The organism is Hasllibacter halocynthiae (assembly GCF_003003095.1).
GTDB classification, from domain to species: domain Bacteria; phylum Pseudomonadota; class Alphaproteobacteria; order Rhodobacterales; family Rhodobacteraceae; genus Hasllibacter; species Hasllibacter halocynthiae.
This window is the reverse complement of record NZ_PVTT01000002.1, coordinates 608,757-663,409: the sequence shown is the minus strand read 5'-3', so window position 1 is coordinate 663,409 and position 54,653 is coordinate 608,757. Positions and strand designations below refer to the sequence as shown.

Annotated in this window: 49 protein-coding genes and 1 tRNA gene (2 of these 50 cut by a window edge); 27 read left to right on the top strand and 23 right to left on the bottom strand. The window is 75.5% G+C overall.

From position 1 onward, the window contains the following. Nucleotides 1-49: the 3' portion of a flagellar type III secretion system pore protein FliP gene (locus BCF33_RS10115; protein ID WP_106160807.1), read on the top strand. Its footprint begins 674 nt before the window's first position; the window shows 49 of its 723 coding nt (coding positions 675-723); its start codon lies beyond the left edge, outside the window; it ends in the stop codon at nt 47-49. 507 nt (nt 50-556) lie between these two features. Here the strand turns inward: BCF33_RS10115 and BCF33_RS10110 are convergent. The 5 genes from BCF33_RS10110 to BCF33_RS10090 are packed head-to-tail and all read right to left on the bottom strand — an operon-like array spanning nt 557 to nt 6,081. Next, nucleotides 557-1,654: a flagellar basal body P-ring protein FlgI gene (locus tag BCF33_RS10110; protein ID WP_106160806.1), complete on the bottom strand. Its 1,098-nt coding sequence runs from the start codon at nt 1,652-1,654 to the stop codon at nt 557-559. Beyond that, entirely contained in the window at nt 1,651-2,550 is a 900-nt protein-coding gene (locus tag BCF33_RS10105) for a hypothetical protein (protein ID WP_106160805.1), read from the bottom strand. The genes BCF33_RS10110 and BCF33_RS10105 overlap by 4 nt, the downstream gene beginning before the upstream one ends. A 2-nt stretch (nt 2,551-2,552) precedes the next feature. Further along, nucleotides 2,553-3,965 carry a FlgK family flagellar hook-associated protein gene (locus tag BCF33_RS10100; protein ID WP_106160804.1) on the bottom strand — a complete coding sequence of 471 codons (1,413 nt, stop codon included), beginning with the start codon at nt 3,963-3,965 and terminating at the stop codon, nt 2,553-2,555. A gap of 16 nt (nt 3,966-3,981) precedes the next feature. Next, entirely contained in the window at nt 3,982-5,283 is a 1,302-nt protein-coding gene (locus BCF33_RS10095; protein ID WP_106160803.1) for a flagellar hook protein FlgE, read from the bottom strand. Nucleotides 5,284-5,343: 60 nt separating this feature from the next. Beyond that, nucleotides 5,344-6,081 (bottom strand): flagellar motor protein MotB, encoded by a 738-nt coding sequence (locus tag BCF33_RS10090; protein ID WP_158259405.1) that lies wholly within the window; start codon nt 6,079-6,081, stop codon nt 5,344-5,346. 215 nt (nt 6,082-6,296) lie between these two features. Between BCF33_RS10090 and BCF33_RS10085 the strand changes: the two genes are divergently transcribed. Beyond that, nucleotides 6,297-7,205 carry a VOC family protein gene (locus BCF33_RS10085; RefSeq protein WP_106161570.1) on the top strand — a complete coding sequence of 303 codons (909 nt, stop codon included), beginning with the start codon at nt 6,297-6,299 and terminating at the stop codon, nt 7,203-7,205. Here BCF33_RS10085 and BCF33_RS10080 read toward each other — a convergent pair. From BCF33_RS10080 to BCF33_RS10050, 7 genes are all read right to left on the bottom strand, one after another. Further along, nucleotides 7,190-8,089, bottom strand: coding sequence for a 5-oxoprolinase subunit C family protein (locus BCF33_RS10080; RefSeq protein ID WP_106160801.1), 900 nt, complete (start codon nt 8,087-8,089; stop codon nt 7,190-7,192). The genes BCF33_RS10085 and BCF33_RS10080 overlap by 16 nt on opposite strands. Further along, nucleotides 8,086-8,769, bottom strand: a complete 684-nt coding sequence (locus tag BCF33_RS10075) for a 5-oxoprolinase subunit B family protein (protein WP_146132809.1) — start codon at nt 8,767-8,769, stop codon at nt 8,086-8,088. Before BCF33_RS10075 ends, BCF33_RS10080 begins: the two co-directional genes overlap by 4 nt. After that, a complete protein-coding gene (locus BCF33_RS10070; RefSeq protein WP_106160799.1) occupies nt 8,766-9,527 on the bottom strand; it encodes a LamB/YcsF family protein in 762 nt (253 codons plus the stop codon). The genes BCF33_RS10075 and BCF33_RS10070 overlap by 4 nt, the downstream gene beginning before the upstream one ends. Nucleotides 9,528-9,584: 57 nt before the next feature. Next, a tRNA-Thr gene (locus BCF33_RS10065) sits at nt 9,585-9,660 on the bottom strand. Between the two features lie 58 nt (nt 9,661-9,718). Continuing rightward, nucleotides 9,719-11,278, bottom strand: coding sequence for a heme biosynthesis protein HemY (locus tag BCF33_RS10060; protein WP_106160798.1), 1,560 nt, complete (start codon nt 11,276-11,278; stop codon nt 9,719-9,721). Nucleotides 11,279-11,290: 12 nt separating this feature from the next. Beyond that, the gene (locus tag BCF33_RS10055; protein ID WP_106160797.1) at nt 11,291-13,294 is read right to left on the bottom strand and encodes a hypothetical protein; all 2,004 of its coding nucleotides are present in this window, start codon (nt 13,292-13,294) and stop codon (nt 11,291-11,293) included. Between the two features lie 48 nt (nt 13,295-13,342). Next, a complete protein-coding gene (locus BCF33_RS10050; protein ID WP_106160796.1) occupies nt 13,343-14,035 on the bottom strand; it encodes a uroporphyrinogen-III synthase in 693 nt (230 codons plus the stop codon). 11 nt (nt 14,036-14,046) lie between these two features. On the opposite strand from BCF33_RS10050, the gene tsaD reads away from it, so the two are divergent. Genes tsaD through BCF33_RS10035 form a run of 3 tightly spaced genes read left to right on the top strand, consistent with a single transcriptional unit; the run spans nt 14,047 to nt 16,523 of the window. After that, nucleotides 14,047-15,165, top strand: a complete 1,119-nt coding sequence (gene tsaD, locus BCF33_RS10045; RefSeq protein ID WP_106160795.1) for a tRNA (adenosine(37)-N6)-threonylcarbamoyltransferase complex transferase subunit TsaD — start codon at nt 14,047-14,049, stop codon at nt 15,163-15,165. Then, nucleotides 15,162-16,103, top strand: a complete 942-nt coding sequence (locus BCF33_RS10040; protein WP_106160794.1) for an NAD(P)H-dependent glycerol-3-phosphate dehydrogenase — start codon at nt 15,162-15,164, stop codon at nt 16,101-16,103. Before tsaD ends, BCF33_RS10040 begins: the two co-directional genes overlap by 4 nt. Continuing rightward, nucleotides 16,104-16,523 (top strand): EVE domain-containing protein, encoded by a 420-nt coding sequence (locus BCF33_RS10035; protein WP_106160793.1) that lies wholly within the window; start codon nt 16,104-16,106, stop codon nt 16,521-16,523. 34 nt (nt 16,524-16,557) lie between these two features. On the opposite strand, the gene BCF33_RS10030 is transcribed toward BCF33_RS10035, so the two are convergent. From BCF33_RS10030 to BCF33_RS10020, 3 genes are all read right to left on the bottom strand, one after another. After that, a complete protein-coding gene (locus tag BCF33_RS10030; protein WP_106160792.1) occupies nt 16,558-17,283 on the bottom strand; it encodes a Crp/Fnr family transcriptional regulator in 726 nt (241 codons plus the stop codon). 61 nt (nt 17,284-17,344) lie between these two features. Continuing rightward, complete coding sequence (locus tag BCF33_RS10025) at nt 17,345-17,761, bottom strand: hypothetical protein (protein WP_106160791.1); 417 nt, start codon at nt 17,759-17,761, stop codon at nt 17,345-17,347. Between the two features lie 106 nt (nt 17,762-17,867). Continuing rightward, entirely contained in the window at nt 17,868-18,209 is a 342-nt protein-coding gene (locus BCF33_RS10020) for a DUF2853 family protein (RefSeq protein WP_106160790.1), read from the bottom strand. Between the two features lie 192 nt (nt 18,210-18,401). Between BCF33_RS10020 and BCF33_RS10015 the strand changes: the two genes are divergently transcribed. Next, a complete protein-coding gene (locus BCF33_RS10015) occupies nt 18,402-20,042 on the top strand; it encodes an OmpA family protein (RefSeq protein ID WP_106160789.1) in 1,641 nt (546 codons plus the stop codon). Between the two features lie 113 nt (nt 20,043-20,155). Here BCF33_RS10015 and BCF33_RS10010 read toward each other — a convergent pair whose 3' ends face one another. Next, nucleotides 20,156-20,776, bottom strand: coding sequence for a class I SAM-dependent methyltransferase (locus BCF33_RS10010; protein WP_281260022.1), 621 nt, complete (start codon nt 20,774-20,776; stop codon nt 20,156-20,158). Between the two features lie 106 nt (nt 20,777-20,882). Continuing rightward, nucleotides 20,883-22,271, bottom strand: coding sequence for an adenosylhomocysteinase (gene ahcY, locus BCF33_RS10005; RefSeq protein ID WP_106160787.1), 1,389 nt, complete (start codon nt 22,269-22,271; stop codon nt 20,883-20,885). 156 nt (nt 22,272-22,427) lie between these two features. On the opposite strand from ahcY, the gene BCF33_RS10000 reads away from it, so the two are divergent. Both BCF33_RS10000 and dps read left to right on the top strand, forming a co-directional pair. Continuing rightward, nucleotides 22,428-23,027, top strand: a complete 600-nt coding sequence (locus BCF33_RS10000) for an HD domain-containing protein (protein ID WP_106160786.1) — start codon at nt 22,428-22,430, stop codon at nt 23,025-23,027. 151 nt (nt 23,028-23,178) lie between these two features. Beyond that, nucleotides 23,179-23,667, top strand: a complete 489-nt coding sequence (gene dps / locus BCF33_RS09995) for a DNA starvation/stationary phase protection protein Dps (protein WP_106160785.1) — start codon at nt 23,179-23,181, stop codon at nt 23,665-23,667. Nucleotides 23,668-23,794: 127 nt separating this feature from the next. Here the strand turns inward: dps and BCF33_RS09990 are convergent, their stop codons facing one another. After that, nucleotides 23,795-24,370, bottom strand: coding sequence for an ActR/PrrA/RegA family redox response regulator transcription factor (locus tag BCF33_RS09990; RefSeq protein ID WP_211292377.1), 576 nt, complete (start codon nt 24,368-24,370; stop codon nt 23,795-23,797). Nucleotides 24,371-24,454: 84 nt separating this feature from the next. On the opposite strand from BCF33_RS09990, the gene BCF33_RS09985 reads away from it, so the two are divergent. The 8 genes from BCF33_RS09985 (at nt 24,455) to trxA (ending at nt 35,979) form a co-directional block, all read left to right on the top strand. Further along, nucleotides 24,455-25,807 (top strand): ActS/PrrB/RegB family redox-sensitive histidine kinase, encoded by a 1,353-nt coding sequence (locus tag BCF33_RS09985; protein ID WP_106160784.1) that lies wholly within the window; start codon nt 24,455-24,457, stop codon nt 25,805-25,807. A 510-nt stretch (nt 25,808-26,317) separates the two neighbouring features. Next, nucleotides 26,318-27,124, top strand: a complete 807-nt coding sequence (locus BCF33_RS09980; protein WP_158259404.1) for a PAS-domain containing protein — start codon at nt 26,318-26,320, stop codon at nt 27,122-27,124. 48 nt (nt 27,125-27,172) lie between these two features. Then, nucleotides 27,173-27,640: a tRNA (adenosine(37)-N6)-threonylcarbamoyltransferase complex ATPase subunit type 1 TsaE gene (gene tsaE / locus BCF33_RS09975; RefSeq protein ID WP_106160782.1), complete on the top strand. Its 468-nt coding sequence runs from the start codon at nt 27,173-27,175 to the stop codon at nt 27,638-27,640. Further along, nucleotides 27,633-28,616 carry an aminoglycoside phosphotransferase family protein gene (locus BCF33_RS09970; protein WP_106160781.1) on the top strand — a complete coding sequence of 328 codons (984 nt, stop codon included), beginning with the start codon at nt 27,633-27,635 and terminating at the stop codon, nt 28,614-28,616. Before tsaE ends, BCF33_RS09970 begins: the two co-directional genes overlap by 8 nt. Next, on the top strand, nt 28,592-29,275 hold the full coding sequence (locus tag BCF33_RS09965) for a nucleotidyltransferase family protein (RefSeq protein WP_106160780.1): 684 nt from the start codon (nt 28,592-28,594) through the stop codon (nt 29,273-29,275). Before BCF33_RS09970 ends, BCF33_RS09965 begins: the two co-directional genes overlap by 25 nt. Then, entirely contained in the window at nt 29,259-32,216 is a 2,958-nt protein-coding gene (addB, locus tag BCF33_RS09960) for a double-strand break repair protein AddB (RefSeq protein ID WP_106160779.1), read from the top strand. Before BCF33_RS09965 ends, addB begins: the two co-directional genes overlap by 17 nt. After that, on the top strand, nt 32,213-35,602 hold the full coding sequence (addA, locus tag BCF33_RS09955) for a double-strand break repair helicase AddA (RefSeq protein ID WP_106161566.1): 3,390 nt from the start codon (nt 32,213-32,215) through the stop codon (nt 35,600-35,602). The genes addB and addA overlap by 4 nt, the downstream gene beginning before the upstream one ends. A gap of 53 nt (nt 35,603-35,655) precedes the next feature. After that, nucleotides 35,656-35,979 (top strand): thioredoxin, encoded by a 324-nt coding sequence (gene trxA, locus BCF33_RS09950; protein WP_106160778.1) that lies wholly within the window; start codon nt 35,656-35,658, stop codon nt 35,977-35,979. 92 nt (nt 35,980-36,071) lie between these two features. Here trxA and BCF33_RS09945 read toward each other — a convergent pair whose 3' ends face one another. Continuing rightward, nucleotides 36,072-36,530: a YtoQ family protein gene (locus BCF33_RS09945; RefSeq protein WP_106160777.1), complete on the bottom strand. Its 459-nt coding sequence runs from the start codon at nt 36,528-36,530 to the stop codon at nt 36,072-36,074. A gap of 374 nt (nt 36,531-36,904) precedes the next feature. On the opposite strand from BCF33_RS09945, the gene BCF33_RS09940 reads away from it, so the two are divergent. From BCF33_RS09940 to BCF33_RS09930, 3 genes are all read left to right on the top strand, one after another. Then, on the top strand, nt 36,905-37,495 hold the full coding sequence (locus tag BCF33_RS09940) for a gluconokinase (protein ID WP_245883808.1): 591 nt from the start codon (nt 36,905-36,907) through the stop codon (nt 37,493-37,495). Between the two features lie 305 nt (nt 37,496-37,800). Next, nucleotides 37,801-38,334 (top strand): ATP-dependent protease subunit HslV, encoded by a 534-nt coding sequence (hslV, locus tag BCF33_RS09935; protein ID WP_106160776.1) that lies wholly within the window; start codon nt 37,801-37,803, stop codon nt 38,332-38,334. Continuing rightward, complete coding sequence (locus BCF33_RS09930) at nt 38,331-38,663, top strand: DMT family transporter (protein ID WP_106160775.1); 333 nt, start codon at nt 38,331-38,333, stop codon at nt 38,661-38,663. The genes hslV and BCF33_RS09930 overlap by 4 nt, the downstream gene beginning before the upstream one ends. On the opposite strand, the gene BCF33_RS09925 is transcribed toward BCF33_RS09930, so the two are convergent. Next, nucleotides 38,650-39,303 carry an endonuclease/exonuclease/phosphatase family protein gene (locus tag BCF33_RS09925; protein WP_158259403.1) on the bottom strand — a complete coding sequence of 218 codons (654 nt, stop codon included), beginning with the start codon at nt 39,301-39,303 and terminating at the stop codon, nt 38,650-38,652. The two genes, BCF33_RS09930 and BCF33_RS09925, sit on opposite strands and share 14 nt — an antisense overlap. Before the next feature lie 84 nt (nt 39,304-39,387). On the opposite strand from BCF33_RS09925, the gene BCF33_RS09920 reads away from it, so the two are divergent. Together BCF33_RS09920 and hslU are read left to right on the top strand one after the other, a co-directional pair. Further along, the gene (locus BCF33_RS09920; protein ID WP_106160773.1) at nt 39,388-40,485 is read left to right on the top strand and encodes a hypothetical protein; all 1,098 of its coding nucleotides are present in this window, start codon (nt 39,388-39,390) and stop codon (nt 40,483-40,485) included. Between the two features lie 45 nt (nt 40,486-40,530). Continuing rightward, nucleotides 40,531-41,832, top strand: coding sequence for an ATP-dependent protease ATPase subunit HslU (gene hslU, locus BCF33_RS09915; protein WP_106160772.1), 1,302 nt, complete (start codon nt 40,531-40,533; stop codon nt 41,830-41,832). Between the two features lie 25 nt (nt 41,833-41,857). Here hslU and BCF33_RS14480 read toward each other — a convergent pair whose 3' ends face one another. Together BCF33_RS14480 and BCF33_RS09905 are read right to left on the bottom strand one after the other, a co-directional pair. Continuing rightward, on the bottom strand, nt 41,858-43,720 hold the full coding sequence (locus tag BCF33_RS14480) for a polysaccharide biosynthesis protein (RefSeq protein ID WP_106160771.1): 1,863 nt from the start codon (nt 43,718-43,720) through the stop codon (nt 41,858-41,860). Between the two features lie 111 nt (nt 43,721-43,831). Next, entirely contained in the window at nt 43,832-44,659 is an 828-nt protein-coding gene (locus BCF33_RS09905; protein ID WP_158259402.1) for a metallophosphoesterase, read from the bottom strand. A gap of 120 nt (nt 44,660-44,779) precedes the next feature. On the opposite strand from BCF33_RS09905, the gene BCF33_RS09900 reads away from it, so the two are divergent. From BCF33_RS09900 to BCF33_RS09875, 6 genes are all read left to right on the top strand, one after another. After that, nucleotides 44,780-46,936: a Wzz/FepE/Etk N-terminal domain-containing protein gene (locus BCF33_RS09900; protein ID WP_106160769.1), complete on the top strand. Its 2,157-nt coding sequence runs from the start codon at nt 44,780-44,782 to the stop codon at nt 46,934-46,936. Between the two features lie 113 nt (nt 46,937-47,049). Continuing rightward, nucleotides 47,050-48,399 (top strand): polysaccharide biosynthesis/export family protein, encoded by a 1,350-nt coding sequence (locus BCF33_RS09895; protein WP_106160768.1) that lies wholly within the window; start codon nt 47,050-47,052, stop codon nt 48,397-48,399. A gap of 175 nt (nt 48,400-48,574) precedes the next feature. Further along, on the top strand, nt 48,575-49,546 hold the full coding sequence (locus BCF33_RS09890; protein ID WP_106160767.1) for an ABC transporter substrate-binding protein: 972 nt from the start codon (nt 48,575-48,577) through the stop codon (nt 49,544-49,546). A 96-nt stretch (nt 49,547-49,642) separates the two neighbouring features. After that, nucleotides 49,643-50,677, top strand: coding sequence for an ABC transporter permease (locus tag BCF33_RS09885; RefSeq protein ID WP_106160766.1), 1,035 nt, complete (start codon nt 49,643-49,645; stop codon nt 50,675-50,677). Further along, entirely contained in the window at nt 50,674-51,744 is a 1,071-nt protein-coding gene (locus BCF33_RS09880) for a quaternary amine ABC transporter ATP-binding protein (RefSeq protein ID WP_245883807.1), read from the top strand. Before BCF33_RS09885 ends, BCF33_RS09880 begins: the two co-directional genes overlap by 4 nt. A gap of 151 nt (nt 51,745-51,895) precedes the next feature. Beyond that, entirely contained in the window at nt 51,896-53,623 is a 1,728-nt protein-coding gene (locus tag BCF33_RS09875) for a DUF2793 domain-containing protein (RefSeq protein WP_106160765.1), read from the top strand. Here the strand turns inward: BCF33_RS09875 and BCF33_RS09870 are convergent. Further along, nucleotides 53,620-54,653, bottom strand: partial view of a DegT/DnrJ/EryC1/StrS family aminotransferase gene (locus tag BCF33_RS09870; RefSeq protein WP_106160764.1) — the 3' portion only. It continues 88 nt past the right edge of the window; only the last 1,034 of its 1,122 coding nucleotides appear in the window; its start codon lies off the right edge, out of view — the gene reads right to left on this strand; it ends in the stop codon at nt 53,620-53,622. The two genes, BCF33_RS09875 and BCF33_RS09870, sit on opposite strands and share 4 nt — an antisense overlap.

The following is a 54,653-nucleotide window of genomic DNA, read 5'->3' as shown; positions in this document are numbered from 1 at the left end:
ATGGGTCCTGCTCTCCGAGGCGCTGGTGCGGGGCTACGTGCCGGGCTGAGGGTTCCGGCGAAGGGCCGGGATCGGGCAGGGGGTCGCGGGGCGTCGGATGGGACCGTGCCGCCCGATGCCCCGGGCGGGGGACGGCGTTCGCGCCGAAGCCCGCCGCGCAGGCTATGGCAAGGGGCGACGGGACGGGGCTGCGGGACCAGGTGGCGGGGCCAGGTGACGGGCCACGCCGCCTGGGCGACCGCGCGGGCCGTCCCCGGTCTCGGGCGGCGCAGCCGCCGGCGGGCGTGCGGGGGCGGCGGGAACGAAGTCGGGACCGCGGCCGCCCGCCCGCGCCGCGGCGGCGATCCCGGTGCGCGGCGGGTGCCCCCCAGCCCGCGACCTTCTGCGAGCCGCCCGGCCCTGACCGCCGCGGACTTCGGCACGGCGATCCGTTCCGCCGCCCGACCCGTACCACGGGCACGTGCCCCTCGCCGGGCACGAATCTGCATGCCGGGCGCATGTTCGCGTGACGGACGCCGGCACCGGGACGCCCGGCACCGCCCCGCGGCCGCGCCGCTCAACGGATCACCAGCTCCCCGTGGAGGGCGCCGGCGGCGCTGAGGGTCCGAAGGATGTCGATCATGTGGCGCGGCGCGACGCCGAGGGCGTTCAACCCGGCCACCAGCTCCGCGAGGGAGGCGCCGCCCCCCAGCGTCGCGAGCCCCCCGCCCCCGGCCTCGATCTCGGCGCGGCTGCGGGGCACGACGACCGTCTCGCCAGGGGCGAAGGGATTCGGCTGCACGACCTGCGGCGCCTCCTCGACCGTGACGGTCAGCCCGCCCTGGGCCACCGCCACGGGCGAGATCCGGACGTCCGCCCCCAGCACGATGGTGCCCGACCGCTGGTCGACCACCACGCGCGCGGCCCGCTCGGGCACGAAGGTCAGGTTCTCGATCGCGGCGAGGGTCCGCGCCACGGCGCCCGGGCCGTCCGCGTCGATCCGCACCGCCACCGTGCCGGAGTCTAGCATCCGTGCCGAGCCCGCGCCCAGCGCACCGTCGACCAGCGCCTCGATCCGGCGGGCGGAGGCGAAGTCGGCGTCCCTCAGGGCGAGGCGGACGGTCTCCAGCGCGTCGAGGTCGAAGGCGACCTCCCGCTCGACGCGCGCGCCGCCCGCGATGGTGGCGACCGTCGGGACGCCCTGGGTGACCATGGCGGCGTCGCCGTCCGCGACGACGCCCGCGCCCGTGACGGTGCCCTGCGCCACGGCGTAGACCTGTCCGTCCGCCGCGTTTAGCGGCGTCATCACCAGCGTGCCCCCCATCAGGCTCTCGGCGTCGCCGATGGCCGAGACCGTCACGTCGATCCGCCCGCCGATCCGCGCGAAGGGCGGCAGCTCCGCCGTCACGAGGACGGCCGCGACGTTGCGCGCGCGCAGGTCCTCGCCCACGACGTTGACGCCGAGCCGCTCGAGGACGCTCTGCAGGATTTCCTCTGTGAAGGGGCTGTTGCGCAGCCCGTCCCCGCTGCCGTTCAGGCCGACGACGAGGCCGTATCCCAGAAGGTCGTTCCCGCGCACCCCGTCGAAACGCACCACGTCCTTGAGGCGCACCGACTGCGCCGCCGCCGCCGAGGCGAGCGCGACGAGCGCCAGCACGAGGACGAGCGCCCTCACAGCCGGCTCGCCAGGCTGAGGCGCGCGAGGCGCGCGGTCAGGGCATAGACAGTCTCCAGCTGGCGCTCGGCCTCCTGCAGGGCGGTGGCGGTCGCGAAGGGATCGATGCCCGTCGCCTCCGCGATGACCCGCCGCGCCGCAGCGCCGGCCGCGTCGGCCTCCGATCCTGCACGATCAACCCGCATCTCGATCATCCCGACGCGCCCCGCCAGCTCGGCGGTCGCGCCCTGCCCCGCCAGGGCGGCGGCGGCCGAGCGGCGCAGGTCGGCGTCCGGCGTGACGGCGCCCAGGGCGAGGTCCGCGATCAGCCGGCGCAGGCCGGGGTCGCGCTGCCCGAGGTCGACGACCCCCGCGCCCGAGGACGGCGGAGCGGTCGCCAGGGGACCCGGCCGGATCAGGCCGGCCCCTTCCGCCGCCCCGCCAGGCGCGAGCCAAGCCGCGACGGCGGCGCGTGCCGCCTCCGGATCGGGAACCGCGGCGGCCACCGCGCCCGCGGCGGCGACCAGCGCTTCGACCGACGGCACGAAGCCGCCGGGCGCGGCGCCCCCGGCAAGCGTTCCGGTCCCGTGCGGCGCGTCCAGCCGCGAGAGAAGGCCGTCGAGGGCGGCGCGGATCGCGCCCGGCGATCCGTCGCGGCCGGCCTCCGCGATCTGCGCCCCCGACGCGTCCAGCGCGCCCTGCAGCCCCTCGAGCCGCGTTGCGAAGCGGGCGAGGCGGTCCGCCTCCGCCATGGCGACGCGGTCCCGCCCGGCGGCATGGGATACGGCCGTGCGGTCCGGTCCGGCCAGCGGCCCGGGCGCGCGGCCCGTCGAGAGGGCTTCGGCGTTCTCGGACAACCGGTCGCGCAGCCCCGCGGCGATCCGGTCGGACTGAAGGGCGAAGGGTCCCAGAATCATCTTCAGATCTCCGAAAGGCGCGCGAGCATCGCGTCGATGGCCTGCAGCACGCGAGCGTTCGCGTCGTAGGCCTGCTCGATCAGGATGAGGTCCCGCATCTCGCTGTCGATATCGACGCCGTTGGCGCGGTCCCTCGCCGCGAGCTCCGCCTCGAGTGCGCCGGCCGCGGCGCGGCGCCCTTCGGCGAGGCCGGCGGCGTGAGCGGCCCGGGCGCCGGGCGCGCGGGCGAGCCCGGCGAGATCCGCCGCCCCCGGAGCCGGAGAGGAGAGCGCCGCGCCCCGCGCGGAAAGGAGCGCGCCGTCGGCCGGTCCTGGCGCGGCGGCGCGCAGGCCGTCGCGCAGCCGCCACGGCTCGGCCGAGAGGGCGGGGTCCAGTCGCAGCCGTCCCGCAAGACCCGGATCGGGCGCCGCGCCCACGGGCCCGCCGGCGTCGGAAAGGGGACCGGCATCGCCCGGGGCGGCCGGGTCGGGCCCGCCCGGCCCCAGCCGGCGGGCGAGGTCGGCGGCCACCGCGTCGAGATCGGCCTGAATGTCTGGCAGCACCTCGTCGCGAAGCGCGAAGGCCGCGCCCAGCGCGCCCCCCGCTAGAAGCCCGCCCGCGCCGCCGCCGGTCAGCGCGCGCCCATCCTGCAGCACGTGCCCGAGCGCGCCGCCCGCGACCATCGCGGGGGCGATCCGGGCGGCCGGGGCGAATGTCAGCGGCCGGGGCGCGCCGTCGAGCACGAGATGCCCCGAGGCGGTGGCGAGGGCGACCTGCCCGCCCTCCCGGGGCACCGCGCGCAGGGGCACGATCCCGGCGGCGGCGTCGATCACCTGGCGGCGGCGATCCTCCAGGGCGGCGGTGTCCTGCCCGCGCGCGCCCGCCAGGGCGACCCGCCGGTTGAGGTCCGCGACCTCCTCCAGGGCGGAGTTCAGGCGCCGGGTTCCGTCGGCGATGGCGGCCTCGGCGCGCTCGCGCCCCGTGGCGACGGTCTTCGCCGCGCGGCCCAGGGCGCCGGCCGCCGCGTCGATGGCATCCACCGCGAGCGCCAGGAGGGACGCGTCGCCGGGGTCGGCCGCGGCGTCGTGGAGCGCCGAGGGCACCCGTGCGAGCGCGGCCTCGAGGCCCGAGGGGTCCTCGGGCGCGCCGACCGCCGCCAGCACGTCCTCGGCGGCGGCCAGCAGCCGCTCCTCGGCCGCGGCCGACCCCCGCGCGAGCCGCAGGTCCGTGGCGACTTGCGCGTCGGCCGCGCGCGCCACCCCGGTGACGCGCACCCCGGCGGGGGCGCCACCGGCCTGGGCCGCGGCCAGCCCGAGCGTCCGGCGCCCGTAGCCGGGGGTCGCGGCGTTGGCGACGTTGTCCGAGACGACCTGCGCCGCACGGGCCGCGGCCGCCATCCCGGTTCCCGCATTGGCGAAGGCGCGTGTGATCGACATCGACCGTCTCCCCGGCTCAGCGCTTGATGTTGGTGGTTTCCTGCAGCATCTCGTCCACCGTCTGGATGACCTTGGCGTTGGACGAGTAGGCGCGCTGCGTCTGGATCAGCTGCGTCAGCTCGGCGGCGACGTCGGTGGTGCTTTCCTCCCGGGCGAAGCCGACCATCTCGCCGGTGGGGCCCTCGCCCGCGTTCCAGAGGAAGAACGACCCCGACCCGGCCGAGACCTCGTAGGTCTGGTTGTCGCCGACCGTCAGCGCGTTGGGATTGGGGACGTCGGCCACGGGGATCTGGTAGATCGCCCGGGTGAAGCCGGTATCGTAGACGGCCGACATGATGCCGGCGCCGTCCACCTCCACGTCGACGAGGTTGCCGACCGGCGCGCCGTTCTTCGAGATGCCGTCCGCCGAGAAGCTGTTGGAGAGCTGCGTCAGCCGCGACAGCTGCCCGAACCGCCCGATGTCCAGGTCGATCGGCCCGCCCGCCACGGTCAGCGGGATCACCCCCGTCCGCGGATCGTAGGCCGCGCCCGAGACGGCCGTGACGTCCAGCAGCGCGCCGCCGTTCGCGCGCGAGGGGTCGAACTCGACCGTGTACTCGGCGATCCGCGCGTCCGCCTGGGCGCCGTCGCGGACGGTCATCGTCCAGGTGTTGCTGGCGCCCGCCGCGGGGACGGAAGGGGTGAAGGTCACGTTGAGTCGCTGCGACGCGCCTAGGTTGTCGAAATACTCGACAGCGGTGCTCTGCGCGGCGCCGGGCGCGCCGGCGATGGTCTGCGTGGCCGGCAGGTTCACACCCAGCTCGATCCGGCTCGTCGCCAGCCCCTCGAGCCGGCGGACGTCGACCTGGATCGGCTCGAGCGAGGCGACCGTGTCGCGCGGGAAGGCGCCGATGTTGCCGTCCCCGTCGGCCGGCCATCCCATCAGGACGAGGCCGGAGGGCGATGTCAGGAAGCCGCGGTCGTCGGGCCGGAAGCTGCCCGTGGGCGTCAGCGACAGGCGCTGCGAGCCGCCGTTCGCCACGTCCGTCACGGTCGTCACCGGCAGCATCCCCCGCCCCGAGATCGCGAGGTCGGTCGGGTTCGAGGTGCCCGTCAGCGTCCCCCTCTCGTCGATCAGGCGGATCGTACTCGTCCGCACGCCGCCGGCGGCGTAGCGCCCGCCGCTGCGCCCGTCGATCACGATGGAGTGGAAGTCCGTCTCCGCGCGCCGATAGCCGTAGGTGCCGGAGTTCGCGATGTTGTCCGAGATCGTCGAGAGGCGCTGGGCGTTGGCGTTCAGGCCGGAGACGCCCGCGTTCAGGGAGGAGGAGATGCTCATGTCGGGGCCTTCCGAAGGAGGGATTCGGCGCCACCCTAGCGGGGCGATCTTAACGGCGGCCTAACGGCGCCCCTCGGGGACGAGGACGACGACCGCGACCAGCGCCTCGCGCCCCCGGCGCGCGGCCAGCCGCACGGTCCGGGCGGGATCGAGGCCGCCGGCCTCCAGGCCCGCCCGGACCCGCGCGGCGCGCGCGGCGCCGTCCTGCCAGCGCTCCGTGCCGATCACGTCGACCGCCACCGCGTTGCGCACGAGGCCCAGCATCTCGCCTATGGTGGCGGTCAGGCGCAGAAGGTCCGGCGTCGGCGCGCCTTCCGCGAAGAGCGGGCGGCCCGGCGCGTCGCGAAGCTCAATCGACAGGCCCTCGTCGGTCCTGCGCAGGCTGACATGGCGCAGGATCGGGTCGGCCTCGGCCTGCTCGCCCCCCGCGCCGAGAAGGGCCGACAGCTCCTCCTCCAGGGCGTCGGCCGCCTCGGGCGCGCGCAGGGGGGCGGTGCCGCCCGGGATGCCGCCGCCATTCTCGGGCAGGACGTCGCCCGCCACGGGGCTGTCGCCGCCGAACGCGCCCGCGCCGCCCCCCGACACGCGGCTCAGCGGGATCTCGGGCGCGAAGTAGTCGGCGAGGCCCTTGCGCTGGCTCTCCGTCGTGGCGTTCAGCAGCCACATCAGCATGAAGAACGCCATCATCGCCGTCACGAAGTCCGCATAGGCGACCTTCCACGCGCCGCCATGGTGCCCGCCGCCCGCGACCACCTTCCTGCGCTTCACGATCAACGGCCTGTTCGCGCCGTCCGCCATGTGCCCGCACCTCCCGCAAGGCCTTCGCGGCGGGATATGCCCCCCCGAACGTGAAGGAGAGGTTGAGGTCCGGCTTCGACGACAAAGGCCGCGTTGCCGCCGCATTCGTGCGGACGCGAACGGACGCCGTGCGCGGGCACGGCTTGGCCGCGGGGCCGCACGCCCCCACGTCCCCGCCAAGCCCCGGCAGGGGCAAGACCACGGGAGACGACATGATGATCGACGAGATCAAGGGCCTGCACCACGTCACTTCGATGGCGTCGGACGCCCGCGCCAACAACGCCTTCTTCACCGGCCCCCTGGGGCTGCGGCGGGTGAAGAAGACGGTCAACTTCGATGCGCCGGAGGTCTACCACCTCTACTACGGCGACGAGGCCGGGACGCCCGGCAGCGTGATGACCTACTTCCCCTTTCCCGGCATGAAGCGCGCCCCGAGGGGCACGGGCGAGGTCGGCACGACCGTCTTCTCAGTGCCCGAAGGCTCCCTCGGCTGGTGGAGGGAGCGGATCGGAGGCGAGGAGGAGGAGAGCTTCGGCCAGCGGCGGCTCGGCTTCGACGGCCCCGACGGCGAGCGGTTCGCCCTGGTCGAGGACGCGGGCGACGATCGCGCGCCCTGGACGGCGGACGTGCCCGCGGACCAGGCGATCCGGGGCTTCCACTCCGCCTCCATGCGGGTGCGCGACGGCGGCGCCACGGGCGAGCTCCTGCGCTTCATGGGCTATGAGGAGGAGGGGCGCGACGGCGCGACGACCCGCTTCGTCATGCCCGGCGGCAACGGCGCGGACCGGATCGACGTCGAGACCCTGCCCGGCGCGGCGGAGGCGGGCCAGGGCGCGGGCTCCGTCCACCACATCGCCTTCGCCACCCCCGACCGCGCCTCGCAGCTCGAGGTCAGGAAGGCGCTGCTCGACACAGGATACCAGGTGACGCCGGTGATCGACCGCGACTACTTCTGGGCGATCTACTTCCGCACCCCCGGCGGCGTCCTCTTCGAGGTCGCCACGAACGAGCCGGGCTTCGACCGGGACGAGGACGCCGCCCATCTGGGCGAGGCGCTGAAGCTGCCCGCCCAGCACGAGCACCTGCGCCCCGCGCTCGAGCGGCACCTTCAGCCGATCGGGTGATCCCCCTCCCGGACGAGGGCGACGCCCTCCTTCGGGGTGACGGCGCGGAAGCGCACCCGATCGCCGGGCCTGAGCTGGGCGAAGCGGCCATGGTCGGCCGCGACCATGACGGCGATCTTGGGGTAGCCGGCGGCGGTCTGATGGTCCGCCGCCAGCACCGTGACCCGCCCCTCGCCGTTCACCTGCACCGCGCCCCGCACCAACGGCTCGGACGGGATGGAGAGGGCGCCGTCCGGCCTGACGGGCGGGCCGTCGAGGCCCATGCCCATCCGGTCCCCCCGCGCCGTGGCCCGCCATTCGGCGGAGAGGAGCGTCCCGATCGCCTCCGGGGGGAAGTGGCGGTCCTGCGGGCCGAGGACCAGGCGGAAAGGCCCCGCCGGCCGCTCGGGCACGGGTATGGGGCCCTGCGCCGCGTAGTCGATCCGCGGCGCGCCGAACCGCAGCAGCATCCCCGCCTCTAGCACCCCGCCCCCCAGCCCGGAGGAGACGTGGGTCGCCGCGCTGCCCTGCCAGAGCGGCGCGTCGAAGCCCCCCGGTGCGCCGAGATAGGCCCAGGCCCCGCCCCGCCGCGCGGGGGCGATCCGCACCACGTCGCCGGGAAAGGCCCCGAAGGCGCAGGGCGCGGAGACGTCCAGCCCGTTCCGCCGAACCTCGAAGCCCCCGCCCGCCACGGCAAGGGTGCAGGGCGCCCCCTCGACCGCGAACTCCAGCCCCCCGAGCGAGACCTCGATCGCCGGCCCCGGCCCGACGGCGCGGCGCAGCGCGGCCAGCCCGCCGGGGTCCATCGGGCCCGAGGCCGGCACGCCCCAGCGCATCCGGCCCGGCCGCCCCTCGTCGCAGATCGTGACCACGGCCCCCACGGCCCGCACGCGCAGACCGCTCAAGACGGCATCTCCGCCGCCGGGATCGCGCGAAAGCGCACCGCGTCCCCCGGCGAGAGGGGCGAGACGCCCTCCGCCTCGGGCAGGAGCAGCTTCATGGGCGAGCGGCCGATCCGCCACCAGCCCGCCGGCAGGTCCAGCGTCATCACCAGCGCCTGCGCACCCGCGACGATTACCGACCCGCGCGCCACCGAAGGCACGGGCGCGGACTTGCGCGGCAGGCGCAGCGCCTCGGGCAGCCCGGCGAGGTAGGCGTAGCCCGGCGCGAATCCCAGCATCGCGACCTCGAAGGTCGCCGCGCAGAACGTCGCGATCACCTCCTCCTCGGCGAGGCCCGTTCGCGCCGCCACCTCCGAGAGGTCCGGCGCGTAGCCGTTCGCGGGGCAGAACGGGATCTCCCACTCCTTCGGCGCGGGCGCGCGCCCGCCCGCCGGGGCCATCGCGTCGATGAAGGCGGCGACCCCTTCGTGGTCGGTCGCGAGGGGGTCGAACACGATCAGAAGCGCGACGTAGGAAGGGACCGCCTCCAGCAGCCAGCCGGGCGCCGCCGCCCCCAGCGCGGCATCCGCGGCGCGCACCGCCTCGCGCGCGGCGCGATCCTCGGCGTCCGCGCCGAAGGTCAGGAGAAGGCCCCGCTCGCCCATCGGGTCGCGGCGGGCGGCCCGCCAAGGTCGCCCCGTCACGCGGCGGCCACGCGCCAGCCCGCGCCTTCCAGGCGCTCGCGCAGCAGGCGGGCGGCGGCGACGGCGCCGGGGGTATCGCCGTGGACGCAGATCGACCCGGCGGCCATCGAGACCGTCCCGCCCTCCACCGTCGGCATCTGGCCGGTCCGAAGGAAGCCCAGCATGCGCTCGGCCTCCTCCTCCGCGTCGGTCAGCAGCGCGCCAGGCGTGCCGCGCGGCGCCAGAAGGCCCGACGCCGCATAGCCCCGGTCGAGGAACACCTCCGCCACGTGGGGCGCGCCCTCGGCCGCGGCGACCCGCTCCTGCGCGGTGCCGGCGATGGCCATCAGCACCGCGCCCGTCCCAAGGGCGGCCCGCGCGCCCCGCAGCACGGCGCGGGCGACCTCCTCGTCCTCGGCCGCCCAGTTGCCGAGCGCGCCATGCGCCTTCACGTACTCGACCCGCGCGCCCTCCAGGGCCGCCACGGCCACGAGGGCGCCGGTCTGCGCGGCGACCGTCTCGGTCACCTCGTCCATGGTGAAGGGCAGCCGCCGGCGCCCGAAGCCGACCTTGTCGGGAAAGCCCGGATGCGCCCCGATCCGCACGCCGTGCCGCTGCGCCAGCCGCACGGTCGCGCGCATGGTGGCGGGGTCGCTCGCATGGCCGCCCGCCGCGACGTTCGCCGAGGACAGGAGCGGCATCAGCCCCTCGTCTTCCGTCAGCCGCCAGGGTCCGAACCCTTCGCCGAGGTCCGCGTTCAGGTCTATGCGCCGTTCCATGCGCGGGACCCTAGGCCCGATCCGCGCCGGATGGAAAGCGCCGCCGCCCGGGAAAGGTGGTGCCGGTGATAGGACTCGAACCTACGACCCCATCATTACGAATGACGTGCTCTACCAGCTGAGCTACACCGGCCACCGGCGCGCCCTCTAGCGCGCGCGCGGGACGGGCGAAACCCCCTTTTCGGGCCATCTCACCCGGTCCGCGTCTCGCCCGGGGCGGGGTTGGCCGGCTCCTGCGGCGGGGGGTCGCCCACCTCCTCGGCCGGTGCGGCCCCCGGGCCGCCCGGGGGCGGCATCCCGGCGTCGTCCGCCGTCTCCACCACCTCCGGGCCCCGTATCAGCGCGTCGGTCTCGCCGGTCTCGCCCATGGGGGCATCCTCGGGCGCGCCGACCAGCAGGGGCAGCATCCCCGCCCCGCCGGGCAGGGTCATCTCCGCCTGCGGCGGCACCGTCCAGGCGAGGCTGTCGAAGGCGCCGCAGTTCTCGCAGACCGGCTGCCACTCGGCATGGATCGTGTGGCACACGTCGCAGACCCATTGCGGCCCGCGGGACGCCGTCACCGCCCGCGCCAGCCAGGCCCGCACCACCGCGTCCGAGGCGCCCTCGCCTCGCTCGATGGCCGCCATGAGGGTGAGGCTGCGCGCGGTCGGCCCGGTCGTCGGCAGATCCCCGAGGGCCCGGCGCGCGGCCGGGAAATCCTCCGCCGCGAGGTAGAGCTCGGCCAGGAGCATCCGCGTCTCCGGGTGCTCGGGCCGCGCGGCCGTCAGCACGCGGAAGCGCTTGATCCGCTCCTGCGGGGATTCGTCCGGCGCGATCTCGGCGAAGGCGGCGGCGAGGTCCGGATGGGGCTGCGCCTCCCAGGCCCGGCGAAGAACGCGCACCGCGTATTTCGGCTTGCCGTCCGCGATGTAGGCCCGCGCCGCGGCGGCCGCGGCGGGCACGAGGTCGGGCGAGAGGCGGTTCGCCTCGATCGCGGCCTCCCGCTCGCCGATCCCGCCCTCCAGGACCCCCCGGACGTCGGCCAGCGCCAGGACCGCGTCGCGGCGGGTGTGCAGGTCGCGCGGCATGTTTCCCGCGCGCAGCTTCGCGGCCAGCGTCTGCCGCGCGCCGGCCCAGTCGCCCTCCGCCGTCTGCAGCTTGAGGAGCGTGTCCTGCACCTCCTCGTTCCGGGGGCGCATCTCGAAGGCCCGGTCCGCCAGCTTCCGCGCCGTCGCGACGTCGCCCTCCAGAAGTCGCTGGCGCATCACGCCCCGCACGCCCGCGAAGCGCGTCCGGTCCATCTCGATCAGGCGGCGATAGGCGTCCTCGGCGCGGCGGCGGTCGCCCGCGACCTCCGCGGCCTGCGCCGTCAGCAGGCCCGTCAGCGCCGGCCGGTTCAGCAGCCGCTCTGCCTTCTGCGCGCTGGCCACGGCCTGCCTGCCCTCGCCCGACGCCATCGCCATCAGCGTCGCCTCCGCGGCGTCGAGGCCCCTCTTCTGACGGTTGCCGTCGAAGTAGCGGCTGATCGCGGTGTCGTCCCCGTTCAGGAAGCGCACCGTGGCGGCCAGCAGCCCGACGAGCTTGAAGATCAGCCACAGCGCCAACGCGAGCAGCAGCAGCGCGATCGCCGCCTGCAACGGGCCCAGCGCGACCTCGTAGCCCGCGAAGGCCACGATCATCCCCCCCTCGGCCTGCGTCAGCCAGCCGGCGGCGTATGTCAGCAAGAGGACGACCCCGATGAAGAGGAGGATCTTGACGAGCGACCAGAGCATCCGCGGCCCTTCCTATTGGATTCCGATGGCGGAGGACATCTCCTCCGCCGCAGCCAGCGTCGCGACCCGGTCCTCCGCGAGGCCGACCCAGGCGGCGAGGGGCGCGCGCACGCCGCCGTCCAGCGCCCCGATCTCCCGCAGGGCGCGCGCGATGTCGCCGTCGTCCACCGCCGCCTGCGCGCGGCTGAGGACGGCGTCGGGGTCGGTCCCGGGCCGCGGCTCGACCGAGCGCAGGCCGATCTGGCGCGAGAGGAAGCCCAGAGCGGGGCTCGTGCCCTCGGGCGTGGGCGCCGCCGCGAGCGCGCGGCGGGCGGCGGGCGCGAAGCCTTGCCGCAGGGTCGTCAGCGTGGCGACGCCGGTGCTCGCGTTCCGCTCCAGGGGTTCGGGCACGGGAACCGCCGCGAGCGCGCGCAGATCGGCCAGCGCCTCGCGATAGGGCCTGCCGGCGACCAGCTCCGCCTCGACGCGCCCCAGCGCGGCGCGCGCCTCGGCGGCGCGGGCGGCGGCCTCGGCCTGTCGACGCTGCCGGTCGGCCTCCGCGGTGATCGCGGCCTCGCGCCCGGCTATGTCGGCGCGGATCGCCTCGACCCCCGACAGCGCCTCGTCCGCTGTGCCGGCGACCCGGTCGAGACGGCCCGACGCCCCCTCCAGCCGCTCGCCGAGCCCCCCCAGGCGCCCGTCCAGCCTGTCCAGCCGCCCCTCGGCCTCGTCCGTGCGCCCCCCGAGGTCGTCCAAGCGGCCTTCGGCCGTCTCCACGCGCGCGCCGAGCCCGTCGAGCCGCTCGGCCGTCCGGTCGACCCGCCCGCCGAGGTCCTCCAGGCGCGAGTCGGTCCCGCCGGCACGCTCCCGAAGGCCTTCCAGCTCGTCCCGCAGGTCGCCGACCGTGCCGCGAAGCTGCGCCACGGCGCCCGCGCTGGCGAGGGCGGCATCCCCTTCGAGATCGGCGAGAGAGGCGTCCGCCGCGTCGCCCGGGCGCGCCACGGGCGCGGCGGCGAGCTCGCCGATCGTCGCCTCCAGCGCGTCGAGCCGCCCCGCGAGCGCGGCCTCCACCTCCGCGAGCCGCCCGTCCGTGCCGGCGGCGCCCTCCTCCATGGCCACGATGCGGCCCTCCGTGCCCGCCGCGCCGTCCTCCAGCGCCGCGATGCGGCCTTCGGCGCCCGCCGCTCCCTCCTCTAGCGCGGCGGCGCGGCCGAGCAGGACCGCTATCCGGGGGTCGGGCTCGGGCGCGGCGGCCGCGGCCTCCACCGCGTCGGAGAGGACGAGGGCATCGGCCCGCAGATCCTCCACCTCGCCCTCCTGGGCGGCGAGCGCGGCCTCCAGCGTCTCGATCCGGTCCTCCGCCAGGGCGAGCGTCCGGCCCTCGCCCCGCTCCTCGAGAAGGAGCCACCCCCCCGCGAGGGCGAGCGCGGCACCGATCAGCCCGCCGAGGAAGGCGGAGCCGAACCCGCCGCCGCCGCTCCGGCCCGCAGGCTCAGGCGGGGGGCCGGCGGGCGGCGCGGCCGCCGGGCCGGGATCGCGTCCGTCCTCGCCGGCCTGCGTGACGCGCGGGCCGTCCAGAGGGTCGTCCCCGGACGCATCGGCCCCGGCCGCCCCCGGCGTCGTCTCCGGCGGGGGCAGCGCGGCGGCCTCGTCGGGCGCGATGCCGATGACTGGGCCGCTTCCCTCGTGGGGCGGCTCCCGCTCCGTGCGGGGATCGCCCCCCACCGGCACCAAGTCGCCGGCGGACGCGGGGTCACCCTCCTCCGCCAGACCTCGGGGCAGACCTTGGGGCGGGCCCTCGGGCGCGTCGCCCTCGTCCGTAGCGGCGTCCGGCACGGCCTCCACCTCGGAGGCGCCGACCTCCTCCGGCGCCCGCCCCTCGCCCGGGTCGGCGTCGGGGGTCGCCTCGACCTCGGACGCGCCCTCCACGGGCCCATCGGGGCCCGCGGCCCCCGCGTCGACGACCTCGGCCTCCTCGGCCGAAGGGTCTATCCTCGGGGTGCCGGCCTTCGCCGAGCGGCTCCTCTTTCGCGCCATGCCTTCTCGATCCCCCCGTCCGCGGGCCGGCCGCGGCCCCGATCCGTGCTACCGCCCCCCCGCCCCGCCCACAAGAAGCGGCGCCGCGGCCTCGGCGAGCGACGCCAGCTCGGGCCGGTCCGCGACGGCGGCCACGGGGCGGCCCCAGGCCTCGGCCACGGCCCTGCTCAGGGCCACAATGTGCAAGGGCGCGCAGGCGTTCCCCGCAAGGGCCGCGAAATGCGCCGCCGCCCGCGGCGACAGGAGCGGCACCACCAGGGGTGCCGCCCCCCGGAGCGCGCGGCGCGCCTCCTCCGGCGGCTCGAGGAGGGGCTGGTCGTAGGCCACCACCTCCGACGCCTCGCGGCCGCCGCCGCGCAGGAGGGCGGCCACCTCCGCACGCGCATGGCGCCCCCGGACGTGGAGGAACGGCCCCGGCACGGGGGGCGCCCGCAGGATCGCCGCGACGAGCGAGGCCGCGTCGCCCTCCCCCTCCCGCGCGTCCCAACCGGCCGCGCGCGCGACCTCCGCGGTGTGCGGGCCCACCCCCCATGCCGGGCCGGCGCCCCCGGGGACGGACCGCACGCCCTTCGCGCTGGTGAAGACCGGGACCGCCCCCTCAGGCACGAGGACGCCGCCGGTCGGCCGAAAGCCGATCAGCGGGCAGGGCACCGCCCTCCAGCCGCCGGGGGCGAGGGCGCGGAACGCCCGCTCCAGCCTCGGGCCGTCCCCGCCCTCGCGGGTGTTCAGCAGATCGGGCAAGGCTTCTCCGCATGGACCGGCATTCCGGGCGGTGCTACCGCCGCCGCGTGGACTTCCGCAACGCCCCCCTCACCGTCCTCGGCATCGAGGCCTCCTGCGACGACACCGCCGCGGCCCTCGTCCGGCACGTCCCCGGCGCGGCGCCCGTCATCCTCTCGAACGTCGTCGCCGGGCAGGACGCGCTGCACGAGGGCTTCGGCGGCGTCGTCCCCGAGATCGCCGCCCGCGCCCATGCCGAGGCGCTGGACCTGACGGTGGAGAAGGCGCTGGAGGGGCGCGGCCTTCGCGTCGTCGACGCGGTCGCGGTGACCGCGGGGCCCGGCCTGATCGGCGGGGTCGTCGCCGGGGTGATGCTGGCCAAGGGCATCGCCGCGGGGGCCGGGCTGCCGCTCGTCGGGGTCAACCACCTCGCGGGGCACGCGCTGACGCCGCGGCTGACGGACGGCCTCTCCTTTCCCTACCTGATGCTCCTCGTCTCGGGGGGGCACTGCCAGTTCCTCCTCGTGCGGGGCGAGGGCGACCACCGCCGCCTCGGCGGCACCATCGACGACGCGCCCGGCGAGGCCTTCGACAAGACCGCCCGCCTCCTCGGGCTTCCCATGCCCGGCGGCCCGGCGGTCGAGCGCGAGGCCGCGCGCGGCACGCCCCGCATCGCCCTGCCCCGCCCCCTCCTCGGCCGCGAGGGGTGCGACCTCTCCTTCTCGGGCCTCAAGACGGCCGTGCTGCGCGCGCGCGGCGACCTCGCCCCGGACGGCGCGCTGCGCGAGGGCGACCGCGCCGACCTCTGCGCCTCGTTCCAGGCTGCGGTGACCGAGGTCCTGGCCGAGAAGTCGCGCCGCGCCCTTCGCGCCGCGGGCCCCGTGACGGCCTTCGCCGTCGCGGGGGGCGTCGCGGCCAACGGCGCGATCCGCGCCGCGCTGGAGGGGGTCGCCGCCGAGGCCGGCACGCCCTTCGCCGCCCCGCCGCCGCCGCTGTGCACGGACAACGGCGCGATGATCGCCTGGGCGGGGATCGAGGCGCTGCGGCAGGGCCGGCGGGACGACCTGACGCTCGCCGCGCGGCCGCGCTGGCCGCTCGACGAGGCGGCGGCGCCCATGCTGGGATCGGGCAAGAGGGGGGCCAAGGCATGATCGCCGTGCTCGGCGCGGGGGCCTTCGGCACCGCCATGGCCATCGCCCTCGCCCGCAGCCACGACGTCGCCCTCGTGGCCCGTTCCGGCGCGGAGGGGATGGCGCGGTCCCGCCAGAGCGTCGGCAAGCTGCCGGGCCTGCGCCTGCCGGATCGTTTATGGCCCGTTAAGGTATTGCCCATGGGCAACTTTCCCGTCCTCGTCGCCGTCCCGACCCAGCACCTGCGCACGGCGCTGGAGGGCAACGCGGACGCCCTGGCCGGCCGGCCGGTCGTGGCCCTCTGCAAGGGGATCGAGCGCGGCACCCTCGCCGGCCCCACCGCCGTCATCGCCGATGCCGTGCCGGACGCCCGGCCCGCGATCCTCTCGGGCCCGTCCTTTGCCGCGGACATCGCGCGGGGCCTGCCCACGGCGCTGACCCTCGCCTCGCGGGAGGATGCCGGGGGGCTTCGCGACGCCCTCTCCGCGCCGACCGTCCGCCTCTACTCGACCGACGACGTGACGGGGGTCGAGCTGGGGGGCGCGCTGAAGAACGTGACCGCCATCGCCTGCGGCGCCGCCGTCGGCGCGGGGCTGGGCGAGTCGGCGCGCGCCGCCCTCCTGACGCGGGGCTTCGCGGAGACCACGCGCCTCGCGGTCGCCCTCGGCGCCGATCCCGCGACGCTGACGGGGCTGTCGGGCCTGGGGGACCTCGCGCTGACCTGCGGCTCGGACCTCTCGCGCAACCTCCGCCACGGGATCGCCCTCGGGCGGGGCGAGACGCCGGAGGGGGGCGTGACGGTGGAAGGGGCGCTGACCGCGCAGGCCGCGCTGGAGGTGGCGCGTCGCGAGGGGGTCGAGATGCCCATCGCCGCGACCGTCGCCGCCCTCGTCGCCGGCGAGACCGACGTGCCGGGCGCCCTGCGCGCGCTTCTGGGCCGCCCCCTGAAGGAGGAATAGATGCGCTACTGGCTCTTCAAGTCGGAGCCCTCGACCTGGTCCTGGGACCAGCAGGTCGCCAGGGGCGAGGCGGGCGAGGAATGGGACGGGGTCCGCAACTACGCCGCGCGCAACAACATGCGCGCGATGCGCGCGGGCGACCTGGGGTTCTTCTACCATTCGCAGACGGAGAAGGCCGTGGTCGGCATCGTCGAGGTCATCGCAGAGGCCCATCCCGACAGCACCACGGACGACGAGCGGTGGGAATGCGTCGACCTTCGCGCCGTGGAGGCGATGCCCGTCCCCGTGACCCTGGCCGACATCAAGGCGCGCGAGGAGCTCGCGGACATGGCGCTCGTCCGGCAGTCGCGCCTGTCGGTCTCGGAGGTCACCGAGGAGGAATGGCGCATCGTCAACGCCATGGGCGGGCGGGACGGCTGACGCGGGGGCCCGCCCTGCCCCTGATCCATGCCGGTCAGCGCGCCGCCCGCACCAGCTCGAGATAGCCGCCGGTCCAGCCGCAGCGCGCCGCGAGGGCCGCGGGGTCGGGCAGCGTCACGCGGCCCTCGCGCCAGATCAGGAGGCCTTCGGCACGAAGCGCCTGCACCGCCCGGTTCAGGTGGACGGGCGAGTAGCCCAGCACCTCCGCCAGCTTCTTCTGGGCGAGCGGCATCGCGAAGCCGTCCCCCTCGACCAGCCCCACCGCGCCGAGGCGGGCGTGGAGCTCGCACATGAGGTGAGCGATCCGGTCGGGGGCCTGCAAGGTGGTGCGCGCGAAGAGCCAGGCGCGATACACCGCGGCGTCGATCAGCGTCGTGAGCCAGAGGAGGCGGGTCAGATGCGCGTCCTTCCCGAGGATTCCGCGCAGCGCGTCGGCCTGGACGAACTCCATGGTGATGGGCCCGGCGGCCACCACGTCGTGGTCCAGCCGCTCGAGTAGGAGGCTGGGCAGGTCCACGAAGTCCCCAGGCACGTTGAGCGCGCCGACGATGCGCCCGCCGTCCCTGAGGGGGTGGGACGTCAGCGTCATGCCCGACACGAGAAGGCAGCACGTCGCCTGGGCGGGTCCGGCCTGGATCACGGTCGCGCCGCCCGGAAAGCTCCGCCGGCCCACGGGGATCGCGGCGAGGGCGGCGCGATCGGCGTCCGTCAGCGTGTCGCGGCGCGCGAGGAACATCTCCAGAAGCTTCGACGAGCCCATCGCGTTCCCCCCGAAGGGACTAAGCGGCGCGGGCCGCCGAGGGTTCCGGCCGGCGCCGCCGCTAGAGGGTCGCGACGGCGATACCCCGCGCCCGAAGCTGATCGGCGAAGACGCGCGTGTCCGGCAGGATGCGCGGCGGGATGCGCCGCACGGCGCCGCCACAGAAGACGAGGTGGACCTCGCGGCCGCCCGCGCCCCAGCCGATGTCGACGCGGCGGATCGCCTCCAGCGGCCACTCGACGCGGCGGCCCCGCGCCCGCATCCGCAGCGCCCGGTCGTCCAGCACGTAGCCCGAGGGCCGCAGGAGGAGGGCCGCGGCCACCGCCCCGAGGAGCGTGGGCACCGCCACGGCCGGATCGACGAGGCCCCCCAGCGGCGCGGCGCCCGACACGGCCGTCGGGGTGAGGGTCATGCCGGCGCCGAGCGCGATCCAGGCGCGCCAGGTGTCGAGCCTCGATTCGTGCCGCGCCTCGGGCATCCGTCCCGTCCTCCCGACCGTCCCGGGGCGGAGTTGCCCCACCCTCGGGGCGAGGATTGGGCCGGATCGGGAAACAAACGGGGCCGTTCCCGTTCGGCCGCCCTGATCAGCGGAACGCGCCCTCCTTCCCGAAATGCTTGACGAGGAGGTAGTAGAGCACCGGCCGGTACTTCGAGCGGTTGTCGCGCCCATAGGTGCGGATCGCCTGCTGGATGCCGCCCATGAGATGCTCGTCGTCCGGCAGTCCCAGCTTGCCGATCAGGAAGTCGTCCCTGACGGCGTCCAGCTCGCCCGTGTCGGAGGTCGACACCGTCTCGCTATCGCGGCGGTAGATCGACGGGCCGCAGGCGATGGTGACCTCGCGCAGAAGGTCGAGGTCCGGCTCGATCCCGACCTTCTCGCGCAGGTCCCTGGCATATTTCTCGACGTGCTCTTCGCGCTTGCTCATGGGTCCCTCGCCCTTGGGTTGCGCACGAGAGGCTAGGACGGGGGCGGCGGCCAGCAAGCGGAAGACGGCCGGCCATGGGCGGGAACAGGGAACATCCCCTCCCCCCTTGCGCGTTCATCGGCCGACGGCGCCCGGCACACGGCGCCGGTGATCAAGCATAACATACGCAACAGCCAACCGGGAGATCATCGAATGAACCGCTCCATCGCACGTCTGATGGCGTCCGCCGCCGTATCGGCCATGATCGCCGCCGCGCCCCTCGCCGTGGCCGCGCAGACCTCCGAGCCCGAGACCGTCACGAACCCCGACGAGGAGAGCCGGCTGACCTGCCAGGCGGAGGTCGCGGCCCTGCGCGACACGATCCGCTCGGAGGACGAGTACACCGACCTCGCGCCCGAGTTCGAGCAGCTGATCGCCGCCGCCGACGACGCGGCCGTCAACGTCTCGGACGGGGTGTGCTACGTGCGCCTGCTGGGCGCGCAGCAGTACCTGGCCGATGCCGGCCTCTCGATCGAGGGCTATACCGACCAGGCGAAGATCTACGACACGATCGCCGCGGCGCAGGCCGCCGGCGCCCTGTCGGACGCCGACGTGGACGAGGCGCGCGCCTCCACCATCGAGGTCGAGGCACGCCCGGCCCGCGTCGCCGTGACCCCGGCCGCCGCCCGCGTCGCCATCGAGCAGGCCGCGACGGAGATCGGCGTCACCCAGCGCCCGGCCGAGATCACGGTCGAGCAGGCGCCCGCCAACGTGGACGTTCAGCAGGCCCAGCCCAACATCGACGTGACCCAGGCCCCGGCCAACGTCGAGGTGGACAGCCCCGCCCCGCAGGTCCAGGTCGTCCAGCCCGAGCCGCAGATCCGCGTGACGCAGGCCCAGCCCGAGATCGAGGTCACGCAGACCGCGCCCGAGGTCACCGTGACCCAGGACGAGCCGACCGTGACCATCCGCCAATTCGAGCCGCAGATCGAGATCGTCCAGCCCGAGCCGACGATTACCGTCAACCAGCCCGAACCCGAGGTCGCCGTGGTGCAGCCCGAGCCCGAGGTGACCGTCACCCCGGCCGAGCCCATCGTCACCGTCGGCCAGGCCGAACCCGAGGTCGACGTCGACTACCAGCCGCCCGAGGTCAACGTGACCCAGCGCGCGCCCGAGGTCACGGTCGACCAGGCTGAGCCGCAGGTGAACGTGGCGGAGGCACAGCCGCAGGTGTCGGTCCAGCAGGGCCAGCCCACGGTCGACGTCAACCAGCCCGACCCGGTCGTGAACGTCGAGCAGGCCGACGCCACCGTCGCCGTCACCCAGGAGGAGGCCGTCGTCACCGCCGACCTGGCCGAGCCCGAGGTGACGGTGAACACCGCCGACACCGCCGACGTCGAGACCATCGACGAGGGCGAGCCGCAGATCGACGTGACCGCCGCCGGCGAGCCGCAGGTCGAGATCACCGCCGAGGACGCCGACCGGGCCATCGCGGCGGTCGACGCGCTCGCCGTCGAGGAGGTCGAGTTCGGCTTCGACAGCGACGTCGTGACCGACACGGGCCGCCAGAACGTCGCCGACGCGGTCGACGTGATGACCGACGACAGCACCGCCATCCTGATCGGCTATGCCAGCCCGATCGGCGACGCGGACTACAACCTCGACCTCTCGCAGCGCCGGGTCGAGAGCGTCCGGGCCGCGATGATCGACATGGGCGTCGATCCCTCGCAGATCGTCGTGCGCTCGCTTGGCGAGGACGCATCCGAGGTCGAGGCGGGCGAGGACGAGCGCAGCGAGGAGAACCGCCGCGTGGAGATCCGCATCCTGCCGGCCGCCGCGCTGGACGCGGACTGATCTAAGCGAGAGGCCGGCCCCCAGGGGCCGACTCCGCCGAAAAAGGGCCCCCCGGAGCGATCCGGGGGGCCTTCTGCTTGGGCGTGGTCCCCCGCGAGGGGGCGGACGGGCGATCAGCCCGCGACCACCAGGCGGTATCCGCAGTCCAGCTCCGCCCGGCTGCGCAGGTGGCCGAAGCGCCGCTCCCAGGTGCCGTTCGAGAGGTCGCGCGCGAGCCTCTCGACCCCTTCCGCCGTGTCGGTCGTCGCCAGGCCGGAGGACGCCGCCCGGACAGCCGGGTCCAGATAGGCCTCGGGGCGGCGCCAGTTGGCATGGAGGAAGCCGTCGATGCAGTCGTGCGGCACGGGCACGGCTTCGATCCGGGCGCCGCCCAGCGCGTGCCCGAGCCAGTCCAGCGGGGGCATGACGCGGTCGTCCAGCGCGACGAGCTCGGGGAAGTATTCGTGCAGCCAGTGGCCGCGAAATGCCGGATCGGCCGTCAGGAGGACGAGGGGGCGGGTCGCGACCCGCCGCATCTCGGCGAGGCCCTTCGCCGGGTCCGACCAGTGGTGCACCGTCAGCACCGCCATGGCGGCGTCGAAGGCACCGTCTTCGAAGGGCAGTGCCTCCGCGAAGGCCTGGACGCAGGGCGCAGCCCCTTCGGGCCGCTGCGCGATCATGGTCGCCGAAGGCTCCACCGCCGTCACGTCGCGCCCCGCGGGCTCGTAGGAGCCCGCGCCCGCGCCGACGTTCAGAACCCGCCGCGCCCCGCCCAGCGCGGCTTCGATGCGCGCGGCGATGCGCGGATCGGCCCGGCGGCGGCGGGCGTAGCCGCCGCCGATTCGGTCGTAGAGGCCCCCCTCAGTAACGGTAGTGCTCCGGCTTGAAGGGCCCGTCGGGGGACACGCCGATATAGGCCGCCTGCTCGGGGTCGAGCTTCGTCAGCCTGGCGCCGACCTTCGCGAGGTGCAGCCGGGCGACCTTCTCGTCGAGGTGCTTGGGCAGGACGTAGACCTCGTTCCCGTAGGCGTCCCCGTTCCGCCAGAGCTCGATCTGCGCGAGGACCTGGTTGGTGAAGCTCGCCGACATGACGAAGGAGGGGTGCCCTGTCGCGTTGCCGAGGTTCAGGAGGCGCCCTTCGGAGAGGAGGATGATGCGGGAGCCCGAGGGCATCTCGATCATGTCCACTTGGTCCTTCACGCGCGTCCACTTGTGGTTGCGCAGGGACGCGACCTGGATCTCGTTGTCGAAGTGGCCGATGTTCCCGACGATCGCCATGTCCTTCATCGCGCGCATGTGCTCGATCCGGATGACGTCCTTGTTGCCGGTGGTGGTCACGAAGATGTCGGCGTCCCCGACCACGTCCTCAAGCAGCACGACCTCGAACCCGTCCATGGCGGCCTGCAGCGCGCAGATCGGGTCGGCCTCCGTCACCTTCACGCGCGCGCCGGCGCCCGCCAGCGACGCGGCCGAGCCCTTGCCCACGTCGCCGTAGCCGCAGACGACGGCGACCTTGCCGGCCATCATCGTGTCGGTGGCCCGGCGGATGCCGTCGACGAGCGATTCCTTGCAGCCGTACTTGTTGTCGAACTTCGACTTGGTCACCGAGTCGTTCACGTTGATCGCCGGGAAGGGCAGCCGCCCCTCGCGCTGCAGCTCGTAGAGGCGGTGGACGCCGGTTGTCGTCTCCTCCGACACGCCCCGGATCTGGTCCTTCATCTTCGTGAACCAGCCGGGGGACCGCTCCATCCGCTTGGCGATCTGCGCCTTGATGACGGCCTCCTCGTCCGAGGTGGGGACGGGGATGATCTCCTCGCCCGCCTCGGCGCGCGCGCCCAGGAGGACGTAGAGCGTCGCGTCGCCCCCGTCGTCGAGGATCAGGTTCGGTCCGTCCGGGAACTGGAACGAGCGGTCGAGATAGTCCCAGTGCTCCTCCAGGGACTGGCCCTTCACGGCGAAGACGGGGATGCCCGCCGCCGCGATCGCCGCCGCGGCGTGGTCCTGGGTCGAGAAGATGTTGCAGGACGCCCAGCGCACGTCCGCCCCGAGGGCGACGAGCGTCTCGATCAGCACGCCGGTCTGGATGGTCATGTGGAGGGAGCCCACGATCCGCGCGCCCCGCAGCGGCTTCTCCTCGCCGTACTCCTCGCGCAGGGCCATGAGGCCGGGCATCTCGCTCTCGGCGATGGTCAGCTCGGTGCGGCCGTAATCGGCCAGGGCGACGTCCTTCACGACGTGGTCGGTGCTCATGTCGTCGGGTCCTTCGGGAAGAGAGGGCGGGGGCGGCCCGGCAGGGACCGTTCGGCCCGGCCTTAGCAGCCCCCGGTCCGCGCCTCCACCCGCGGCGTCGGGCGAGGGCGCGGGCGCGGGATGGAAACTGCCCCGCGCCGCGCTAACCCTTCGCCCATGCCCGCGACCCGCGCCAAGAGACCCGCCCGCGCCTGGCAGCGGATGCTGTCAGGGCGGCGGCTCGACCTTCTCGACCCCTCGCCGCTCGACGTCGAGCTGGAGGACATCGCCCACGGCCTCGCCTTCGTGGCGCGCTGGAACGGGCAGACCTCCGGCGACTGGCCCTATTCCGTGGCCGAGCATTCCCTCCTCGTGGAGGAGCTGGCGGTCTTACCGGACGGCGATCCGCGCTGGCCGCTCGCCGCGCTGCTGCACGACGCGCCCGAATACGTGATCGGCGACATGATCAGCCCCGTGAAGGCCGCGGTCGGCCCCGGCTACGCCGAGATGGACGCCCGCCTGACGGCCGCCGTCCACATCCGCTTCGGGCTGCCCCCCGCCCTTCCCGCGCGGGTCAAGCGCGCGATCAAGGCGGCCGACAGGGCCTCCGCCTGGCTCGAGGCGGTCCGCATCGCCGGCTTCTCGGAGGCCGAGGCCAGCCGCTTCTTCGGACGGCCCGCCGACGGCCTGCGCCGCCGCCCGCTGGTGCCCCGCCCCCCGGCGGAGGTGCGCGCCGCCTTCCTCGCCCGCGCGGAGGCCCTGATGGCCCGCCGCTGATCGACGCCGGGGCCGCACGGGGAGCCGTACGGGGAGCCGCACGGGGCGCCTGCGTGGTGGAACCGGCCCGGGGGGGCGGCGCATTGGTCCGGGCGGGCGGGCCCTCCGGGCCGGCGCCCGGAACGCACACGTACGCGAAAGGAGGCCCCGAATGCCCCTCGACACCCGCTTCGTCCACGGCCTTGAGGACAACACCCGCAAGACCGTGATCGACCTCTTGAACGCCCGCCTCGCGGACATGATCGCCCTCAGCCTCGCGGTGAAGCAGGCGCACTGGAACATGAAGGGCCGCGGCTTCATCGGCGTGCACGAGCTGCTCGACGACGTGGTCGAGCGCCTCCGCGAGAGCGCGGACCTGATCGCCGAGCGCGCCCAGATCATCGGCGGCGTGGCCGAGGGCACCGTCGACATCGCCGCCTCGCGCGGGGAGATGGAGCGCTACCCCACGGACCTCGTGGAGGTGGAGGACCACGTCCGGGCCCTGACCGAGCGCTTCGCCGACGTCGGCGCGCGCATCCGCAAGGCGATCGAGGAGTCCTCGGACGCCGGCGACGCCGACACGGAGGACCTGTTCACCGAGGTCTCGCGCCAGGTCGACAAGGACGCCTGGTTCATCGGCTCGAACGCGCCCTCCCGCTAGGGCGCGGCCGCCTGCGGGAGGGGCAGCCCCCTTCCCGCGGGCAGCGGTTCGGTCCGGCGGTCCTGGCGAACCCGCCGGGCGCGCGTCCCGAGCGGGGCGGCCGGCGCCGCGTGGGAGGGAGTTCCGGCTAGCGCGGGGAGCGCTTGGCCAGGATCCGCTGGAGCGTGCGCCGATGCATCCCGAGGCGCCGGGCGGTCTCGGAGACGTTGCGGTCGCAGAGCTCGTAGACGCGCTGGATGTGCTCCCACCGGACCCGGTCGGCGCTCATCGGGTTCTCGGGCGGGGGCGGCGCGCCGTCGGGCGGCGCGAGGAGCGCGTCGACGATCTGCTCGGCCTCGGCGGGCTTGGGCAGGTAGTCCGCCGCCCCGGCCTTCACCGCGGCGACGGCCGTGGCGATGGCGCCGTAGCCCGTCAGCACGACGATCCGGCAGTCGGGGCGCCATTCGCGCAGCGCCTCGACTACGTCGAGGCCGTTGCCGTCCGCGAGGCGCAGGTCGACGAGCGCGTAGGCGGGCGGGCGGCGGCGGGCGGCGGCGCGGCCCTCCTCGACGCTCTCGGCGAGTTCGACGTCGAAGCCGCGCTTTTCCATGGCGCGCTGGAGGCGCTTGCCGAAGGCGGCGTCGTCGTCCACCAGAAGGAGCGAGGGATCAGGGCCGATCTCGCCCGTGGGGGCCATCGTATCCGCCTCGGTCTCGTCGCGCATGCTGCGGTCTCCGGTTCGCACTGGTCCGGGGGGCAAGGTAGGCTTAGCTGACCGAAAGGAAAGCGCAACCTGGGAGCGATCCGCATGCCGACCGCGCGCGACACCGCCGGTGCGGCGAGGGACGGGCCGGACCTCGCCCTCGACCTCCGCACGCCCGCCTGGATCCGGCTTCGGACGCTGGTTCTGCTGCGCTGGCTGGCGATCGGCGGGCAGCTCGCGGCGGTGATCGTCGCGCAGGAGGTCCTGGACCTCGGGATCGCGGCGGAGCTGGCCTACCTCGCCATCGGCCTCTCCGTGGCGGCCAACGTTTTCGCGACGCTGTTCTACCCCGAGGGCAAGCGCCTCACGCAGGACGAGATCCTGGCGATCCTCCTCTTCGACGTGGTGCAGCTTGGGTTCCTCCTCTCGCTCACGGGGGGGCTGGGCAACCCCTTCGCGCTGCTGATCCTCGCGCCCGTGACGATCGCCGCGACGGTGCTGCGCCTGCGTTGGACGCTTCTGGTGGGGGCCGTGGCGGCGGTCTCGATCACGCTGCAGCGATGGGCCTACGTGCCCCTTCGCAAGCCCGACGGGACGGTGGTCGGGGCCGAGCCGCTCTTCACCTTCGGGCTGTGGCTGGCGATCCTGACGGGGATCGCGTTCCTCGGCCTCTACGCGCGGCGGGTGACGGGCGAGATGCGGTCGATGTCCGAGGCGCTGCTGGCGACGCAGGCCGCGCTGGCGCGCGAGCAGAAGCTGACCGACCTGGGCGGCGTGGTCGCCGCGACCGCGCACGAGCTGGGCACCCCGCTGGCGACGATCAAGCTGGCCTCGACCGAGCTCGCGCAGGAGCTGGAGGGCGCGCACCGCGAGGACGCGGAGCTGATCGCCGCGCAGGCCGACCGTTGCACGGAGATCCTGCGCTCGATGGGCCGGGCGGGGAAGGACGACCGGCATCTCAGGCGCGCGCCGCTCTCGGCCGTGCTGCGCGAGGCCGCGGCCCCGCACGAGGGGCGCGGCAAGGCCATCCGCTTCGAGGCGCGCGGCGACGACCCCCTGGTCGAGCGGCGCCCCGAGCTGCTGCACGGGCTTCGCAACATCGTCGAGAACGCGGTCGACCACGCCCGGGCGCGGGTCGTGATCGTGCAGGAGGTCGGCCCCGCGGGCGTCGCGGTGACGGTGCGCGACGACGGGCCGGGCTTTCCGCCGCACGCCATCGGCAACATCGGCGAGCCGTTCCCGAAGCGGCGGCCCGGCGCGAAGGGGCTGGGCCTCGGCCTCTTCATCGCGGTGACGCTCCTGCGGCGGACGGGGGCGGAGCTGAAGGCCGCGAATCGCGGCGCGCGGGGCGGGCCGGGCGGGGCCGAGGTGACGCTGCGCTGGCCGCCGGGGGCGCTGGACGCGGCCCAGGGACCCGGGGCCGCGCTGGGCGAGAATCCCGTCCATCCAGTGGCCTAGCCGTTGCGTGCGGGGCAGCGCGCGGTGCGTTAACCTGCCGTTTACCCCAGGCGGGCATCCTTGCCGCCCGGGCCGGGAATCCGCCGCCGGGCGCCATAGGGACGAGAGGAGGAACGCCGCGTGACCACAGTCGAGCTTGCCGTCGTGCTCCTCTGCGCCGCGCTGGGCTTCGGCCTGCCGCGGCTCGCCGCGCGGGCGGCGGCGGGTCGGGCGGGCGTGCCCCCGGGGTCCCGGCGGGCCGCCGGCGCCGCGGACGGGCCGGCACGGGGAACGACGCCGGGTGAAACGCAGGGGGAAACGCAGGGGGAAACGCGGAGAGAGCCGTCCGACGAAGCGGTCGCGGAAGCGCCCGACGGAACGCTCGTCGACGCGGCCGTCGGAATGCCCGACGACGTGGCCGGAGAAGGACCCGGCCCGGTGGCGCGGCCGTCCGCGCGCGCGCCTTCGGGGCACCGCAAGGCGCCCGAAGCCCCCGATGCCCCCGATGCCCCCGATGCCCCCGATGCCAGCGTGAGCCGCGCGCTGACGGAGACCTTCGCGCACCTTCCCGTCGGCCTCGGGGTGTTCGACGCGGACGGCCGGCTGACCACGTTCAACCCCGCCTTCGCCGACCTCACGGGCATCGAGCCGGGCGTGCTGATCGCGCGGCCGCGCCTCTCCGACCTCCTGGACCGGCTGCGCGAGGCGCGCGTGCTGCCCGAGCCGCGCAACTGGAGCGCCTGGCGCGACGGGATCGCCCGGCTGGAGGCCGGCGCGCGGGACGGCACGCTCCTCCAGAGCTGGGACTTGCCCGACGGGCGGAGCTGGCGCGTCTCGGGCCGGCCCCATCCGGGCGGGGCGGCCGCGCTGCTGATCGAGGACGTGAGCGATTCGGTCGACACGATCCGCCTGCTGCGCGCCGAGCTGGAGCTGGGCCAGGCGGTGGCCGACAGCCTGGACGAGGCGGTCGCGGTCTTCTCGGCGCAGGGCGTGCTGGTGCTGTCGAACGCCGCCTATGCGCGCCTCTGGGGGACCGATCCGCGGCAGACGCTGGGCGACGCCTGCCTGTCGCAGGCCCGGCTGACCTGGCGCGCGCGCGGCGGCGACGAGGAGGCCTGGCGCGCGCTCGACGCGGCCCTCGCCCCCGGCGCGCGGCGGGGCTGGCAGGGCGCCGTACCCCGGGCGGAGGGGTCGGACCTTCGGGTGCGGACGGTGGCGCTGCCGCGCGGAGGGGTCCTCGTGGGCTTTCGCCCGAGCGGGGAGGAGGACGGCGCGGAGGCGGACGGGGCCGCGCGGGAGAGCGGCGGCGGGGCCCGGGCGCCCATGGCGGCGGAATGACGCGCCAGACCCGTTGCGGCCCCCGGCGAGCCGCCCCATGCTGGCGGCATGACGACGACCCGCCTTTCCCTTCCGGGGCCGGACGCGACCGACGCCGCGGGCGCGGCGCTGGCGCGGCACCTCGCGCCCGGCGCGACGGTGCTGCTGTCGGGCGAGCTGGGGGCGGGCAAGACGCATCTCGCGCGCGCCGCGATCCGCGCGCTGGCCGGCCCGGAGGTCGAGGTCGTCTCGCCCACGTTCACGCTGGTGCAGACCTATGCCACGCCGCTCGGCGAGCTCTGGCATGCGGACCTCTACCGGATCGAGGACCCGTCCGAGGTCGCGGAGACGGGGCTGGAGGACGCGCTGGGCACGGCGATCTGCCTGATCGAGTGGCCCGAGCGGATGGGGGTCCTACCGCGGGACGCGCTGCGCCTGTCGCTGCGGCACGACGGCGACGGCCGGGTCCTGGAGCTGGCGGGCGGGCCGCGCTGGGACGGGCTGCGGGCCGCGCTCGCGGGGGCGGTCCATGCCTGAGAGGGCCGCGAAGGTCGCCGCGTTCCTGCGGCGGGCCGGGCGCGCGGGCGACGGCCGCACGCCGCTGGCGGGGGATGCCGGGCTTCGCCGCTACGAGCGGCTGAAGGGGCCGGAGGGGTCCTTCGTCCTGATGGACGCGGACCCCGGCCTCGGCGAGGACGTGCGCCCGTTCCTCGACGTGGCCGCGCGCCTCGCCGCGCTGGGGCTGCGCCCGCCGCGGATCGTCGCGGAGGATCCCGTGGAAGGGCTGCTGCTGCTGGAGGATTTCGGCGACGACCTCCTCGCGCGGGTGCTGGAGAGGGAGCCGGGGCGCGAGGGCGCGCTCTATGCCCGGGCGGCGGACGTCCTGACGCGGATCGACGGCGCCGGCGCGCCCCGGGGACTGCCGCGCTACGCCGCGGACGAGATGGCGGACGCCGCGGCCCTCGCCTGGCGCTGGTACGCGGGACGGGAGGACCCCTGCCCCTGGCGCGACGCCCTGCGGGACCGCATCGCGGAGGTCTGCGGCGGGCCCGCCACCATGGCGCTGCGGGACTTCCACGCCGAGAACCTCGTGGTGCTGGGGGATGGCGGGCTGGGCCTGCTGGACTTCCAGGACGCGGCCCTGGCGCCGGCGGGGTACGACCTCGTCTCGCTCGTGCAGGACGCGCGGCGGGACGTCTCGCCCGCCGTGGCGGAGGCGGCGGTCGCGCGGTTCGCGGCCGCCACGGGCCGGGACCGGGCGGGGCTGGACGCGGCCCTCGCGGTGATGGGCCTGCAGCGGGCGGTCCGCGTCCTCATGATCTGCGCGCGCCTCTCGCTGCATTTCGGCCGGCCGCGCTACGTGCGGCTGATCCCGCGGGTCTGGGGCCAGGTGCAGCGGAACCTGGCCCATCCTGCGGCCGCCCCGCTGGCGCCGATCCTCGACCTGCCCGCCCCTTCGGAGGGGGTGCTGACCGACCTGGAGGCCCGATGCGGGACCGTCCCGACGCTTTGATGGTGTTCGCGGCGGGCTTCGGGACGCGGATGCGCCCGCTGACCGACGCGATGCCCAAGCCGCTGATCGAGGTGGGGGGGCGGACCCTGCTCGACCGGGCGCTGGCGCTGGGGGCGGGGCGCGCGCCCGTGGTGGTGAACGCCCACTACCGGGCGGCCCAGATCGAGCGGCATCTGGAGGGGCGTGGCGTCCACGTGCTGCGCGAGGACCCCATACTCGACACCGGGGGCGGGCTGCGCGCGGCGCTGCCGGTCCTGGGGCCGGGACCCGTGCTGACGCTGAACCCCGACGGGGTGTTCGGGGGGCCGAACCCCCTCGCCCTCCTGCGGGGGGCGTGGGACGGCGCGGCGGAGGCGGTGCTGCTGCTGGCCCCCGCGGGGGCGGTGGGGCGCGCGCGGGGGGATTTCGACATGGACGAGGCGGGCGCGCTGCGGCGGGGCGGGGCCTACGCCTTCCTCGGGGCGCAGGCGCTGCGGACCGGCGGACTGCGGGAGATGCCGGAAGGGGCCTTCTCGCTGAACCTTCTCTGGGACGCGATGATCGGGCGGGGGACGCTTCGGGGGCTGCGCTACCCGGGGCGCTGGACGGACGTGGGCACGCCCGAGGGGATCGGAGCGGCCGAGCGGATGCTGGAGGCGCGCGATGTTCCCGCCGGCTGAGGGGCCGCGCCTCTTCGGGCTGCCGCCGGGCGTGGACGCGCCCCGCGCGCTGGCCGACGGGCTGCTCGCGCGGGCGGGGACGGCGCCGGACGCCTTGATGGGCGCGACGGTGATCCTGAACACCGCCCGTATGCGCCGCCGCGTCGCCGAGGAGCTGGCCGCCCGCGGGCCGCGCGCCTTGCCGCGCCTGATGCTGCTGGAGGAGGTCGCCGCCGAGACGCCCGTGCCCGGCCTCGCCCCCGCGGTGCCGCGCCTGCGGCGGCGGCTGGAGCTGACGCAGCTCGTCGCGGGGCTGATCGCGGCGCGTGAGGCGGACGGCGACGCGCCGCGCCGGGCGCATCTCTACGAGCTCGCCGACAGCCTGAACGCCCTCTTCGAGGAGATGCACGGCGAGGGGGTCGGCCCGGACGCGCTGGAGGCGCTGGACGTGGGCGACCAGGCGGACCACTGGTCCCGCGCCCTGGCCTTCCTGCGGATCGCCGCGCCCTTCTTCGACGAGGGCGCCGCCCCCGACGTCGCCGGTCGCCTGCGCGTGGTGGCCGAGACCCTCGCCGCGCGGTGGGAGGCCGCCCCGCCGGAGGGGCCGGTGATCGTGGCCGGCTCGACGGGCTCGCGCGGGGCGACGGCGATCCTGATGCGCGCGGTGGCGCGCCTGCCGCAGGGCGCGCTGGTGCTGCCGGGCTTCGACTTCCAGATGCCCGAGGAGCTCTGGTCCGCGCTGGAGGAGGACGGCCCCGTCGAGGACGGCGTGCCCCTGCCGGCGGAGGACCACCCCCAGTACCGGTTCCGCGCCCTGCTGCGGTCGCTGGACGCCCGTCCGGGCGACGTGCGGCCCTGGACGCGGCCCGACCCGCCCGACCCGCGGCGGGGCGCGCTGATCTCGCTGGCGATGCGGCCGGCGCCGGTGACGGACCAGTGGCTCTCCGAGGGGCCGGGCCTGGGGCCGCTGGCGCCCCTGGCCGGGCGCATGACCCTTCTGGAGGCGGCCGGCCCGCGCGAGGAGGCGGGCGCCATCGCGCTGGGGCTGCGGGACGCGGCGGCGCGGGGCCTTCGCGCCGCCCTCGTGACGCCGGACCGGGTCCTGGCGCGGCGGGTGACGGCGCTGCTGGGCCGGTGGGGGGTGATCCCGGACGACAGCGCGGGCGTGCCGCTGCACCTCTCGGCGCCCGGGCGCCTTCTGCGCGAGGCGGCGCGCCTGCCCTTGGACCGCATCGGGATCGAGCCGCTGATCGCGCTGCTGAAGCACCCCCTCGTCCATTCGGGCGCCGGGCGGCTCGAGCACCTGCGCTGGGTCCGCGCGCTGGAGCTGCAGCTCCGGCGGCACGGGCCGCCCTACCCGCGCGCGGACGACTTCGCCCGCTGGGCGGCCGAGCGCGACGAGGAGGGGTGCGGCCCCTGGTGCGCCTGGCTCGGCGGGATCGTGGAGGCGCTGGTCCCGGCCACGCTGCCGCTGGGCGGGCACGTCGCGCGGCACGTGGACCTCGCGCAGCGCCTCGCCGCCGGACCGGGGGGCGAGGGGGCCGGAGAGCTCTGGGAGAAGGCCGCGGGGGAGGCGGCGCTGCGGGCGATGGAGGACCTCGCGCGGGAGGCGCCCCATGGCGGCGCGATGGACGAGAGGGACTATTCGGGGCTTCTGGACGCCTTCCTCGGGCGGCAGGAGGTCCGCCGCTCGGAGGTGGTGGACAAGCGCGTGCGCATCCTCGGCACGCAGGAGGCGCGGATCGGGGGCGTGGACCTCGCCATCCTCGGCGGGCTGAACGACGCGGTCTGGCCCGGCGCGCCCGACCCCGACCCCTGGCTGAACCGGGCGCTTCGCAAGCGCGCCGGCCTGCCCCTGCCCGAGCGGCGGATCGGCCTCGTCGCGCACGACTTCCAGCAGGCGGCGAACGCCCCGGAGGTCTGGCTGAGCCGCGCGGTGCGCGACGGCGAGGCGTCCACCGTGCCCTCGCGCCACCTCGCGCGGCTCGTGCAGCTCCTGAAGGGGCTGCCGGGGACGGGGGGGCCGGACGCCCTGGCGGCGATGCGGGGCGCGGGCGCGGCCTGGCTGCGGCGGGCCGAGGCGCTGGACGAGCCCGGCGCCCCCGTCCCGCCCGAGCCGCGGCCCGCGCCCGCGCCGCCCGTCTCGGCCCGCCCCTCGCGCTGGTCGCCGTCGAGCGTCCGGCTGCTGATCCGCGACCCCTACGCGGTCTACGCGCGCCAGACGCTGGGCCTCTACCCGCTCCACTCGCTCCGGCCGAAGCCGGACGGGGCGCTTCGCGGCATCCTCGTGCACCGGGCGCTGGAGCGGCTGACGGCCGAGCCGCCGCGCGCGGACCACGACGCCGAGCGGGCGCGCCTCCTGGGCGTCTTCGCGGAGGTCTTCGAGGAGGGCGCGCCCTGGCCGGGCGAGCGGCGCGGCTGGCTGGCGCAGATCGAGGGGATCGCCGACTGGCTGGTGGACCGCCTGGCCGAGGCCCGCGCGGAGGGCGCGGTCGTGCTGCGCGAGGAGGAGGGCGTGTTGGACCTCGGGCCGGTGGGCACGCTGAGGGCGACGGCCGACCGGATCGACCGGGCGCGCGGCGGCGGGGTGATCTGGGACTACAAGACCGGCACCCTGCCCTCGGAGAGGGCGCAGAAGGCGTTCGAGCCGCAGCTCCTCATCGAGGCGATGATGCTGGAGGAGGGCGCCTGGGAGCGGCTGGGCCCGATGCGCTGCCTCGCGGCGCGGCACATGCGCGTGGCGCGCGACCCCAAGGTGGCGGACGCGCCCCTTCAGGACATGCCGCCGGCGCGGGTGCGGGGCGACCTCGTGGCCCTCCTGCAGGCCTACCGCGAGCCCGGGCGCGGCTTTCGCGCGCAGGCCGCGCCCGAGAAGGCGGCCGACAGGGGCGAGTACGACCACCTCGCCCGGCGGGGCGAATGGGGCCTGGCCGACCCCGCGCCCGTGGCGCCCGTCGGATGAGCGCGCCCCTGGTCCCGGCGGGCGGCGTCGACGACGCGACCGAGGCGCAGCGGCGGGCGGCGGACCCGGCGGCCTCGGCCTGGGTGTCGGCGAACGCGGGCTCGGGCAAGACGAAGGTGCTGACGGACCGGGTGGCGCGCCTGCTGCTGACGGGGGTGCAGCCGCAGCGCATCCTCTGCCTGACCTTCACGAAGGCCGCCGCGGCAGAGATGCAGAACCGCCTGTTCGACCGGCTCGGGACGTGGGCGATGATGCCCGACGCCGAGCTGGTCCCCGCGATGGAGGCGCTGGGCGCGCCCGACATCGACCGCGCAATCCTCCTGCGGCGGGCGCGCACGCTGTTCGGCCGGGCGATCGAGACGCCGGGCGGGCTGAAGATCCAGACGATCCACTCGCTCTGCGCCTCGCTGCTGCGGCGGTTCCCGCTGGAGGCCGGCGTCTCGCCCGCCTTCGAGGAGATGGACGAGCGGCAGGCCGAGGAGATGGCCGAAAGGGTCCTCGACGCGATGGCGCGCGAGCCGGAGGGCGCGGAGGCGATCGGCGGCGCGGCGCGCCTGACCGGCGGGCCGATGCGCGAGCTGGCCCTGGAGGTGGCCAAGGGCCGCGACCGCTTCGAGGAGGCGCCGGAGGTCCCGCTGGACGCCTGGCTGGGGCTGGAGGGCGCGCCCGAGGACCTGTCGGCGACGCTCCTCGAGGGGGGCGAGGCCGACCTGGTGCGCGCCGCGATCCCCTTCTTCGACGCGGGGTCGAAGACCGACATGGCCGACGCGGACAAGCTGCGCGCCGCGCCGCCCTTCGGGCCCGAGGGCGTGCTGGGATGGATCGACCTGCTGACCTACGGGCCCGAGACGAAGCGCCCCGGCGCGCCGAAGCTGGACCGCTTCCCCACGAAGGGCACGCGCGGGAAGCCGGGCTTCCCCCTGGCTGAGTGGGACGCCTTCAAGGAGCGGGCGGCGGAGGTCGCGGCCCTGGCCCGCGCGCGCACGGTGGCGCGCAACGCCCATGCGCTGCGCCGCTTCGCGAAGGCGTTCCTGGCCGGGTGGGACGCCGCCAAGCTGCGGGCGGGGCTTCTCGACTTCGACGACCTGATCCGGCGCACCCGCGCCCTGATGCGGGGGCCCGCGGCGGCCTGGGTCCTCTACCGGATGGACGGGGGGATCGACCACGTCCTCGTGGACGAGGCGCAGGACACCGCGCCCATGCAATGGGACGTGATAGAGGCCCTGACGGAGGAGTTCACCGCAGGGGAGGGCGCGCGCAGCGGGGGCGAGGGGGGGCGCTCGCTCTTCGTGGTGGGCGACCCCAAGCAGTCGATCTACGGCTTCCAGGGGGCCGAGCCGGGCGGCTTCGAGGCCCGCGCGGACGCGTTCGAGCGGCGCTTCGCCGCCGCCGGCAAGCCCTTCCGCCGGGTCGAGCTGCTGCATTCCTTCCGCTCGTCGGACGCGGTGCTGGGGGCGGTGGACGCGGTCCTCTCGGGCGCGCCGGGGGTGGGCGAGACGCGCCACCTCGCCTTCCGCGAGGCGATGCCGGGCCGGGTGGACATCTGGCCCGCCGTCGAGCCCGCCGAGGCCGCGAGCCCCGAGAGCTTCCGCGACCCGATCGACGCGCTGCCCGAGGACGCCGCCGACGTGCGGCTGGCCGCGAAGGTCGTCGAAGGCGTCGAGCGGATGATCCGCGAGGGCGCGCCCGTGGCCACGAAGGGCGCCGTGCGGCCCGTGCGGCCGGGCGACGTGCTGATCCTGCTGCGCTCGCGCGGGGTGCTGTTCCAGGAGATCATCCGCGGGCTGAAGCAGCGCGACGCCCGCACCGGGGGGCTGCTGCCCGTGGCCGGCGCGGACCGGCTGCGCGTGCTGGAGGAGCTGGCGGTGCGCGACCTCGTCTCGCTGCTGGCGTTCCTCTCGCTGGAGGAGGACGACCTCGCGCTGGCGGAGGTCCTGCGCTCGCCGCTCTGCGGGCTCTCGGAGGGGCACCTCTTCGCGCTGGCCCACGCGCGCCCCGGCACCTTGTGGGAGGCGCTGCGCAGGGCCGAGGGCCGGCATGGCGAGGTGGTCGCGATGCTGCGGGACCTGCGCGCGCAGACCGGCTTCCTGCGCCCCTTCGAGCTGCTGGAGCGGGCCCTCGTCCGGCACGGGGGGCGCCGGCGCCTCGTCGCGCGGCTGGGCCGCGAGGCCGAGGAGGGGATCGACGCGCTCCTCGGGCTGGCGCTGGACTACGAGGCGCGGGCGGTGCCGTCCCTCACGGGCTTCGTCTCCTGGGTCCGCGAGGACGCGAGCGAGATCAAGCGCGTGATGGACGAGGGTGGCGGCGCGATTCGGGTGATGACGGTCCACGGCGCGAAGGGGCTGGAGGCCCCGGTGGTGATCGTGCCGCAGACGGCCAAGCCCGTCTCGCGCGCGGCGCCGCAGGCGCCGGAGGTCCTCGCCACCCCCGCGGGGCCGATCTGGCGCGGGTCGAAGGCGGTCGCCCCTGCCCCGGTGCGCGCGCTGATCGAGGCCAGCGTCGAGGAGGGCTGGGAGGAGCACCGCCGCCTGCTCTACGTAGCGATGACGCGCGCGGAGAGCTGGCTGATCGTCGCCGGCGCGGGCGAGATGAAGGACCGCGACCTCGCTTGGTTCGCCGCCGTCGAGGACCGGCTGGAGGACCGCGCCGAGCGGATCGAGACCCCCACCGGCACCGGCCTGCGGGTCGAGCGGGGACGCATGGAGGCCGCCGGCCCCGGGCCGGAGGCCCCCGCGATCCCGGCGCCGCCGGACGGCTGGTCGCTTCCCGCGCTCTCCGGGGCGCGGACCGATCCCGGGCCCGTCTCGCCCTCGGGCCTCGGGGGGGCGAAGACCCTGCCGGGCGAGGCGGCCGATCCCGGCGCGCTGGCGCGGGGCACGCACCTGCACCTCTTGCTGGAGCACCTGCCCCGCCATCCCGGCCTGCCGGACATGGAGGTGGCGCGGGACCTCCTGCTCGCCGCCGAGCCGCCCGCGCGCGAGGAGGACCTTCCCCTGCTGGTCGCGGAGGCCCGGACGGTGCTGGACGCGCCGCGCCTCGCGCCGCTCTTCGCGCCGGGCACCCGGGCAGAGGTGACGCTGGCGGGCGACCTGCCGGGGCTGGGCCCCGCGCTCGGCGCGGTGGACCGGATCGTGCCGGGCGAGGGCGAGGTCCTGATCGTGGACTACAAGTCGAACCGCCTGCCCGCCGCCGCGCCCGAGGCGGTGCCGGAGGGCCTTCTGCGGCAGCTCGGGGCCTATGCCGCCCTGGCCGCGCCCGTGTTCCCCAGCCGCAAGGTGCGCACCGCGATCCTCTGGACGGCGGACGCCACGCTGACCGAGGTGCCCCCCGCGCTGCGCGAAGCCGCGCTGGCCCGCGCCGCCGCCGAGATGCGGGGGGCAGATTGACGCGGGCGGGGGGCGACCATAGCTTGCGCCCCCCACCCCCGGAGGAGAGAGCCATGCCCACCGCCCCCGTCACCGACGCCACGTTCGACGCCGAAGTCCGCCAGAGCGACGTGCCCGTCGTCGTCGATTTTTGGGCGGAATGGTGCGGCCCCTGCAAGGCCATCGGCCCCGCCCTCGAGGAGCTGGCCGACGAGTACGCGGGCAAGGTCAAGATCGTGAAGGTCAACGTGGACGAGAACCCGGCCTCGCCCGGGGCGATGGGGGTGCGTGGCATCCCGGCGCTGTTCCTCTTCAAGGACGGCGAGGTCGTGTCGAACAAGACCGGCGCCGCCCCGAAGGCCGCCCTGAAGGAGTGGATCGACGCCGCCGTCGCCTGACCGGCCGGAGTATCCGTTCATAGGGCGGGGCCCGGACCCCGCCTTCGCCCGCCACGGCCGTCCGCGGCAGGCGTGGCGGGGGGCCGGCTCTCTCAGGCGTCTGCCGCCGCGGGCAGAGCGCCCGTCTGCACGTAGCGCAGGACGTCCACGATCTGCTCGGGCGTCTCCGCAACGGCCAGGGCGGCGGCGTCCACCTCCTTCAGGGCGTGGGCGTGGTCGGGGCCGTGCAGGACGATCAGCGACTTGCCCAGCGCCGCGGCGTAGCCCGCGTCGAAGGCGGCGTTCCACTGCTTGTACTTCTCGCCGAAGCGCACGACCACGACGTCGGCGTCCTCGATCCCCTTGCGGGTGCGGATCGCGTTGATCTGCGCGCCCTTGCGGTCGTGCCAGACCTTGCGGTCCTCCGCCCCCAGGATCGCCACGCCGCAATCGTCCGAGGCGTCGTGGTCGGTGACGGGCGACGAGAACGCCACCTCCAGCCCCTTCGCCCCCGCCACGATCCTCTCGCGCCAGTCGGTGTGGATCTCGCCTGACAGATAGACCTTCAGCATCTCGTCTCCTCTCCTCGGTGCCTGCGCCGGCCGGCCCCCCGGGAGCCGGGCGGGGCCGGGCGGGGCCGTTCTGCGACGGCGCGCGGGAAAAGCCCATGCCGCGCCGCGCCTCCCCGGCGGCGGCGCGCCGGCCGGGCGCCAGGGCGGCGCGCGGCCGGCGGTGCCGCGGGATCCCGGCGTGCGGGCCGGGCGGGGCCGGACCCGGGCCGCCGCCCTGCCCTTCCTCCGACGCCCCGAGCCGCGCGAGCGGCAGCTCGACCGCCAGCCGGCCGGCGCGCCCGGGCCGCCCGCCGAAGCCCCAGGGAGGGGGGGTTCGGGCGTCGCCGCCAGGCGGCGACGATCCGTTGACGGATGACGGCGCCGCCAGATAGCCCATGGCGAAGGCGAAGCAGGTGCGGGGGATGGGCGGCATGGACGACGCGGCGCATCCCGCGATCCTCGTGATGGGGGTCTCGGGCTCGGGCAAGACCAGCGTGGCGGTCGCCCTCGCGGAGCGGCTCGGCGCCCTCTTCGTGGAGGCCGACGACCATCACCCGCCCGCCAACGTGGCCGCGATGGCGAAGGGAATCCCCCTCACGGACGAGCTGCGGCGCCCCTGGCTGGAGGCGGTCGGCGAGGCGGTCGCGGAGCGGCGCGCCGAAGGGCCCGTCGTCCTCGCCTGCTCGGCGCTCAAGCGGCGCTACCGCGACGTGCTGCGCCGCCGGGCCGGGCCGCTCGACGTCGTGCACCTGACCGCGCCCCGCGCCCTCATCTTCGGGCGCATGGCCGCCCGGCGGGATCACTTCATGCCCGCCGCCCTGCTCGACAGCCAGATCGCCGACCTCGAGGCCCCCGGCCCCGCCGAGGACCCGGTGATCCTCGACGCCGCGCTGCCGGTGGACACGCTCGCGCGGCACGCGGCCACGGCGCTCGCCTTGCGCCACCCTCGGCTCGCGACCCGATCCCATGGGGGGAACGTCGGATGAGGCGAACCGCCATGGGAGCGGCCCGGCATGGTGGCCCGGGGCATCGAACGGGCCATCACCTTCGCGCTGCCGATGCCGCTTCTGCCGACGGGGACGGCTGCTGGGCCACGGCCCGATCCGGTTCGGCACGCTCTTCGCGACGGGCATGCAGGCCTCGTTCCTCTCGCCGCGCCTCGGGCGGCGGCCTTCCGCCCTAGGTCCGCGGCCCCGCCCGGCATCCCGCGGCCCCGGCTTCGCGGTCGCGGCCCCGCGCCATTGCCGCGCGCCGCGGTCGCCCGCATATCGCCCCCAAACGGAGGGCGCGCATGGCCGATTGGCATGGAACGACGATCCTGGGGGTCCGCAAGGGCGGGCAGGTCTGCATCGCGGGCGACGGGCAGGTCACCCAGGGCCAGACCAGCATCCTGAAGGGCAACGCCCGCAAGGTGCGGCGGATCGGGACGGACGTGGTCGCAGGCTTCGCCGGGTCGACGGCCGACGCGTTCACCCTTCTCGAGCGACTGGAGAAGAAGCTGGAGGCGCATCCCGGCCAGCTCGCCCGGGCCTGCGTCGAGCTGGCCAAGGACTGGCGGACGGACAAGTACCTCCAGAAGCTGGAGGCGATGCTGATCGTCACGGACGGCACGGCGCTGCTGATCGTCACCGGCGCGGGCGACGTCCTCGAGCCCGAGCACGACGTCGCCGCCGTCGGCTCGGGCGGGAACTACGCGCTCGCGGCGGCGCGGGCGCTGATGGACACGGACCACGCGGCCGAGGAGGTCGCCCGTCGCGCCATGGCCGTCGCGGCCGAGATCGACATCTACACCAATGGCAGGCTCGTGGTGGAGGTGATGGGTTGACCTGGCCGGCGGGCTGGGCCGCGCTCCTCCTCGCGGGGGCGTTCGAGGTCGGGTTCGCGAGCATGCTGAAGCTCTCGGACGGGTTCACGCGGCTCGTGCCGTCGGTGCTGTTCGCCCTCTTCGCGTTCCTGTCCTTCTGGCTGCTGACGCGGGCAATAGAGACGATCCCGCTCGGCACGGCCTACGCGGTGTGGACCGGGATCGGGGCGGTGGGGACGGTGGCGGTCGGCATCCTCTTCTTCCAGGATCCGGCGACCTTCTGGCGTATGGCGTTCGTGGCAGGGCTGATCGTATGCCTCGTCGGGCTGAAGGTCGTCAGCCCCGCCTGATCCGCGCGCGCACCGGCAGGTGGTCGGAAGCGAGGCCCGCCGCGCGCACGACCTCGGCCTCCTCGACGTGGAGGCCCGGCCCGACGAGCACCCGGTCGAGCGGAAGGAGCGGCCGCCGCGACGGGAACGTCGGGCCCGGGGCGGCCATGCGCCAGCCGGGCGGTAGGCGAAGGCCCCGGCGGCGCCACTCGTTGAAGTCGCCTGCGACGAGGTGCGGCCCCCCCATCCCCTCCAGCGCGGCGAGCACCTCGCGCAGCTGGCGCCTGCGGTGGAAGCGCAGCAGCCCGAGGTGGACGCAGGCCACCGAGGCCTGCGGCAGGGCCAGCATCAGGGCGCCGCGGATCTCGAAGCCGGCGAGGGGGACGCGGCGCGTCGCGGCGACCGGCACCCCCCGGCGCACCAGCACCGCGTTCCCTCGCCATCCGAGGGAGCGCCCGCCCGCGCGCGCGGGACGGTAGCCGGCCGCCCCGAGAAGGGGCAGCGGCAGCGAGGCGCGCCGGCCGAACCGATCGTCGCATTCCTGCAGGAACACGATGTCGGCGTCCTCGGCGGCGATGCGGTCCACGATGCGCGCAGGATCGCGCCGCCCGTCCGATCCGAGCGCGAAACGAATGTTCCATGTCAGCACCGTGAACTGCATACTGGGAGATGAAGGCCGCATCCGCCCCCGGCGTTCCCGCCGGAAGGGAGGGGGGCGTCCTTGGGTCGCGCGGGAGGGCCGGGGATGATCGAGAGGGACGACGTCAAGGCCGCCGTCGCGGCGGGGGTCCTGAGCGAGCGGCAGGCAGCGCATCTCGCAGCGTTGGCCGACGCGCGGCGGGGCACGCGCGACGACGTCCGCCCGGGGGAGGAGCCGTTCGAGCTGTTCCGCGGCTTCAACGAGATCTTCATCGTCGTGGGCCTCGTGATCCTGGCCGTTGGCTGGCAGGGGCTGGCGGCGGCGGTGACGTTCGGCACGGGCCTTTCCGACGGAGGGTTCGCGCGGACCTACGCGGTGATGTCCGGGCTGGGGGCGATCGTGGTCTGGGGCCTGTCGGAGTACTTCGTCCGCCGCCGCCGGATGGTGGCGCCGGCGATAGCGCTGACGATCCTGTTCGCGCTCGCGCTCGGGGGGGCGACGCTGCCCTGGCTGACCGAAGGGGTGGCGCGGGCGGCGCTGGGCTTCGACACCTCGCGCCTGCTGATGGCGGCCGGGATCGTGATCGGCGGCCTCCTGGTGCATTTCGGGCGCTTCCGGGTGCCGTTCACGCTGGCCCTGATCGCGCTGGCGCTGTTCGGGACCGCGATCCTGGCCATCGCGGGCACGCAGGGGATCGTGCCCGATCCGGAGGATCTGTTCCTTCTCGGGGCGCAGGGGCCCTTCGCGCCGGCCACGCTGGCGCTGGGGCTGGCCTTCTTCGGGATCGCGATGACGTTCGACATGTCCGACCCGCACCGCGTCACGCGCAGGGCGGCGAACGGGTTCTGGCTGCACGTCGTGGCGGCGCCGGCGATCGTGAACACCGTGGCGCTGTCGCTGCTGGCCGAGCCGTCGGGCGGGCGCCTGGCGGCCCTGGCGGGGTTCCTCGCGCTGATGGCCCTGGTGGCGGTGGTGATCGACCGGCGGTCCTTCCTCGTGGCGGGCGCGGGCTACATCGTCGTGCTGGCGGGCCTCGTGGCGGAAGGGGGCGGCGTGGCGGGCGCGGTCCTCTCGATCGGGGCGGGCCTCCTTCTCCTCGGGGCGCTCTGGGAGCGGATCCGGGGCGCCCTGCTGCGCCTTCTGGGGCCGGTGCTGCCGGTCGGGCGGCTGCCGCCCGCCAACGGCGTGGGCGAGATGGCGTGACCCCGCGCCTTGGCACGGTGCGCGCCCGCCCATAGGTCGCGCCCCATGACCGACCTTACGCCCCGCGAGATCGTCTCCGAGCTCGATCGATTCATCATCGGCCAGAAGGACGCCAAGCGCGCCGTGGCCGTGGCCCTGCGCAACCGCTGGCGCCGCAAGCGCCTGCCGCGCGAGCTGCAGGACGAGGTGTACCCCAAGAACATCCTGATGATCGGCCCCACCGGCGTCGGCAAGACCGAGATCAGCAGGCGGCTGGCCAAGCTGGCCCGCGCGCCTTTCCTGAAGGTCGAGGCGACGAAGTTCACCGAGGTGGGCTATGTCGGCCGGGACGTCGAGCAGATCGTGCGCGACCTCGTGGACGCCTCCATCGCGCAGACCCGCGAGGCCATGCGCGAGGACGTCCGCGCCGCCGCCGGGGCCGCCGCGGAGGAGCGGGTGATCGAGGCCCTGGCCGGGAACGGCGCGCGCGAGCAGACGCGCGAGATGTTCCGCCGCAAGCTGCGCGCGGGCGAGCTGGACGCCACCGCGATCGAGCTGGACGTCGAGGAGGCGGGGGTGCCCGCCGGGATGATGGACATTCCCGGCCAGCCCGGCATGGGCATGATGAACCTCGGCGAGATGCTGGGCAAGATGATGCCCCGCCGGACCGTGCGCAGGAAGATGACCGTCGCGGAGAGCTACGACGTCCTCATGGGCGAGGAGGCCGACAAGCTGCTCGACGACGAGGCGGTGACGAAGGCCGCCCTCGAGGCCGTGCAGGAGGACGGGATCGTCTTCCTCGACGAGATCGACAAGGTCGCCGCCCGCGCGGAGGCGCGCGGCGGCGAGGTCTCGCGCGAGGGGGTGCAGCGCGACCTGCTGCCCCTGATCGAGGGGACGACCGTCTCGACGAAGCACGGGGCGGTGAAGACGGACCACATCCTCTTCATCGCGTCCGGCGCCTTTCACGTCGCCAAGCCCTCCGACCTCCTGCCCGAGCTGCAGGGGCGGCTGCCCATCCGCGTCGAGCTGCGCGCGCTGACCGAAGGGGACTTCGTCCGCATCCTGACCGAGACCGACAACGCCCTGACGCGCCAGTACACCGCCCTGATGGGCACCGAAGGGGTCGAGGTCGCGTTCACGGAGGACGGGATCGCCGCCCTCGCCCGCATCGCGGCGGAGGTGAACGGCGAGGTCGAGAACATCGGCGCGCGGCGCCTCTACACCGTGGTCGAGCGCGTCTTCGAGGAGCTGGGCTTCACCGCCCCCGACCGTTCGGGCGACAGCATCACCGTGGACGCCGCCTTCGTCGAGGCGAACCTCGGCGACATGGTCCGCGCGGGCGACGTGAGCCGCTACATGCTCTGACGCGCAGCGGGCCCCGGGCCGGGCCTCAGGCGGCGGCGCGCCGGGGCGCCGCGAACCCGTCGACGAGGCGCGAGAGCTCCGCCCGGAGGGCGGCGGCATCGCCGCGCCCGGCCGCCCCCTCGAGGCGCGAGAGCACGCCGGCGACGACGGGCCCGGGGGGGCAACCCTCCTGCGCGCGCAGGATCTTCGGATGCGGCGTCGCGAGGGTGTCGGCGTCGATCAGCAGCTCCTCGTGGAGCTTCTCGCCCGGGCGCAGGCCCGTCACCTCGATGGCGATGTCGCCGTCCGGCCGGTCCGCGTCGCGCACGGTCAGGCCGGACAGCTCGATCATCTGGCGGGCGAGGTCGTGGATGCGCACCGGCGCGCCCATGTCGAGGACGAACACCTCGCCCCCTTCGGCGAAGGTCCCGGCCAGCATCACGAGGCGCGCGGCCTCCGGGATGGTCATGAAGTAGCGCGTGACCCCCGGATCGGTGAGGGTGACGGGGCCGCCCTTCTCGATCTGCGCCCGGAAGAGCGGGATCACAGATCCCGACGAGCCCAGGACGTTGCCGAAGCGCACCATGGAGAAGACCGTGCCGCGCGTCCGGCGCTGGAGGTCCTGCACGGCGATCTCGGCCATGCGCTTCGTCGCGCCCATCACGTTGGGCGGGCGGACCGCCTTGTCGGTCGAGACGAGGACGAACCGCCCCACCCCCGCGCGCGCGGCGGCCTCGGCGAAGGCGCGGGTCCCGAGGGCGTTGTTCCGCACGCCGGCGGCCTCGTTCCCCTCCACGATGGGGACGTGCTTGTAGGCGGCGGCGTGCAGGACGGTCTCGACCCCGTGCGCGCGCAGCAGCCCCTCGCAGGCGCGCCCGTCGGCGACGTCGCCCAGCGCGGGCACGAGGGCGCAGCCCGCCCCGTCCGCGAGGGGCGCCAGCTCGCGCTCGATGGCGTAGAGGGCGTATTCGGACCGCTCGAGCAGCACGAGGCGGGCGGCGCCGGCGGTGATCGCCTGGCGGCACAGCTCGGACCCGATCGAGCCGCCGGCCCCGCTGACGAGGACCGACCGCCCCCTGTAGGCGGCCCGGATCGCGGGCATGTCCAGCGCGACCGCCTCGCGCCCGAGGAGGTCCTCGAGGGCGACGGGGCGCAGCGCCTCGCGCAGGGTGCCGGCGCCGACCATCTCGACATAGGAGGGAAGCGCCTCGACCGGGACGCCCAGCGCGTCGAGCCGGCCGATCAGCCGCCGGCGCGCCGCGGCGCCGAGAGAGGGGATCGCGACGATCACCCGGCGCACCGCGCCCCGTGCGACCAGCGCCCCCAGGGCGTCGGCGCCGACCACCTCGAGGCCGGAGACGACGACGCCGTGCAGCGCCGGGTTGTCGTCGACGAGCGCCACGGGCCGATACTCGTGGGAGGCCTGCAGCGCCGAGACCATCTGCACCCCCGCGGCGCCGGCGCCGTAGACGGCCACCGGCACGGAGGCGCGGGCGTGCCCCGCCAGGAGCAGCGACTGCGCAAGCAGGCGCGCGGCCGGCGCCCCGCCGAGCATCAGCGCCCCCATCACGAGGGGCACGGTCCGGGGCAGCCCGAGGCCCAGCGCCGCGTTGGCGAGCGTGGTCACGAGGGACACGCAGGCGCACCAGCCGAAGACGCGGAGCAGCGACCGGCCGCCCGAGGTCGTCACCTTGATCGAATGGATGCGCAGCGCCCACCAGAGCGCCACCCCGGCGCTGAGCGCCACGCCGAGCGCCGGAAGCCCTGCCCCCAGCACGGGCGCGGCCCAGGGGTCCGACATCCGCAGCGAGACCGCGGCCCAGTAGGAGAGGACGACGAGCGCCCCGTCGAGCAGCGCCAGAAGCGCCCCCTTGGCGTTCCGCGGCAGCGCCGCCATCTTCGCGTGCATCTTTTCCGCCGTCGCCCCCGTGGCCCTCGTCCTGGGGCCTTCCAGCGGGCCCGTCCCCTCGGGGATCAGGCTAGCGGCGCGGCGGCGCGGCGGCCAAATCACCGGATTCGGCTAGTCCGCCTTCGGAAGGCCATCATGCGGCCCCCGGGACGCCTCGGGCGCCGCGGGCCGCTCGACCGCCGGGGCCTCTCCGGGGCGCAGGCGCGCGACCGTCAGGCGCCCGGTGCGCCAGGCGCCCGTGTCGAGGCCGAGGCGACCGGGCACGATCTCGGGGGCGGCCGTCACCACGTGGCCATGCGCCACCCACAGCCCGTCGCGCCGGGGCCTGCGGAAATCCGTCCGGCCCCACAGCAGCGCCTCCTCGTCCTGCGCCTCGGGGGGGGCCAGGGGGTCGAGGCCGGCATGCGCCGCCACGAGGCCGCCGTCGCGCCAGAGCAGCGGCAGCGCGCGCAGCCACCCCTCCAGCCCCGGCTCCATGGCCGCGCGCAGCGCCTCGCGCAGGGCGCGCAGCGCCTCCGGCCCGGGCTCGGCGGCGGGGGGGCCGGGGTCCACGCCGAAGCCCTGCAGCGTCTCGCGGCCCCCGTGGCGCAGCCAGCGCCGGCCGCGCTGCACCGGCGCGTCGAGGAAGTCGAGCATCATCCGCTCGTGGTTGCCCATGAGGGCGACCCCCTCCACGCCGGGCCAGCGGCGCGGCAGGGACCGCGCGATCCGTAGCGCCCCGGCCGGGTCCGGCCCCCGGTCGATCATGTCCCCCAGGAGCACCACCGCCGCCCCTTCCGGCGGGCGCAGCGCCGCGAGCGCGCCCTCCAGGAGGTCGGCCCGCCCGTGCACGTCGCCCACGAGCCAGACCGGCCGCGTCACCGGCGCCGGGCCCGGCGGGCCGGACAGGCCGGACAGGCCGGGCCGCGCGCGGCCGAGGATGCGTCGCAGTCCGAACACGCCGGCCAGCAATAACCACCGCGCCGGTTGCCGCAACCGGGGGCCCGTGCGAATCCCCCTGCGATTCCCGGGCGCTCGACCCGCAGGCGGATCACGGGCGGACGGGGGCCGGCGCGGACGATGACACGACTCGACCCCCTGACGCCGCACCCGCAGACCCAGCCCGTCCCCGTCCCTGCGCCCGCCGGCGGCGAGGGGGCGCGGGGCGAAGTCGACCTCCTCGCCGTGCTCCGCACGCTCTGGAACGGGCGCCTCGCGATCGTGCTCGCCGCGGCGGCGTTCGTCGCGGCGGGGGCCTTCTACCTCCAGCGGGTCGCGGTGCCGGAATACGTGGCGACCTCCGTCGTCGCGCTGGAGGAAGGGGGCCGGCAGGCCCTCGACCTCGAGGGCGTCGTGCCCGGTCTCGCGGGGGACCGGCCCTCCGTGAATACCCAGATCGAGGTGATCCGCTCGCGCGGGCTGCTGGGCAAGGTCGTCGACCGGCTCGACCTCGCCGCCACCCTCGCCCGCATGGAGCGCGAGAGGGGCCCGTCCGCGCTGCGGCGGGCGCGGACGTGGATCGCCGGGGCGACCGGCCTGCCTTTCCTCGCGCCCGCGCCCGAGGAGGGGCCCGCCACGCCCGAGGAGGCGCGCCGCGAGGCGGTCGACGACCTTCTGGGGATGATCGAGGTCGCCAACCTGCGCCAGAGCCTCGTCTACACCATCTCCGCGCGCAGCCCGGACCCGGCCCTGTCCGTCGAGATCGCCAACGCGGTCGCGGACCTCTACATCCTCGAGCAGATCGAGGTGCGCTTCGAGGCCACCGCGCGCGCCACCGAATGGCTCGCCGAGCGGGTGGCGGAGCTGCAGGGCGCGATGCGGGACGCGCAGAACCGCCTGCGCGACTTCACCGCCGAGAACGAGCTGGTCACGGGGGACGGGATCGCGGCCCTGAACCGGCGGATCGCCGACCTGCGCGAGCGCCTCGCCGAGGCGCGGGCCGGCGGGCGGGACGCGGCCGCGGACGACGCCCTGCGGGCGGCCGCCGCGTCGGGGGACTGGGACGCCGTCCTGCGGGCGACGGGCGATCCGGCGATCCGGCGCCTGCTGTCCCGGCCCGCGGGCGAGGCGCGCGAGGAGGCGCTGCGCGCGCGGGCCGGTCAGCTCGCGGCCGGGGCGTCCGGCCTTCGCGCCGGCGCGCAGGCCGCGGCGCTGGCCCGGACCCTGGGCGAGCTCGAGGCGCGCCTAGCCCGGCAGACGGAGGACCTGATCCGCCAGCAGGCCGCCGAGCGCGAGGTCGAGCAGGCGACGGCCCTCTTCGAGTACTTCGAGACCCGCCTGCGCGAGACAGCCGTGCAGCAGAACCTGCAGGAGGCGGAGGCGCGCGTCCTCTCGGCCGCCGTCCCGCCCGAGGGCCCCGCCTCGCCCCGCGCGGTCCCGGTGCTGGCGGCCGCCCTGCTCCTCGGGCTTATCGGGGGGGCGGCGCTGGTGCTGGGGCGCGAGGCGGCGAGGACGGGCATCCGCAGCGGCGAGGATCTCGAGGCACTGACCGGCCTGACGGTGCTGGGCCAGATCCCCCGCGCGAAGGTCCGCGGCCGGCGCAGGATGCTGGGCTACCTCGCGCGGCGCCCCGCCTCGCGGCTGGCGGAGGCCTATCGCAACCTGCGGACGTCCGTGATGCTGTCGGACATCGACCGCCCGCCAGAGGTGATCCTCTCGACCTCCTCCGTACCGGGCGAGGGCAAGACCTCGCAGGCCATGGCGCTGGCCCAGAGCCTCGCCGGGATGGGCAAGCGGGTCCTGCTGGTCGAATGCGACCTCCGGCGACGGACCTTCGCCGAGGAGCTGGGCCTCTCGGAGGAGTTCGGCCTCGTCTCGGTCCTGACGGGGGAGGCGGCCCTCGCCGACGCGGTCCAGGGGGCGCCCGCGCTGCTGGGCGAGGTCGACGTCCTTGTGGGGGACGCCCCGGCGGCGAACCCGGTCGACGTCTTCTCGTCGCGGGCCTTCGCGAACTTCGTCGCCGCCGCGCGCGGGGCCTACGACGTCGTGGTCCTCGACGCGCCGCCGGTCCTCGTGGTGCCGGACGCGCGCGTGATCGGCACCCTGGCCGACGCGACCGTCTACTCCGTCCGGTGGGACGCGACCCCCCGCGCCGCCCTGCGCGAGGGGCTGCGCCTCCTCTCGACCGCGGGGGTGCGGGTCACGGGGCTGGTCCTGTCGCAGATCGACCTGAAGCGGCAGCGCCGCCGGGGCGAGGGCGACGGGGCCTACTACGCGGACGGCTACTACGCGAACTGACGGTGCTGCGGCCCGTTTGCGACGGCGGGCGGCCCTTCGGCCGCCCCGGCCTTGGGCGCGGGCGCCTCGGCCGGATACGAACGGGCGGGACGGCAGGAAGGCAGGGGACGGGAATGCTGCAAGCTTGGCGCGTGGCCGCGGTCGCGCTCGCCTGCGCGGTGGGGGGCTGCGGGATCGTCTACCAGTCGGCGCAGGTCCCCGCGGGGGGCGAGGGGGTGACGGTGGTGGACCTGACCGCGCCCGTGGTCGCCGCGGCCAATGCCGACCCCTACGTGCCCCGCGCCCTGCCGGCGGTGTTCTCGCAAGGCGGCGGCGCGGCGGGGGCGGCGCCCGGCGGCATCGCCCTGCCGCCCGTCACCCAGATCCGCCCCCCGCGGCGGGGCGAGCCGGCGCTGATCCCGCCGCCACCCCTGCCGGGCGGGCCCTATGTGATCGGCGTCGGGGACGTCGTCCTCCTCGCGACGGCGGCGCCCGGAACCACGGTGGAGGAGCTCTCCGGCCTCCTGGCGGCGCAGAACCGGCGGCAGGGCTACACGGTGCAGGACGACGGCGCGATCGCGATCCCGGACGTGGGGCGCGTGCGCCTCGCCGGCCTTTCCGTCGAGGAGGCCGAGGACGCCGTCTTCCGCGCGCTGGTCGCCGCCCGGATCGACCCGGCCTTCTCGCTGGAGGTGACGGGCTTCAACTCGCAGCGCGTGGCGGTCGGCGGCGCGGTCGCGGAGGCGGTGGTGGTGCCCGTCACCATCACGGACCTCACCCTGGCGGAGGCGCTCGCGCGGGCCGGCGGCGTCGAGGGGGCCGCCGAGGGCGCGGTGATCCGCATCTTCCGCGAGGGCGCGCTCTACCAGGTGCCGGTGGAGGGGTTCGGCGCGCGGCCGGCGCTGCAGGGCATCCGCCTGACGGGGGGCGACAGCGTCTTCGTGGACGCCGGATACGACGCCGAGCGCGCCCGCGCCTTCTTCGCCGAGCGGATCCAGCTCGCCAACCTGCGCACGGCGGCCCGCGCCCAGGCCCTCGACGAGCTGGAGGCTGGCCTCGCGCTGCGCCGCGCCGCCCGCGACGAGGCGCGCGGCAACTTCCGTGCCGCCGAGGCCCTGGACGGGGCCGCGCGCGACCACGTCTACCTGACGGGCGAGGTGCGGACCCCTTCGCGCTTCGCGCTGCCCTTCGGCCGGCAGGCGGTGCTGAACGACGCGCTCTTCGGGGGCGGGGGCGGCATCGCGGCGGCGACGGGCGATCCGGCGCGGATCTACGTGCTGCGCGACCGGGACGGCGACGGCAGGGTCACCGCGTTCCACCTGGACGCGCGCGACGCGACCCGGCTGGCGCTGGCCTCGCGCTTCGAGATGCGGCCGGGCGACGTGGTGTTCGTGGCCGAGCAGGCCGTCACCCGCTGGAGCCGGGTGGTCGCGCAGATCACGCCCTCGCTGATCAGCACCGGCGTCGGCCTGGCCGGCGAGTAGGCACCGGGCGCGCGCCCCCGCGGGGGCCGGCCTGCCAGGGTGCGTCGCCCCTTCCGGTTGCACATCGCGCCCGGGTCCGCCAACCTGCGGGGGCAAGCCCGGCGGGACGCTCCTGCAGGGCCTTTCGCCAAGGCGGCCGCCGACGCGCCGCTGCCGGAGACGATAGGGAACCACCATGAACACCAAGCTTCTGGCCGCCAGCGGCCTGACTTCTATGATCTTGGCGGGCGGCGCCGTCGCCCAGGATTGCGGCGAGGTCTCGATCACGGAGATGAACTGGGCCTCCTCGGCCGTGGTCACCGCCATCTCGGACTTCCTGATGACCGAAGGCTACGGCTGCACGGTCAACCGGGTGCCGTCCTCGACGAACCCCGCCCTCGCCTCCGTCGCCGAAACGGGCGAGCCCGACATCCTGACCGAGCTCTGGGTCAACGCCGCGCCGGTCTATGACCGCATGTCGGCCGAAGGCTCGCTCGTGACGCTGACCGACGTGCTCTCGGATGGCGGCGTCGAGGGGTGGTGGATCCCCAACTACCTTCTGGAGGAGCACCCGGAGCTGGCGTCCCTCGAGGGCGTGCTGGCCAACCCCGAGCTGGTCGGCGCCCGGTTCCACCAGTGCCCGGACGGCTGGGCCTGCAAGACGGTGAACGGCAACCTCGCCGAGGCCGCGGGCCTCGAGGAGAACGGCATCGAGGTCTTCGTCCACGGCTCGGGCGAGACGATGGCCACCTCCATCGCCGCGGCCTTCGAGAACGAGGAGCCCTGGTTCGGCTACTACTGGGCGCCGACGAGCGTGCTCGGGCAGTATCCGATGACCCGGGTGGACATCGGGCCCTACGACGAGGAGGCGCACGCCTGCAACGGCCTGGAGGACTGCCAGGACCCTCAGCTCTCGGCCTATCCGCAAGGCAAGGTCGTCACGGTCGTGACCGCCGACTTCGAGGAGCGCGAGCCCGAGATCGCCGACCTGATGCGCAACGTCCAGTTCACCAACGAGCAGATGAACGAGATCCTCGCCTGGCAGGAGGAGAACAACGCCTCCGCCGAGGAGGCCGCCGTCCACTACCTCACGACCTATTCGGACGTGTGGCCCGGGTGGCTGTCCGCCGACGCGCGCGCGAACCTCGCCGCGCTGATCGACGGCTGACCCGGCGCCTTCGATCCCGCCGCCGGCCCCGCCCCGGGGCCGGCGGCGCCCCCCGTTCCCTCCCATTCCCTTCATCCTCGCCCGGAGAGACCCCCGATGGCATTCTATGACCGCGCCTTCGACGCGCTCGGCCTGCGCGAATGGTGCGACGGCGGCGCCACGGGCGGGCCGATGACCATGGCCGAGCTGCTCGCCCGCTCGCGGGGGGAGGCGGCCGGGGACGCGCCCTTCTCGCTGCCCTTCCCCTCGCTCGACAACCTGCACGACGCCTGCGGCGCGATCCCCCGGACGCGCGACTTCACGGCCGCCATCGAGGACGGGTTCCTCGCGGCCAAGGACGCGATCAAGGTCGTGCTCGACCCGCTCACCCAGCCCCTGTCATGGGCGCTGGACGGCGCGCTGGAGCTGTTCACCTGGATCCCGTGGTGGATCCTGATCCCGCTGCTGGTCCTCGCCACCTGGGGGGCCTCGAAGTCCAGGGGCGTGACGCTCTTCGTGGCGCTGTCCTTCCTGTTCCTCGGCTTCGTCGACCATCTCGACGTAGCGATCCAGACGCTGGCCATCATCTTTGTGTGCACCACGCTCTGCGTGCTGCTGGGCGTGCCCGTCGGCATCGCCATGTCCAAGCGCCGCGGCCTGAGGGGATCGCTGACGCCCGTGCTGGACCTGCTGCAGACGCTGCCGACCTTCGTCTACCTCATCCCGCTGATCTTCCTCTTCTCCGTGACCGAATCGAAGCTCTACGGGATCGCGATCATCCTCTACGCCATCGTGCCGGTGATCCGCCTCACGGACCTCGGCATCCGCCTCGTCGACCCCGCCGTGACGGAGGCGGCGGACGCGTTCGGCATGACGCCGGGCCAGAAGCTGTGGAAGGTCGAGCTTCCCCTGGCGCTGCCCAACATCATGGCCGGCATCAACCAGACCATCATGATGAGCCTCGCCATGGTCGTGATCGCCTCGCTCGTCTCGGCGCCGGGCCTCGGGGTCCTCGTGCTGCGGGGCATCCGCAACCTCGAGCTGGGGGTCGGCCTTCTGGCGGGCGTCGGGATCGTGCTGCTGGCGGTGATGCTGGACCGGGCGTCCAAGGCCGCGCTGGAGCGGGTCGACCGTTCGGAGGGGAACGCATGAACGCGATGACCGAGACCGTGCCCCACGCCCGCGAGGGCGAGACGCTGATCCGGGTGAAGGGCCTCTACAAGATCTTCGGGGACGACCCCGAGGCGATGATGGGGCACGTCCGCGCCGGCATGGGCAAGGACGAGCTGCAGGAGCGGTACGGCCACGTGCTGGGCCTGCAGGACATCGACATCGACATGAAGGCCGGCGAGATCACGGTCGTCATGGGGCTGTCGGGGTCGGGCAAGTCGACCCTGATCCGGCACCTCAACCTCCTCGTCGAGCCGACGGCCGGCGTGGTCGAGGTGGACGGCACGGACGTGACCACCCTCTCCGTCGAGGAGCTGCGCCGGATGCGGCGCGAGCGCATGTCGATGGTGTTCCAGAAGTTCGCCCTGCTGCCCCACCGCACGGTGGTGCAGAACGCCGCCATGCCGCTGGAGGTGCAGGGCGTGCCCGTCGCCGAGCGCGAGGCCGAGGCGCGCCGGTGGCTCGACCGGGTGGGCCTGGGGGGCTACGCGGAGAGCTGGCCGAACCAGCTCTCGGGCGGGCAGCAGCAGCGGGTGGGGATCGCGCGGGCGCTGACCTCGAACGCCGACATCATGCTGATGGACGAGGCGTTCTCGGCCCTGGACCCGCTCATCCGCACGGACATGCAGGACCTCCTGCTGGAGCTGCAGGCCGAGCTGCACAAGACCATCGTGTTCATCACCCACGACCTCGACGAGGCGCTGAAGCTGGCCGACCATCTGGTGATCCTGAACGACGGCGCCATCGCCCAGCAGGGCGAGCCGCAGGAGATCCTGCTGAACCCGGCCGATTCCTACGTCGAGGACTTCGTGCGCGACATCAACCGCGCGCGGGTGCTGCGCGTGGCCAGCGTCATGGACCCCCACGACCCCGCCCTGGCCGTGGCCGGCACCGTCGAGGCGTCCGAGCGGCTGGAGGCGGTGATCGCGAAGGCCGGCGGCGACACGAGCCTCGCCTTCCAGGTGGAGGAGGAGGGGCGGCCCGTGGGCACGCTGCACATGCGCGACCTCGTCCGCGCGCTGGTCCCGCGCGAGCCCGAGGGGGGCTGATTCCCGCCCGGCGCGGGCCGCGCGCAGCGTTGACGGATCGTTGAGGATCGCGCGATCCCAAGGGGTTGGGGACCGTGCGCCGCGCTAACGGTTCGCGAACCCCCCTCCGGCATTCTCCTCCCCGACCGAAGAGCCGGGGAGCCCTCTCGCCATGGACCACCAGACCACGCCCAACCTCGCCCTGCCGCTGATCCAAGGCGGGCAGGCGCAAAAGCACGTCACCCATAACGAGGCGCTGCGCGTGCTCGACCTCGTCACGCATCTGGGGGTGGAGGGGGTGGCGGCCGCGCCGCCCCCCGCCGAGCCCGGCGAGAGATGGATCGTGGGCGCCGAGCCCGCCGGGCCGTGGGAGGGGCGCGCGGGCGAGGTCGCGGTGCGCGAGGACGGGGCGTGGTCCTTCCTTCGGCCGCGCGCCGGCTGGATAGCCTGGGAGCGGGGCGGCGGCCTGCGGGTCTTCGACGGCGCGGCCTGGACCGGGGCGGGCAGCGGCGAGCGGGTCGACCGGCTGGGCGTCGGGACGGAGGCGGACGGGGCGAACCGCCTCGCGGTGCGGGGCGCGGCGACGCTGCTGGCGGCCGAGGAGGGCGACCACCGCGTCGTGGTGAACAAGGACGCCCCTGGCGACACGGCGAGCGTGGTGTTCCAGACCGGCTGGAGCGGGCGGGCCGAGATCGGCGTCGCCGGAACGGACGACCTGGCGCTGAAGGTCAGCGCGGACGGCGCGGCCTGGCGCGAGGCGCTGGTCGCCGACGCCGCGACGGGCAGGGTGCGCTTTCCGGGCGGCATCGAGGCGGTGGTCCCGGCGGAGGCGGGCGGCGGGGCGCCCGTGGGCGCGCCCTACGTCGCCTCGCGGGGCGAGGGCCTCGTGACGAACGGCACGGGCCTTCTGGGGACGGCGCACAACTTCCCCGGCCTCGCCTTCGACGCGTCGCTGGCGCCGGCGGGGCTGCCGGGGGCGTTCGTGCACCGCGGCCACTCCGCCCTCGTCCTGAGCGGCGAGGCCATGCCCGTGCGGCCGGACCGCGTCTACCGGCTGGAGGCGGCGGTCCTTCAGGACGCGCTGCCGGGCGACTGGTCGGCCCATCCCCACGGCGAGCGGCATCGCCACTATGTCGGCCTCGCGGCCTACGACACGGACGGCCTACCGATCCTGGCGACCCACCACATGCGCTTCCGGCACGGCGGGGCGGACAGCCTGACGACGCTCGCCGCGCCGCTCGCGCCGGGGGACGCGTCGCTGCGCCTCGCCGACGCCGCCGGCTGGAACGAGAGCGTCGCCGCCGCCCATGCCCGCGCGATCACGGTCTTCGGCTACCGCAACGCGGGCGGCGCGCTGCAGGACGGCTACAGCCGGATCACGCGGGGCGGGATGTTCGCCCCGGGCGGCGTGGACAAGGCCGCGGGCACGGTGGCGCTGGCGGCGCCCTGGCCGGCGGAGATGGGCAACCCGGACGATCCGGCGGGCGTCTGGCCGGCGGGGACCGCGATCGCCAACGGGCGCGGGGGGTCGACCTACAAGTACGCCGCCTTCTCGGCCTTCGTGCCGCCCGAGGCGGGGCGCTGGTACCGCGGCACAGGCTTCGTCGGCGGGGTGGACCTGTCGGGCCGCAACGAGCCGGCCAACCTTCCGCCCGGCACCGCCGCCGTGCGGCTGCTGATCCTCGCCAACCACTCGAACGTGCCGGGCGGCGGCGGGGGCTGGGCCGCGACGGGGCCGGACCATGCGGTGCGCCTCGCGGGGCTCTCGCTCGCCGAGGTGGGGGGGGCGGCGATGCGCCGGCGGGCGGACGGCGCGGTGGCCTTGAAGGTCCCGGCGCCCGATTTCGACGCGGGGACCGTCCCCCTCGTGCCGGCCGCCCCGTCCGTGGAGGCGATCTAGGCCATGACTGCGAGGACGCGGGCGATCACCTCGTCCTGCTCGGCCTCGGTCATGTCCGAGCCCGAGGGCAGGCAGAGCCCGTCCGCGAAGAGCGCGGCGTCGAAGCCCGCGCCGTGATAGGGCGCGCCCGCGAAGACCGGCTGCAGGTGCATGGGCTTCCAGAGCGGGCGCGCCTCGATCCCTTCGGAGAGGAGGGCGAGGCGCACCGCCTCGCGGTCGGTGCCGGTGCGCGCGGGGTCGATCCGGCAGGCCGTCAGCCAGCGGGTCGAGAGGTGGCCGGGCGCCTCGGGCATGAAGGCGATGCCAGCGGGGGACAGCGCGTCCCGGTAGCGGGCGAAGATCGCGCGGCGCCGGGCGACGCGCGCACCCAGCACCCCCATCTGCGCGAGGCCGATGGCCGCGCAGACGTTGGAGAGGCGGTAGTTGTAGCCGATCGTCTCGTGCTCGTAATGGGGGGCGGCCTCACGCGCCTGGGTGGCGAGGAAGCGGGCCCGCGCGGCCCATTCGGCATGGCGCGTCACCAGCATCCCGCCGCCCGAGGTGGTGACGATCTTGTTGCCGTTGAACGAGAGGACGGCCGCGTCGCCCCCGGTGCCGGCGGCCCGGTCCCCGCAGCGCGCGCCGAGCGCCTCGGCGCTGTCCACCACGAGGGCGACGCCGTGGCGCGCACACAGCGCCTCGAGCGGGGGAAGGTCGACGGAGGCGCCGTAGAGGTCGGTGGGCACGACGGCCTTCGGCAGCCGGCCCCGGCGCGCGGCGCGGTCCATCTCCTCCTCGAGGAGGGGGAGGGAGAGGGTCCAGCGCGCCGGGTCGAGGTCGAAGAAGCGCGGGCTGGCCCCGAGATAGCGGACCGGGAAGACGCCCCCCGCGAAGGTCATGGAGGAGATCCAGACCTCGTCGCCGGGGCCGACGCCGGCGAGGCGCAGCGCGAGGTGCAGCGCCGCCGTTCCGGAGGAGAGGGCGACGCAGTGGACCCCGCCGCCCAGATGCGCCGCGACCGCCCCCTCGAACGCGTCGAGCTGCGGGCCGG

Excerpts from the sequence above, each read along its gene's own strand:
- BCF33_RS09970 (WP_106160781.1), top strand. The coding sequence starts at position 27,633 with ATGCCTGAGAGGGCCGCGAAGGTCGCCGCGTTCCTGCGGCGGGCCGGG.
- BCF33_RS10085 (WP_106161570.1), top strand. The coding sequence starts at position 6,297 with ATGATCGACGAGATCAAGGGCCTGCACCACGTCACTTCGATGGCGTCG.
- BCF33_RS09890 (WP_106160767.1), top strand. The coding sequence starts at position 48,575 with ATGAACACCAAGCTTCTGGCCGCCAGCGGCCTGACTTCTATGATCTTG.
- BCF33_RS09895 (WP_106160768.1), top strand. The coding sequence starts at position 47,050 with ATGCTGCAAGCTTGGCGCGTGGCCGCGGTCGCGCTCGCCTGCGCGGTG.
- BCF33_RS10105 (WP_106160805.1), bottom strand. The coding sequence starts at position 2,550 with ATGATTCTGGGACCCTTCGCCCTTCAGTCCGACCGGATCGCCGCGGGG.
- BCF33_RS09900 (WP_106160769.1), top strand. The coding sequence starts at position 44,780 with ATGACACGACTCGACCCCCTGACGCCGCACCCGCAGACCCAGCCCGTC.
- BCF33_RS14480 (WP_106160771.1), bottom strand. The coding sequence starts at position 43,720 with ATGCACGCGAAGATGGCGGCGCTGCCGCGGAACGCCAAGGGGGCGCTT.
- hslV (WP_106160776.1), top strand. The coding sequence starts at position 37,801 with ATGGCCGATTGGCATGGAACGACGATCCTGGGGGTCCGCAAGGGCGGG.
- BCF33_RS10090 (WP_158259405.1), bottom strand. The coding sequence starts at position 6,081 with ATGGCGGACGGCGCGAACAGGCCGTTGATCGTGAAGCGCAGGAAGGTG.
- BCF33_RS10025 (WP_106160791.1), bottom strand. The coding sequence starts at position 17,761 with ATGCCCGAGGCGCGGCACGAATCGAGGCTCGACACCTGGCGCGCCTGG.
- BCF33_RS10020 (WP_106160790.1), bottom strand. The coding sequence starts at position 18,209 with ATGAGCAAGCGCGAAGAGCACGTCGAGAAATATGCCAGGGACCTGCGC.
- tsaE (WP_106160782.1), top strand. The coding sequence starts at position 27,173 with ATGACGACGACCCGCCTTTCCCTTCCGGGGCCGGACGCGACCGACGCC.
- BCF33_RS10035 (WP_106160793.1), top strand. The coding sequence starts at position 16,104 with ATGCGCTACTGGCTCTTCAAGTCGGAGCCCTCGACCTGGTCCTGGGAC.
- BCF33_RS09925 (WP_158259403.1), bottom strand. The coding sequence starts at position 39,303 with ATGCAGTTCACGGTGCTGACATGGAACATTCGTTTCGCGCTCGGATCG.
- BCF33_RS09940 (WP_245883808.1), top strand. The coding sequence starts at position 36,905 with ATGGCGAAGGCGAAGCAGGTGCGGGGGATGGGCGGCATGGACGACGCG.
- BCF33_RS10015 (WP_106160789.1), top strand. The coding sequence starts at position 18,402 with ATGAACCGCTCCATCGCACGTCTGATGGCGTCCGCCGCCGTATCGGCC.
- BCF33_RS10095 (WP_106160803.1), bottom strand. The coding sequence starts at position 5,283 with ATGAGCATCTCCTCCTCCCTGAACGCGGGCGTCTCCGGCCTGAACGCC.
- BCF33_RS09965 (WP_106160780.1), top strand. The coding sequence starts at position 28,592 with ATGCGGGACCGTCCCGACGCTTTGATGGTGTTCGCGGCGGGCTTCGGG.
- hslU (WP_106160772.1), top strand. The coding sequence starts at position 40,531 with ATGACCGACCTTACGCCCCGCGAGATCGTCTCCGAGCTCGATCGATTC.
- BCF33_RS10000 (WP_106160786.1), top strand. The coding sequence starts at position 22,428 with ATGCCCGCGACCCGCGCCAAGAGACCCGCCCGCGCCTGGCAGCGGATG.
- BCF33_RS09985 (WP_106160784.1), top strand. The coding sequence starts at position 24,455 with ATGCCGACCGCGCGCGACACCGCCGGTGCGGCGAGGGACGGGCCGGAC.
- BCF33_RS10070 (WP_106160799.1), bottom strand. The coding sequence starts at position 9,527 with ATGGAACGGCGCATAGACCTGAACGCGGACCTCGGCGAAGGGTTCGGA.
- BCF33_RS10030 (WP_106160792.1), bottom strand. The coding sequence starts at position 17,283 with ATGGGCTCGTCGAAGCTTCTGGAGATGTTCCTCGCGCGCCGCGACACG.
- BCF33_RS10100 (WP_106160804.1), bottom strand. The coding sequence starts at position 3,965 with ATGTCGATCACACGCGCCTTCGCCAATGCGGGAACCGGGATGGCGGCC.
- addB (WP_106160779.1), top strand. The coding sequence starts at position 29,259 with ATGTTCCCGCCGGCTGAGGGGCCGCGCCTCTTCGGGCTGCCGCCGGGC.
- trxA (WP_106160778.1), top strand. The coding sequence starts at position 35,656 with ATGCCCACCGCCCCCGTCACCGACGCCACGTTCGACGCCGAAGTCCGC.
- BCF33_RS09875 (WP_106160765.1), top strand. The coding sequence starts at position 51,896 with ATGGACCACCAGACCACGCCCAACCTCGCCCTGCCGCTGATCCAAGGC.
- BCF33_RS09880 (WP_245883807.1), top strand. The coding sequence starts at position 50,674 with ATGAACGCGATGACCGAGACCGTGCCCCACGCCCGCGAGGGCGAGACG.
- BCF33_RS09920 (WP_106160773.1), top strand. The coding sequence starts at position 39,388 with ATGATCGAGAGGGACGACGTCAAGGCCGCCGTCGCGGCGGGGGTCCTG.
- tsaD (WP_106160795.1), top strand. The coding sequence starts at position 14,047 with ATGGACCGGCATTCCGGGCGGTGCTACCGCCGCCGCGTGGACTTCCGC.
- dps (WP_106160785.1), top strand. The coding sequence starts at position 23,179 with ATGCCCCTCGACACCCGCTTCGTCCACGGCCTTGAGGACAACACCCGC.
- BCF33_RS10060 (WP_106160798.1), bottom strand. The coding sequence starts at position 11,278 with ATGCTCTGGTCGCTCGTCAAGATCCTCCTCTTCATCGGGGTCGTCCTC.
- BCF33_RS10040 (WP_106160794.1), top strand. The coding sequence starts at position 15,162 with ATGATCGCCGTGCTCGGCGCGGGGGCCTTCGGCACCGCCATGGCCATC.
- ahcY (WP_106160787.1), bottom strand. The coding sequence starts at position 22,271 with ATGAGCACCGACCACGTCGTGAAGGACGTCGCCCTGGCCGATTACGGC.
- BCF33_RS09945 (WP_106160777.1), bottom strand. The coding sequence starts at position 36,530 with ATGCTGAAGGTCTATCTGTCAGGCGAGATCCACACCGACTGGCGCGAG.
- BCF33_RS09990 (WP_211292377.1), bottom strand. The coding sequence starts at position 24,370 with ATGCGCGACGAGACCGAGGCGGATACGATGGCCCCCACGGGCGAGATC.
- BCF33_RS09885 (WP_106160766.1), top strand. The coding sequence starts at position 49,643 with ATGGCATTCTATGACCGCGCCTTCGACGCGCTCGGCCTGCGCGAATGG.
- addA (WP_106161566.1), top strand. The coding sequence starts at position 32,213 with ATGAGCGCGCCCCTGGTCCCGGCGGGCGGCGTCGACGACGCGACCGAG.
- BCF33_RS10055 (WP_106160797.1), bottom strand. The coding sequence starts at position 13,294 with ATGGCGCGAAAGAGGAGCCGCTCGGCGAAGGCCGGCACCCCGAGGATA.